Origin of the sequence: Micromonospora phaseoli (assembly GCF_900109115.1) — a bacterium.
Classification (GTDB): Bacteria; Actinomycetota; Actinomycetes; order Mycobacteriales; family Micromonosporaceae; genus Micromonospora; species Micromonospora phaseoli.
This window is the reverse complement of the sequence record NZ_FNYV01000001.1, coordinates 793487-848780: the sequence shown is the minus strand read 5'-3', so window position 1 is coordinate 848780 and position 55294 is coordinate 793487. Positions and strand designations below refer to the sequence as shown.

Annotated in this window: 60 protein-coding genes (2 of these 60 cut by a window edge); 20 read left to right on the top strand and 40 right to left on the bottom strand. The window is 72.4% G+C overall.

Annotated elements, in window-relative coordinates; translation table 11 throughout:
* The 5 genes from BMY89_RS03940 to BMY89_RS03920 form a co-directional block, all read left to right on the top strand.
* Positions 1-620: the final stretch of a M48 family metallopeptidase gene (locus tag BMY89_RS03940; protein ID WP_092374839.1), read on the top strand. The gene continues 1330 nt to the left of window position 1, outside the view; the window shows 620 of its 1950 coding nt (coding positions 1331-1950); the start codon falls outside the window, past its left edge; it ends in the stop codon at positions 618-620.
* Between the two features lie 183 nt (positions 621-803).
* Positions 804-2084, top strand: coding sequence for a sensor histidine kinase (locus tag BMY89_RS03935; RefSeq protein WP_232521036.1), 1281 nt, complete (start codon positions 804-806; stop codon positions 2082-2084).
* Positions 2081-2770 (top strand): response regulator, encoded by a 690-nt coding sequence (locus BMY89_RS03930; RefSeq protein WP_092374834.1) that lies wholly within the window; start codon positions 2081-2083, stop codon positions 2768-2770. Before BMY89_RS03935 ends, BMY89_RS03930 begins: the two co-directional genes overlap by 4 nt.
* 81 nt (positions 2771-2851) lie before the next feature.
* On the top strand, positions 2852-3745 hold the full coding sequence (locus BMY89_RS03925; protein ID WP_092374831.1) for an ABC transporter ATP-binding protein: 894 nt from the start codon (positions 2852-2854) through the stop codon (positions 3743-3745).
* A complete protein-coding gene (locus tag BMY89_RS03920) occupies positions 3742-4803 on the top strand; it encodes an ABC transporter permease (protein WP_092374828.1) in 1062 nt (353 codons plus the stop codon). The genes BMY89_RS03925 and BMY89_RS03920 overlap by 4 nt, the downstream gene beginning before the upstream one ends.
* 72 nt (positions 4804-4875) lie before the next feature.
* On the opposite strand, the gene BMY89_RS03915 is transcribed toward BMY89_RS03920, so the two are convergent.
* The 9 genes from BMY89_RS03915 to BMY89_RS03875 form a co-directional block, all read right to left on the bottom strand.
* Positions 4876-5499 carry a ribonuclease FAU-1 family protein gene (locus BMY89_RS03915; protein ID WP_232521035.1) on the bottom strand — a complete coding sequence of 208 codons (624 nt, stop codon included), beginning with the start codon at positions 5497-5499 and terminating at the stop codon, positions 4876-4878.
* A 16-nt stretch (positions 5500-5515) separates the two neighbouring features.
* Entirely contained in the window at positions 5516-6085 is a 570-nt protein-coding gene (locus tag BMY89_RS03910) for a hypothetical protein (protein WP_092374826.1), read from the bottom strand.
* Positions 6086-6251: 166 nt separating this feature from the next.
* Entirely contained in the window at positions 6252-7523 is a 1272-nt protein-coding gene (locus BMY89_RS03905; RefSeq protein WP_092374823.1) for an MFS transporter, read from the bottom strand.
* Complete coding sequence (locus tag BMY89_RS03900) at positions 7520-8134, bottom strand: winged helix-turn-helix domain-containing protein (RefSeq protein WP_092374820.1); 615 nt, start codon at positions 8132-8134, stop codon at positions 7520-7522. The genes BMY89_RS03905 and BMY89_RS03900 overlap by 4 nt, the downstream gene beginning before the upstream one ends.
* Positions 8135-8313: 179 nt before the next feature.
* Positions 8314-8520, bottom strand: coding sequence for a hypothetical protein (locus tag BMY89_RS03895; protein ID WP_092374817.1), 207 nt, complete (start codon positions 8518-8520; stop codon positions 8314-8316).
* A gap of 282 nt (positions 8521-8802) precedes the next feature.
* Entirely contained in the window at positions 8803-9015 is a 213-nt protein-coding gene (locus tag BMY89_RS03890; protein WP_092375559.1) for a type II toxin-antitoxin system VapB family antitoxin, read from the bottom strand.
* Positions 9016-9404: 389 nt separating this feature from the next.
* Positions 9405-10154 carry a YebC/PmpR family DNA-binding transcriptional regulator gene (locus tag BMY89_RS03885; protein ID WP_092374814.1) on the bottom strand — a complete coding sequence of 250 codons (750 nt, stop codon included), beginning with the start codon at positions 10152-10154 and terminating at the stop codon, positions 9405-9407.
* 224 nt (positions 10155-10378) lie between these two features.
* Positions 10379-10672: a hypothetical protein gene (locus BMY89_RS03880; RefSeq protein ID WP_139217893.1), complete on the bottom strand. Its 294-nt coding sequence runs from the start codon at positions 10670-10672 to the stop codon at positions 10379-10381.
* A gap of 7 nt (positions 10673-10679) precedes the next feature.
* A complete protein-coding gene (locus BMY89_RS03875; RefSeq protein ID WP_092374808.1) occupies positions 10680-11309 on the bottom strand; it encodes an NADPH-dependent FMN reductase in 630 nt (209 codons plus the stop codon).
* A gap of 103 nt (positions 11310-11412) precedes the next feature.
* Here BMY89_RS03875 and BMY89_RS03870 point away from each other — a divergent pair, with 103 nt between their 5' ends.
* Positions 11413-12261: a helix-turn-helix transcriptional regulator gene (locus BMY89_RS03870; RefSeq protein ID WP_232521034.1), complete on the top strand. Its 849-nt coding sequence runs from the start codon at positions 11413-11415 to the stop codon at positions 12259-12261.
* 99 nt (positions 12262-12360) lie between these two features.
* Here BMY89_RS03870 and pdxT read toward each other — a convergent pair whose 3' ends face one another.
* From pdxT to pgsA, 6 genes are all read right to left on the bottom strand, one after another.
* Positions 12361-12966 carry a pyridoxal 5'-phosphate synthase glutaminase subunit PdxT gene (gene pdxT / locus BMY89_RS03865; protein ID WP_092374802.1) on the bottom strand — a complete coding sequence of 202 codons (606 nt, stop codon included), beginning with the start codon at positions 12964-12966 and terminating at the stop codon, positions 12361-12363.
* Between the two features lie 74 nt (positions 12967-13040).
* Entirely contained in the window at positions 13041-13958 is a 918-nt protein-coding gene (gene pdxS, locus BMY89_RS03860) for a pyridoxal 5'-phosphate synthase lyase subunit PdxS (RefSeq protein ID WP_092374799.1), read from the bottom strand.
* Positions 13959-14086: 128 nt separating this feature from the next.
* The gene (locus BMY89_RS03855; protein ID WP_175510274.1) at positions 14087-14581 is read right to left on the bottom strand and encodes a hypothetical protein; all 495 of its coding nucleotides are present in this window, start codon (positions 14579-14581) and stop codon (positions 14087-14089) included.
* Between the two features lie 35 nt (positions 14582-14616).
* On the bottom strand, positions 14617-15777 hold the full coding sequence (locus tag BMY89_RS03850) for a glycosyltransferase family 4 protein (protein WP_092374793.1): 1161 nt from the start codon (positions 15775-15777) through the stop codon (positions 14617-14619).
* Positions 15778-15791: 14 nt separating this feature from the next.
* Positions 15792-16670, bottom strand: a complete 879-nt coding sequence (locus tag BMY89_RS03845; protein WP_092375556.1) for a phosphatidylinositol mannoside acyltransferase — start codon at positions 16668-16670, stop codon at positions 15792-15794.
* A gap of 25 nt (positions 16671-16695) precedes the next feature.
* Entirely contained in the window at positions 16696-17328 is a 633-nt protein-coding gene (gene pgsA, locus BMY89_RS03840) for a phosphatidylinositol phosphate synthase (protein ID WP_092374790.1), read from the bottom strand.
* 243 nt (positions 17329-17571) lie between these two features.
* On the opposite strand from pgsA, the gene BMY89_RS03835 reads away from it, so the two are divergent.
* Entirely contained in the window at positions 17572-19725 is a 2154-nt protein-coding gene (locus tag BMY89_RS03835; RefSeq protein ID WP_092374787.1) for an elongation factor G-like protein EF-G2, read from the top strand.
* Between the two features lie 58 nt (positions 19726-19783).
* On the opposite strand, the gene BMY89_RS03830 is transcribed toward BMY89_RS03835, so the two are convergent.
* The 3 genes from BMY89_RS03830 to thrS form a co-directional block, all read right to left on the bottom strand.
* Positions 19784-20842 carry an aldo/keto reductase gene (locus BMY89_RS03830; protein WP_092374784.1) on the bottom strand — a complete coding sequence of 353 codons (1059 nt, stop codon included), beginning with the start codon at positions 20840-20842 and terminating at the stop codon, positions 19784-19786.
* A gap of 286 nt (positions 20843-21128) precedes the next feature.
* Entirely contained in the window at positions 21129-21641 is a 513-nt protein-coding gene (locus BMY89_RS03825; RefSeq protein ID WP_175510295.1) for an HIT family protein, read from the bottom strand.
* A 126-nt stretch (positions 21642-21767) separates the two neighbouring features.
* On the bottom strand, positions 21768-23774 hold the full coding sequence (gene thrS, locus BMY89_RS03820) for a threonine--tRNA ligase (RefSeq protein ID WP_092374778.1): 2007 nt from the start codon (positions 23772-23774) through the stop codon (positions 21768-21770).
* A gap of 198 nt (positions 23775-23972) precedes the next feature.
* On the opposite strand from thrS, the gene BMY89_RS03815 reads away from it, so the two are divergent.
* Positions 23973-24839 (top strand): DUF1775 domain-containing protein, encoded by an 867-nt coding sequence (locus BMY89_RS03815; RefSeq protein ID WP_092374775.1) that lies wholly within the window; start codon positions 23973-23975, stop codon positions 24837-24839.
* Between the two features lie 23 nt (positions 24840-24862).
* On the opposite strand, the gene BMY89_RS03810 is transcribed toward BMY89_RS03815, so the two are convergent.
* Entirely contained in the window at positions 24863-25783 is a 921-nt protein-coding gene (locus BMY89_RS03810; RefSeq protein ID WP_092375553.1) for an ADP-ribosylglycohydrolase family protein, read from the bottom strand.
* 74 nt (positions 25784-25857) lie between these two features.
* Here BMY89_RS03810 and BMY89_RS03805 point away from each other — a divergent pair, with 74 nt between their 5' ends.
* Together BMY89_RS03805 and BMY89_RS03800 are read left to right on the top strand one after the other, a co-directional pair.
* The gene (locus BMY89_RS03805; RefSeq protein WP_092374772.1) at positions 25858-26547 is read left to right on the top strand and encodes a response regulator transcription factor; all 690 of its coding nucleotides are present in this window, start codon (positions 25858-25860) and stop codon (positions 26545-26547) included.
* A 29-nt stretch (positions 26548-26576) separates the two neighbouring features.
* The gene (locus tag BMY89_RS03800) at positions 26577-27980 is read left to right on the top strand and encodes a HAMP domain-containing sensor histidine kinase (protein WP_175510273.1); all 1404 of its coding nucleotides are present in this window, start codon (positions 26577-26579) and stop codon (positions 27978-27980) included.
* Positions 27981-28277: 297 nt separating this feature from the next.
* On the opposite strand, the gene BMY89_RS03795 is transcribed toward BMY89_RS03800, so the two are convergent.
* Both BMY89_RS03795 and BMY89_RS03790 read right to left on the bottom strand, forming a co-directional pair.
* On the bottom strand, positions 28278-29309 hold the full coding sequence (locus BMY89_RS03795; RefSeq protein ID WP_092374769.1) for an adenosine deaminase: 1032 nt from the start codon (positions 29307-29309) through the stop codon (positions 28278-28280).
* Complete coding sequence (locus BMY89_RS03790; protein WP_092374766.1) at positions 29306-30100, bottom strand: trans-aconitate 2-methyltransferase; 795 nt, start codon at positions 30098-30100, stop codon at positions 29306-29308. Before BMY89_RS03790 ends, BMY89_RS03795 begins: the two co-directional genes overlap by 4 nt.
* Positions 30101-30194: 94 nt before the next feature.
* Here BMY89_RS03790 and BMY89_RS03785 point away from each other — a divergent pair, with 94 nt between their 5' ends.
* On the top strand, positions 30195-31178 hold the full coding sequence (locus BMY89_RS03785; protein WP_092374763.1) for an aldo/keto reductase: 984 nt from the start codon (positions 30195-30197) through the stop codon (positions 31176-31178).
* Entirely contained in the window at positions 31172-31429 is a 258-nt protein-coding gene (locus tag BMY89_RS03780; RefSeq protein ID WP_372433290.1) for a hypothetical protein, read from the top strand. Before BMY89_RS03785 ends, BMY89_RS03780 begins: the two co-directional genes overlap by 7 nt.
* Positions 31430-31545: 116 nt before the next feature.
* Here the strand turns inward: BMY89_RS03780 and BMY89_RS03775 are convergent, their stop codons facing one another.
* The 7 genes from BMY89_RS03775 to BMY89_RS03745 form a co-directional block, all read right to left on the bottom strand.
* A complete protein-coding gene (locus tag BMY89_RS03775; protein ID WP_067306996.1) occupies positions 31546-31749 on the bottom strand; it encodes a cold-shock protein in 204 nt (67 codons plus the stop codon).
* 339 nt (positions 31750-32088) lie between these two features.
* Positions 32089-32361 (bottom strand): DUF4235 domain-containing protein, encoded by a 273-nt coding sequence (locus BMY89_RS03770; protein ID WP_092374760.1) that lies wholly within the window; start codon positions 32359-32361, stop codon positions 32089-32091.
* Positions 32358-32672: a DUF3618 domain-containing protein gene (locus tag BMY89_RS03765; protein WP_092374757.1), complete on the bottom strand. Its 315-nt coding sequence runs from the start codon at positions 32670-32672 to the stop codon at positions 32358-32360. The genes BMY89_RS03770 and BMY89_RS03765 overlap by 4 nt, the downstream gene beginning before the upstream one ends.
* A complete protein-coding gene (locus BMY89_RS03760) occupies positions 32669-33103 on the bottom strand; it encodes a phage holin family protein (protein WP_092374754.1) in 435 nt (144 codons plus the stop codon). The genes BMY89_RS03765 and BMY89_RS03760 overlap by 4 nt, the downstream gene beginning before the upstream one ends.
* 229 nt (positions 33104-33332) lie before the next feature.
* Positions 33333-34532: a mechanosensitive ion channel family protein gene (locus BMY89_RS03755; protein ID WP_092374751.1), complete on the bottom strand. Its 1200-nt coding sequence runs from the start codon at positions 34530-34532 to the stop codon at positions 33333-33335.
* A 112-nt stretch (positions 34533-34644) separates the two neighbouring features.
* Positions 34645-35466 carry a DUF1206 domain-containing protein gene (locus tag BMY89_RS03750; protein WP_092374748.1) on the bottom strand — a complete coding sequence of 274 codons (822 nt, stop codon included), beginning with the start codon at positions 35464-35466 and terminating at the stop codon, positions 34645-34647.
* A gap of 58 nt (positions 35467-35524) precedes the next feature.
* Entirely contained in the window at positions 35525-35911 is a 387-nt protein-coding gene (locus BMY89_RS03745; protein ID WP_372433291.1) for a hypothetical protein, read from the bottom strand.
* 72 nt (positions 35912-35983) lie between these two features.
* Between BMY89_RS03745 and BMY89_RS03740 the strand changes: the two genes are divergently transcribed.
* Positions 35984-36265 (top strand): GNAT family N-acetyltransferase, encoded by a 282-nt coding sequence (locus BMY89_RS03740; RefSeq protein WP_232521066.1) that lies wholly within the window; start codon positions 35984-35986, stop codon positions 36263-36265.
* Positions 36266-36274: 9 nt separating this feature from the next.
* Here the strand turns inward: BMY89_RS03740 and BMY89_RS03735 are convergent, their stop codons facing one another.
* Positions 36275-37819 carry a glycoside hydrolase family 3 protein gene (locus BMY89_RS03735; protein WP_092374740.1) on the bottom strand — a complete coding sequence of 515 codons (1545 nt, stop codon included), beginning with the start codon at positions 37817-37819 and terminating at the stop codon, positions 36275-36277.
* Between the two features lie 135 nt (positions 37820-37954).
* On the opposite strand from BMY89_RS03735, the gene BMY89_RS31270 reads away from it, so the two are divergent.
* The 4 genes from BMY89_RS31270 (at position 37955) to BMY89_RS03720 (ending at position 41387) form a co-directional block, all read left to right on the top strand.
* Positions 37955-38077, top strand: coding sequence for a hypothetical protein (locus BMY89_RS31270; RefSeq protein WP_269766842.1), 123 nt, complete (start codon positions 37955-37957; stop codon positions 38075-38077).
* Between the two features lie 77 nt (positions 38078-38154).
* Positions 38155-39105, top strand: coding sequence for a TIGR03557 family F420-dependent LLM class oxidoreductase (locus BMY89_RS03730; protein ID WP_092374737.1), 951 nt, complete (start codon positions 38155-38157; stop codon positions 39103-39105).
* Positions 39106-39153: 48 nt separating this feature from the next.
* Complete coding sequence (locus BMY89_RS03725; RefSeq protein WP_092374734.1) at positions 39154-40785, top strand: RecQ family ATP-dependent DNA helicase; 1632 nt, start codon at positions 39154-39156, stop codon at positions 40783-40785.
* Between the two features lie 98 nt (positions 40786-40883).
* Positions 40884-41387, top strand: coding sequence for a hypothetical protein (locus BMY89_RS03720; protein ID WP_092374731.1), 504 nt, complete (start codon positions 40884-40886; stop codon positions 41385-41387).
* Between the two features lie 109 nt (positions 41388-41496).
* Here the strand turns inward: BMY89_RS03720 and BMY89_RS03715 are convergent, their stop codons facing one another.
* Together BMY89_RS03715 and BMY89_RS03710 are read right to left on the bottom strand one after the other, a co-directional pair.
* Complete coding sequence (locus BMY89_RS03715) at positions 41497-42261, bottom strand: ABC transporter permease (RefSeq protein WP_092374728.1); 765 nt, start codon at positions 42259-42261, stop codon at positions 41497-41499.
* Positions 42254-43219, bottom strand: coding sequence for an ATP-binding cassette domain-containing protein (locus BMY89_RS03710; RefSeq protein WP_092374725.1), 966 nt, complete (start codon positions 43217-43219; stop codon positions 42254-42256). Before BMY89_RS03710 ends, BMY89_RS03715 begins: the two co-directional genes overlap by 8 nt.
* 94 nt (positions 43220-43313) lie before the next feature.
* Here BMY89_RS03710 and BMY89_RS03705 point away from each other — a divergent pair, with 94 nt between their 5' ends.
* The gene (locus BMY89_RS03705) at positions 43314-44084 is read left to right on the top strand and encodes a TetR/AcrR family transcriptional regulator (protein WP_170147599.1); all 771 of its coding nucleotides are present in this window, start codon (positions 43314-43316) and stop codon (positions 44082-44084) included.
* Between the two features lie 28 nt (positions 44085-44112).
* On the opposite strand, the gene BMY89_RS03700 is transcribed toward BMY89_RS03705, so the two are convergent.
* Genes BMY89_RS03700 through BMY89_RS03665 form a run of 8 tightly spaced genes read right to left on the bottom strand, consistent with a single transcriptional unit; the run spans position 44113 to position 52872 of the window.
* The gene (locus BMY89_RS03700) at positions 44113-45096 is read right to left on the bottom strand and encodes a DNA topoisomerase IB (protein WP_092374717.1); all 984 of its coding nucleotides are present in this window, start codon (positions 45094-45096) and stop codon (positions 44113-44115) included.
* Entirely contained in the window at positions 45080-46033 is a 954-nt protein-coding gene (locus BMY89_RS03695; RefSeq protein WP_092374715.1) for a glycosyltransferase family 9 protein, read from the bottom strand. The genes BMY89_RS03700 and BMY89_RS03695 overlap by 17 nt, the downstream gene beginning before the upstream one ends.
* Positions 46030-46725 carry an SDR family oxidoreductase gene (locus BMY89_RS03690; protein WP_092374712.1) on the bottom strand — a complete coding sequence of 232 codons (696 nt, stop codon included), beginning with the start codon at positions 46723-46725 and terminating at the stop codon, positions 46030-46032. Before BMY89_RS03690 ends, BMY89_RS03695 begins: the two co-directional genes overlap by 4 nt.
* Positions 46722-48209 (bottom strand): PfkB family carbohydrate kinase, encoded by a 1488-nt coding sequence (locus BMY89_RS03685; RefSeq protein WP_092375544.1) that lies wholly within the window; start codon positions 48207-48209, stop codon positions 46722-46724. The genes BMY89_RS03690 and BMY89_RS03685 overlap by 4 nt, the downstream gene beginning before the upstream one ends.
* A 10-nt stretch (positions 48210-48219) precedes the next feature.
* A complete protein-coding gene (locus BMY89_RS03680; protein WP_092374709.1) occupies positions 48220-48906 on the bottom strand; it encodes a D-sedoheptulose-7-phosphate isomerase in 687 nt (228 codons plus the stop codon).
* Positions 48903-50123 carry a glycosyltransferase gene (locus tag BMY89_RS03675; RefSeq protein WP_092374707.1) on the bottom strand — a complete coding sequence of 407 codons (1221 nt, stop codon included), beginning with the start codon at positions 50121-50123 and terminating at the stop codon, positions 48903-48905. Before BMY89_RS03675 ends, BMY89_RS03680 begins: the two co-directional genes overlap by 4 nt.
* The gene (locus BMY89_RS03670; RefSeq protein ID WP_092374704.1) at positions 50114-51085 is read right to left on the bottom strand and encodes a glycosyltransferase; all 972 of its coding nucleotides are present in this window, start codon (positions 51083-51085) and stop codon (positions 50114-50116) included. The genes BMY89_RS03675 and BMY89_RS03670 overlap by 10 nt, the downstream gene beginning before the upstream one ends.
* Positions 51082-52872, bottom strand: a complete 1791-nt coding sequence (locus BMY89_RS03665) for an HAD-IIIA family hydrolase (RefSeq protein WP_372433292.1) — start codon at positions 52870-52872, stop codon at positions 51082-51084. The genes BMY89_RS03670 and BMY89_RS03665 overlap by 4 nt, the downstream gene beginning before the upstream one ends.
* 222 nt (positions 52873-53094) lie before the next feature.
* Here BMY89_RS03665 and BMY89_RS03660 point away from each other — a divergent pair, with 222 nt between their 5' ends.
* Both BMY89_RS03660 and BMY89_RS03655 read left to right on the top strand, forming a co-directional pair.
* Positions 53095-53532: an SRPBCC family protein gene (locus BMY89_RS03660; protein WP_307818717.1), complete on the top strand. Its 438-nt coding sequence runs from the start codon at positions 53095-53097 to the stop codon at positions 53530-53532.
* Between the two features lie 94 nt (positions 53533-53626).
* A complete protein-coding gene (locus BMY89_RS03655; RefSeq protein WP_092374695.1) occupies positions 53627-54388 on the top strand; it encodes a polyprenol monophosphomannose synthase in 762 nt (253 codons plus the stop codon).
* Positions 54389-54401: 13 nt separating this feature from the next.
* Here BMY89_RS03655 and BMY89_RS03650 read toward each other — a convergent pair whose 3' ends face one another.
* Positions 54402-55294, bottom strand: partial view of a phytoene desaturase family protein gene (locus tag BMY89_RS03650; protein WP_092374691.1) — the 3' portion only. 721 nt of this gene lie beyond the right edge of the window; the window shows 893 of its 1614 coding nt (coding positions 722-1614); its start codon lies beyond the right edge, outside the window — the gene reads right to left on this strand; it ends in the stop codon at positions 54402-54404.

The following is a 55294-nucleotide window of genomic DNA, read 5'->3' as shown; positions in this document are numbered from 1 at the left end:
ACGGCCGGGAGCTGGCCGACGCCGCCGTACGGGAGGCGGAGACGCTGGCCGGGCTGCACCCGATGCTCCGGCTGCCGCTGGCCGAACTGGCCTTCCCGGCCCTGCGCGACCGCCCGGACGCGGAGGTGGAGTCGCTGCTCGCGGCCGTCTTCACGCTGATCCACGCCGACGGCGCGATCAACGTCTCCGAGTACTGCCTGTCCCGGCTGCTGCTGGCCGAGCTGGAGGAGTCACTGCGGCCGGACTCCCGCTGGCGACCCGACCGGCGCACCCTCACCGACTCCCGCTCGGCCGCGGCCCACCTGCTGGCCATCCTCGCCCAGGTCGGGCACGCCGAACGGTCCGCCGCCGAACAGGCCTTCCAGGCCGGAGTCGCCACGCTGCTGCCCGGCACGAACCTGCCCTACGCGCCCCCGGAGAACGGCGTGCTGGCCCTGGAGACCGCCTGGCCGGTGCTGGACGGGCTGCGCCCCGCCGACAAGGAGCGGCTGGTGGCGGCCACCGTCGCGGTGATCAGCCACGACGGGATGATGACCGTGCCCGAGATCGAGCTGCTGCGTACCATCTGCGGTCTGCTGCACTGCCCGCTGCCGCCGATGGCCGGCGGCGGCACCGGCTGACCACCCGTTCACTGGTGGTAACGACAAGGGGCCCGATGACCTGATCCACCGTGCTCTTTGCCCTGCTTCAACCCACGCGATAGCCGCTGAGCCGGGTGTTGCATCGGCCAGCGACAGAGCATGGGCCGCCCTGGATGTCGGTGGGGCGTCGGTGCCGATTTAGGGGGTGACATGCTCGGCAGCGTGAGCATCGAGACGTCTGACGCGTGGCAGCGGCCGGGCCCCACTGCCGAACAGCGGCGCCTGGACCTCTACGCCGGGCTGGCGGCGACGGCACTGGCGCTGTTCAGCCTGACGCTGGCCCGCAGCACTGGGGCGTTCGTCCTGGGACCGCCGCCGTCCGGCCTGGAACAGGTCCTCTGGACCGTCGCGGTACCGCTGCCGTTGATCTGGCGGCGACGCTTCCCCGCCGCCGCCACGCTGGCCGTGTCGGCCGCGTTCGTCGTGTCGCAGGTCCGCGCCGTACCCGAGTGGCAGCTCTCCTCCTGGGCGCTGTTCGCGGCCGTATTCACGCTGGGCGCCTGGGGCCGGGACCGACGGATGTCCCGCCGGCTACGGGTCGGCGTGATCGCCGTGATGTTCATCTGGCTCGGGGTCTACTACATGCTCAGTTACGGCAAAATCACCGGGAATGCGTTCGCTGACGCGGTCGGGCCGGTGCCGCCCGTGCTGGCCCTGATCGTCAACGGCGTGCTGGTCAACGGGCTGTTCTTCGGCTTCGCGTACTTCTTCGGCGAGACGGCGTGGCTCGCCGCCCGCCGGCAGCACGAGGTGGCGCAGCAGGCCGAGCGGCTGCGCCGGTCGCAGGCCGAGGCCCGGGAGCACGCCGTGGTCGGCGAGCGGGTGCGGATCGCCCGTGAGCTGCACGACGTGGTCGCCCACCACGTGTCGGTGATGGGGGTGCAGGCCTCGGCCTGCCGCCGGGTCCTGGACAAGGACCCGGCCAAGGCCCGGCTGGCGTTGGCCTCGATCGAGGAGTCCGCCCGCACGGCCGTGGACGAGCTGCGCCGGATGCTCGGCGTGCTACGCGCCCGTGACGGCGCCCCGGATCGCGCCGCGCAGTCCGCCGGGATAGACCAGATCGACGCCGTGGTGGACCGGGCCCGCGAGGCCGGGCTGCGTGCCACCCTGGGGGTGTACGGCGAGCCGATGCCGCTGCCCGAGTCGGTCTCCCAGGCCGCGTACCGGGTGGCGCAGGAGGCCGTGACCAACGTGTTGAAGCACGCCACCGGGGCGAGCCTGCTCGACGTTCGGGTCCGCTACCTGGCGCAGGAGGTCGAGATCGAGGTGACCGACGACGGCCGGGCCACCCGCCCGACCAACACCGACGGACTGGGGCTGGTCGGCATGCGGGAACGGGTCGCGACGCACGGCGGCGCGCTGGAGGTCGGTCCGCGTACCGGTGGCGGCTGGCGGGTCCGGGTACGTCTCCCGTTGCCGGTGGCGGCGGGACGTCTGGCATGAGCGGGCCGGCACGGCCGATCCGGGTGCTGCTCGCCGACGACCATCACCTGGTACGCACCGGCTTCCGGGTGATCCTCGAGGTCGAGGACGACATCGAGGTGGTCGGGGAGGCCGCGGACGGTGAGCGGGCGGTCGGCATGGCTCGGGCGCTACGTCCGGACGTGGTGCTGATGGACGTGGAGATGCCCGGCGTCGACGGTCTGGCGGCGACCCGGCGGATCAGCGCCGACGCGGACGAGCCGGGCGGGCCGGCCGTACTGATCCTCACCACCTTCGACCGGGACGACTACCTGTTCGCCGCGCTGCGCGCCGGGGCCAGCGGCTTCCTGCTCAAGAACGGCACCCCGGAGACGCTGATCGAGGCGATCCGGGTGGTGGCCCGGGGCGACGGCCTGCTCGCCCCGGAACTCACCCGGCGGGTGATCGCCACCTTCGCCCGGCCGGGTGCCGCGACCGGTGGCCTCGCGCCGGAGGCGGCGCTGCGCGATCTCACGCCCCGGGAGCGGGAGGTCCTGGTCCTGATCGCCGGGGGTGCCAGCAACGCCGAGATCGCCGCGGCGCTGCACCTGGGCGAGGCGACGGTCAAGTCGCACGTCAGCCGGGTGCTGGCCAAGCTGGGGCTGCGCGACCGGGTGCAGGCGGTGGTCTTCGCGTACGAGCATGGGGTGGTCCGGCCCAGCGGGTGAGCGCCTCCCCCGCGAGGCGGAGCCCGGATTTCCGTCGCCGGGCGGAGGCCAACCAAAGATCAACGATCTAGCGTGTAGGTCGTGACCACCGTCCTCCGCCTCGACGGCGTCGACCGCAGCTTCGGCGACCGTCAGGTGCTCAAGAACGTGTCCTTCGACGTGGCGGCCGGCCGGATGACCGGCTTTGTCGGCGGTAACGGCGCCGGCAAGACCACCACCATGCGCATTATCCTCGGCGTGCTCGCCGCGGACGCCGGCCAGGTGACGTGGCAGGGTCAGCCGCTGAGCCGGGAGGTCCGGCGGCGCTTCGGTTACATGCCCGAGGAGCGCGGCCTCTATCCGAAGATGAGCGTCCGCGAGCAGGTGACCTACCTGGGCCGGCTGCACGGGCTGAGCGCGGAGGCCGCCCGGCGCGGCACCGACGCGTTGCTGGAGCGGGTCGGTCTCGCCGAACGGGGCGACGACCTGCTGGAGACGCTGTCGCTGGGCAACCAGCAGCGCGCCCAGATCGCCGCCGCCCTGGTGCACGAGCCGGAGGTGCTGGTGCTCGACGAGCCCTTCTCCGGCCTGGACCCGCTGGCCGTCGACACGGTTGTCGCCGTGCTTCGCGAGCGGGCCACCGCCGGCGCTCCGGTGCTCTTCTCCAGTCACCAGCTCGACGTCGTCGAGCGGCTCTGCGACGACCTGGTGATCATCACGGACGGTGCGATCCGGGCCGCCGGCAGCCGGGAGCAGCTGCGCTCGGCGTACACCATGCCCCGGTTCGAGCTGGTGGTGGAGAGCGACGCGGGCTGGCTACGGGACCAGCCCGGGGTGACCCTGGTGGACCTCGACGGCGCCCGCGCCGTCTTCGACCTCGCCCCCGGCGCCGACGAGCAGCCCGTGCTGCGTGCGGCGCTGGAGCGCGGCCCGGTCCGCGCGTTCCGCCCGGTCAGCCCCTCCCTCGCCGAGATCTTCCGAGAGGTCAACCAGTGAACACCTTCGAGGCCACCCGCCTGGTCGCCGCCCGGGAGATCCGGGTCAAGCTGCGTGACCGTACCTTCCTGATCAGCACGCTGTTCTTCCTGCTGATCGCCGCGGCGGCGACCATCCTGCCGCCGATGCTCTCCGGCGGGCCGTCCACCGTGGCGGTGACCGAGGCGGCGGCCGGCCCGCTGCGCGCGGCGGGGCTGGAGGTGCTCGCGGTACCCGACGACACGGCCGCCGAGCAGGCGGTCCGCGACGGCGACGCGGACGCGGCGGTCGTCGCCGGTCCGGCGGTGCTCGCCATGAACGACGCCCCCGGCGACGTGGTCTCCGCGTTGAGCAGCGAACCCCCGGTCCGACTGCTGAATCCCGACGCGGTGGACCCGGTGGTGGCCTTCCTGGTGCCGTTCGCCTTCGCCTTCATCTTCTTCATCACCTCGCAGACCTTCGGCGTGCAGATCGCGCAGAGCATCATCGAGGAGAAGCAGACCCGGATCGTGGAGATCCTGGTCGCCGCGGTGCCGGTGCGTGCGTTGCTGGCCGGCAAGATGCTCGCCGGCACCATCCTGGCGCTCGGCCAGATCGGACTGGTCGCCCTGGTCGCGGTGGCCGGCATGGCGTTCGGCGACAGCGGCGGGCTGCTGTCGTTGCTCGGGCCGGCGATCGGCTGGTTCCTGCCGTTCTTCCTGCTCGGCTTCGTGCTGATCGCGTCCATGTGGGCGGCGGCCGGCGCCCTGGTCAACCGGTTGGAGGACATCGGCGGTGTGTCGATGCCGGTGCAGCTCGCGGTGATGCTGCCGTTCTTCGCGGTGATCTTCCTGAACGACAACGCCACCGCCATGCGGGTGCTGTCCTACCTGCCGTTCTCGTCGCCGACGGCGATGCCGCTGCGGCTGTTCACCGGGGACGCGGCCGGCTGGGAGCCGCTGCTGTCACTGGTGCTGCTCCTGGTGGCCGCCGCCGGCTTCCTGATCGCCGGGGCCCGGGTGTACGAGGGGTCGCTGCTGCGGACCAACGGCCGCACCTCGATCAGCACCGCCTGGCGGGAGCGCGAGACGCTGGGCTGAGTCGAGTCCCCCTGATCGTCTGCAGTTCGGTGACTCCCGCCTCGGCGTGTCGGGTCACTGAACTGCAGACGATCAATGGTGTGTCGGGACGGCGTGCCAGCCGGCGGGCAGACTCGGGACCGGCCAGGCGGGGTCGGGTCGCCAGGACGACCAGGACTCGTCCCACCAGCGTTGGCCCGCGTCGAGCAGCGCGGCGATCCGGTCGCCCTCGGCACGGATCGCCTCGCCCATCCCCGGGTAGCGCCCCTCCACCAGTCGCTGGGCGAAGATCTCCACGTCCTTGAAGACGTACCGGTCGGCGTCCGCCGCCCACCACAGGTCAAGCTCGTGGTCGAGCGTGTCCACCCCGATCGGGGTACGCCGCAACGGGTCCTGGAGGTTGAAGTACCAGCCGGCGAAGGCCCGATCCGGGCCGGACCAGAAAACGTCGACGGAGTGCGCCTCGCCGGGGCGCTGGAGCATCAGCTTGCCGTGACCGGTCCACGCGGTGTGGCCCGCCACCTGCCAGGGATGCCGGCCGCAGGGGAACCTGCCATGCTCGGGAAAGCCGAACTCGGCGCCCGGCGGCAGGTACAGCACCAGCAGGTCGGGCGAATCCTGGACGCAGATCGTCGGGCAGGCGAACCACACCTCGCCGTGCAGGATCTCCCGCCGGACCACCACGTCACCCGGGGCGAACCGGCCAGCTGTGGTCACGCTCGCGGGTGCCTCTCTACTTCCTGCCGACAAGCTTCTGGGTGATCGGCCGCCCGGCCTCGCTGGCGAGCCGCAGGATCAGTGCGCCAACCTGATCCTGCTCTCCGTCCTTGAGCCCGACGTCAGTCGAATTGACCCGCATCGGCGCCTGGCCGGTCGGCTTCACCAGGTACGCCGCGGTCTTGCCGGCGAACAGGGTGCCAGCGCCGAAGACCTGCACCTCCACCTCGGTCACCTCGGCCCAGGTGGTGGCCCGGGCATTGCCGTTGCGGACGTACACCATGCCGCCAGGGTAGAGGTAGCCGGCCTCGAAGCCCCTGACCAACACCACGACGAACCAGCCGACAGCGCAGATCCCGAGGGCCAGTGGCGGGATCGCCACCCAGACGAGCGGTCGCCAGGAGGCCGCGAATGCGAAGAGGGCGACCGACACAAGGATCGCCACCGCGCCGACGGCAACGATCGTGAGGGCGGACCTGATGGGGTTGCCGCTGCTGCGCTTGTCGATCAGCGTACCCAGCCCGCGTTCCGCCGCCAGGCTGGCCACCTTCTCCGGTACGTCCTGCCGGTTGTCGACACTGCTCATGCCCGCCCCGTTCCCATCGGCTCGAAAATCAGCGGCGAGCATATCCACAGTGGGCAGTTGCGGCTGCCCCGTGTTCCGCGGCGGCGGGAGCCGACGAGTGGGCGGCTGACGCGCGGTGCATCGGCATCTGCCCCGACGGCCCGACGTCGACCGGCGCGCACCAGCCTCAGCTGTCGGGCAGCGTGCGCATGGTGCGCAGCGGGGAGAAGACGACCCAGAGCACGCCGAGCAGGGCTCCGAGGCTGGCGATCCAGAGGGCGGGCCGTACCCCGATCGTGGCGCCGAGGGTCCCGCCGAGCACGGCACCGATCGGCCGGATGCCGTAGTTGACGGTGCGGCGGAAACCGGAGACCACGGCGAGCATCGCCACCGGTGTGGCGGCGATCTGCACCGACCCGACGGCGATGTCGAGGACCATGACGCCCAGCGCGGAGACGAACTCGGCGACGAGCAGCAGCGCGAGCACCAACGGCTGCGCTCCGGTGGCCAGCGGCACCAGGATCAGCGGGGCCGGAAAGGCGACGAAACCGAGCAGCACCGCGGGGCCGATGCCGATCCGGCGACTGACCGGTCCGGTGACTGCCGCGCCGAGCAGTCCACCGAACGAGCCGGCCCCGATGATCAGGCCCAGCAGGCCCGGGGAGACGCCCAGCTCGGTGGTCACGTAGAGCACGAAGAGCGCGGCGAACATGTAGTTGAACAGGTTGAGCGTGGTGGTGCCGAGCAGCGTCGCCCGGAGGATCGCCGAGCGGACCACGTACCGCACGCCGGCGGCCATGCCTCGGCCGGGTCCGCTCTCCACGGGATGCTCGGTGACCGTGATCCGGGCCAGGAAGACCGCCGAGGTCAGGTAGGTGAGCACCCCGGAGAAGAGTGCGACCGGGGCGGTGAGCACCTGCACGAGCACGCCACCGATGCTCGGACCGGCCACGTCGGACATGGCCCTGCTGCCGTTGATCAGACTGCTGGCGTCCACGTATTCCTGTCGCCGGACCAGGGTGGCGAACAGGCTGACGTGCGCCACCTCGAAGAACATCGAGAGGGTCCCGATCAGGAAGGTGACGGCACAGAGCAGCGGCAGGTTCAGCACGTCCGCCCACCAGAGCAGCGGCACGGCCAGCAGCAGGCCCGCCCGACCGACGTCGGCGATGATCATTACTTGGCGGCGGCGGGGGTACCGGTCCACCCAGGCGCCGGCCGGCATGGAGAAGAACAGGTTCGGCAGCAGCGAGGCGGCGGTCAAATAGCCCATCTCGGCGGGTCCGGCGCCGAAAGCGAGCACGGCCAGCAGCGGCACGGCGAGCACGATGATCTGGTCGCCGAAGAGTGAGACGGTCTGCGCGGACCAGTAGCGACGGAAGGCCGCCTGCCGAAGCAGCCGTGGGATGCGTGGCCGGCGCGGCGGCGCCGGGTCGGTCAGGACGAGAGATTCGGTCACGACCCGTCTCCGCCCGCTGTCTCATGCGGGGGTACGGCGCCACGCGGGAGCGCCATCTGGACGAATGTCACCGGGCGAGACCCGGGCGGCCGTTTCGCCGGGTCGGCGATCCGTTCGTCGTACCGGGCCAGCAGCGCGTCGATCTGCGCCGTGATCTCACTCAGTTCGGCGGCGGTGACGTGCAGCAACGCGTCGCCGAAGCCGGCGGCGGCCCGCCACTCGGCGGGCTCGTCGACGCGGATCGCGAGGTAGTCCTGCGCCCGTTGCAGGTAGAGGGCGACCATCACGCTGTTGATCTTGTCCGTGGCCTCCCGCATGGCCGGGTCGTCGGAGTCGTCGTCCCAGGACGTGTACTGCGTGGTGGCCCGCCAGGGTCGTTCCCGAGCGTCCGCACCGGGCACCCGTTCGGCGAACCCGTACTTGGCGAGCTGCCGCAGGTGGAACGAGCAGTTCGGCACGTTGTCGTCGAGCCGGGCCGCCGCCTGGGTCGCGGTCATCGGTCCTTCGCCGCGCAGCAGCCCGATCAGGCGCATCCGCAGCGGGTGGGCGTACGCCCGCAGGGCGCGCGGGTCGGTGACCTTGAGCGCACGCCGAGGTATCTCGTCAGCCATACAATAGAGAATGCTTTAGAAAGACATCTCTAGCAACTGCCGTCCGACAGGTCCGGGCCCGCTCGCACAGCCATCAAGCCCGTCGAGGCGATCAAATCTTGGACAGTTTCCGTTCTTCGCACGGGAATCTTCCAAGATCTCCCATACGCCAGGAAGAAGACGCGGTGCGCACCGATCCTTCAGTCGCCGCCAACCGCCGGCCCGCTACTCCGCCAGATCGCGGCCTCTATCCGCAGCAGCAGGCCACTGAGCACCAGGAGCCCTCCGGCAGCGAGGAGTTTGTCGCCATAGCCCACGTCGGCGAAGCCAAGGATGAAGGCGAACGCTCCGCCCAGTGCCCCTAGCGTGCCCAGTGCGCCGACGGTCTCCGCCGATCTCTTGTCCACCGGCTCATCATAGAGTCCCGCCATCGATACCCCCGGGCCACGGAAGGCACGACCCAGGCTGGTCGACTCCGGCTACCGCTCGAGGCTGGGTCAGCCGACCGCAGCCATGATCTCGTCACTGACGTCGAGGAATCGGACCGCAACCTCATCGCCCGTCGCGGTCAGGTAAGCCGCTCATGGTTCAGTTGCGGCACCAGCCCGGCAACAGTCTCAAAGCCGGATCACTGCGGGGCGACCTGGCGACGAACCATGCGGACCAGGGCGCTCGTGTCGGCCAGATATTCACCTGTCGAGTTCGCCAAGTTGATCGAAGTGGAAACCACCCTCGTCGGCGACCTGCTGAAGGTCTGCCAGCGCCCGCTGTCGCCGATCACGGCTGGACTCCACAGCCTGCCGCAGAGCCTCCGTCACTGTCTCCTTCTTGGTCGCGGTGCCGAGAGCAGCGGTCGCTTCCGCAAGCAGATCATCATCCAGATCCAGCAGAGTCCTGGCCATGAGATGCACCTCCCGGATAACAACGTATCCGGGAGGTGCGTATATCGAGGCGATCGGCCAGCGGCGGCGACCATGATCTCGTCGCTGAGGCCTGTCATCCAGCACGGCTCGGAGCCCGACCTCGGCCGCTGTTTCCCCAGAACGCAGCCCGCAACAGAAGGCCCCCGACCACGAGCAATGCGGCGGCGAAGACGACTTCCCGATCGAGCGCCTTGGTGGCGAGGCCCAGCAGAAGCACGATTACTCCCACCGCGACAGCCGACGTCCCGATGCCACTGACGATCTGCCCAAACCTTCCAGCCACCACGGCAGTCTAGTCACCGTCGGTCGACCTGTCGGGCACACCGCACATGCTCAGGCTGTCAGTGATCGCCGCCCACTGCCCGGGGTCAGCCGACGGCGGCCATGACCTCGTCGGAGACGTCGAAGTTCGCGTAGACGTTCTGCACGTCGTCGCTGTCCTCCAGGACGTCGATCAGCTTGAAGATCTTGCGTGCGCCCTCCTCGTCCAGCGGCACGGTGACGCTGGGGATGAGGGAGGACTCGGCCGACTCGTACTCGATTCCGGCGTCCTGCAGCGCGGTGCGCACCGCGATCAGGTCGGTCGGCTCGGAGACCACCTCGAACGCCTCGCCCAGGTCGTTGACCTCCTCGGCGCCCGCGTCGAGGACCGCCAGCATCACGTCGTCCTCGGTGGTGCCCGCCTTCGGCACGATCACCACGCCCTTGCGGGTGAACATGTACGACACCGAGCCGGCGTCGGCGAAGGAGCCGCCGTTACGGGTCAACGCGGTGCGCACCTCGGTGGCGGCGCGGTTGCGGTTGTCGGTCAGGCACTCGATCAGCAGCGCGACGCCGTTCGGACCGTAGCCCTCATACATGATCGTCTGGTAGTCGGCGCCGCCTGCCTCCAGGCCGGAGCCGCGCTTGACCGCGCGGTCGATGTTGTCGTTGGGGACCGAGCTCTTCTTGGCCTTCTGGATCGCGTCGTAGAGCGTCGGGTTGCCGGCCGGGTCGCCGCCGCCGGTACGCGCCGCGACCTCCACGTTCTTGACCAGCTTGGCGAACATCTTGCCGCGCTTGGCGTCGATGACCGCCTTCTTGTGCTTGGTCGTCGCCCACTTTGAGTGGCCGGACATCTGTTACCTCCGTTGCTACCCGCCGTCTGCATCGACCGCACCGCGCACGCCCCGCTCCGCACCGGCGCACACGGTGGTGCCGGTCAGCTCTGGTGGAAGCCGTGGCGGGCAGCTGGCCCTGCCGAATCTCGACAATCCTACCGACGTGCGGCGGGTGGTCGTCACCCGCCGCACGCCAGCATCCGGCCCGATCTCCCCCGATCGACACAAACCGGGCAAAACTATTACCCCATGCCGTACGAGCCCAGCACGGTGAACCCGGTGGTGTCCCGCTGCTCGCAGCGCTCCTCCAGCCCGGACCGGAAGCGACGGAACGACTCCAGCGACGGCAGCGGTTCCGGCAGCTCGGGGCCCATGACGACGTCGACGAAGCTGAGCCCGTCATCGAGCCGCAGGCTCAGATAGCGCAGCCCGGTCGGTCGGGTCCGGGCCAACTCCTCGCTCACCGCGGCGAACAGGAGCAGATGTTCGTCGAGGCGCTCCGGCCGGACCCGGTAGGTGATCAGGAGGGTCTCCATGATCACCTCACCGACCCGCGACGGGGGCCACTACCCGGGCCGCGTCGAGCAGGTCGGTGAGCATCGCCGTGAGCATCGCCGCCCGGCCCTCTCCGGGCGCGATCCGCCCAGCGGCGGTCGGGTCGGACCGGTCCTCACCGGACCAGTCGAAGTCGGTGAACAGTCCCAACTCGACGTGCTCCGGCACGACGGTCATCCCCACCTCGGTAAGGATCGTCCGCAGATGCCCGGCCGCCCGGCCGCCTCCGGTCACGCCGTAGCTGAGCACACCCGCCGGCTTGCTCCGCCACTCGGCGTCCAGATAGTCGATGCCGTTCTTGAGCACGGCCGGAACCGAGTGGTTGTACTCCGGGGTGACGAAGACGTAGGCGTCGCACGCCGCCACCAGCGCCGACCAGCGGCGGGTGTGGTCATGGCGGTATTCGCCGAACCTCGCCGGCACCGGTTCGTCCAGCAGCGGCAGCCGCTGCTCCGCGAGATCGATCAGCTCGACGGCTGCCTCACCCGACCGTACCGCCGGGTGTCGGTCCGCCACCTCGGCCACCCATCCGGCCACCGCCGGCCCTCGGCGGCCGGGACGGCTGCTACCCACGACCAGGCCCACGACGGCCGGTCCGTTCCTCTGCGTGTTGTTCATGACCCGATCCCACCCGCGTGCCGTCCCCGCCGGGAGACCGGCGCGAGGGTAGCCCTGACGGGGACACCCATCCGACCGGCGGCACCGGCAGACTGGAGCCGTGATGGACGGAGAGCTGGGCGCGTTCCTACGCAGCCGCCGGGAGGCGCTGCGGCCCGAGCAGGTGGGGCTGCCCCAGGGCACCCGGCGGCGCACCCCGGGCCTGCGCCGGGCCGAGTTGGCGACGCTGGCCCAGGTCAGCGTCGAGTACCTGACCCGCCTCGAACAGGGGCGCGACACCCGGCCCTCACCGGAGATCCTCGCCGCGCTGGCGAACGCCCTTCGCCTCGACGAGGCCGACCGGCAGCATCTGCGGCAGCTCGCGTCGGTCGATCACAACCGGCAGTTGTGCACGGGACGCCGCCCGTCGGTCTCGCGTACCGTCCGCCCGGAGGTCCAGGGGCTGCTGGAGGCGCTGCGCGACCGGCCGGCGTACCTGCTCAACCGGCTCAGCGACGTACTGGCCTGGAACGACCCGTTCGACCGGCTGGCCCGCCCGCTCGGGCTACTCGACGGCGAGCAGCCCAACCTGGTGTGGTTCGTCTTCGCCGACGAACGCGCCCGGGAGCACTTCCCCGACTGGGTGGAGCTGGCCGACCAGCAGGTCGCCGAGCTGCACCGGCTCCGCCAGGGCGATCCGGCCAGCGACGCGTTCGCCGAGCGGCTCGGCCGCAGCGTCGGGGCGCCGTTCCTGTCACGGTGGCGACGGCACCCGGTCGCGGCCCAGCCCAGCGGCGTGCGCTGGTTGCGGCATCCGGAGGTCGGGCCACTGCGGCTGGCGTACGAGACGCTGGAGCTCGCCGACGACCAGCAGCGGCTGGTCGTGCAGTTGCCCGCCGACGCGGCCACCGCCGCCGCGCTGGACCGGCTGTCGGGCCGACGCCCGGGCGGGCTGCGCTCGGTGGCCGGCTGAGGACGGCGGTCGGTGGCCGGCTGAGGTCGGTGGCCGGTTCAGGTCGGTCGGCCGGTGACGTCGGTCGGTCGCTGACGTCGGTCGGTCTGGCCGGGCTGCTCAGCCGGCGGCGCGGACCAGGTCCACGAAGTAGGCGTGCAACCGCAGGTCACCGGTGAGTTCCGGGTGGAACGAGGTGGCCAGCAGATTGTCCCGCCGCACCGCCACGATCCGGCCGGCGGCCGGGCCGTCGGTCACCGTGCCGAGCACCTCGACGGTGTCCCCCACCCGCTCGACCCAGGGTGCCCGGATGAAGACCGCGTGCAGCGGCCCGCCGGTGATGCCGGTGACCTCCACCGGAGCCTCGAACGAGTCGACCTGCCGGCCGAACGCGTTGCGCCGCACGGTCATCTCGATGCCGTCGAAGCCGCGCTGGTCCGGCCGGCCGTCGAGGACCTCGGTGGCAAGCATGATCATGCCGGCACAGGAGCCGTAGACCGGCATGCCGGCCGCGATTCGCTTGTCGATCGGCTCACGCATTTCGAAGATGTCGACCAGCTTGCTGATCGTGGTGGACTCCCCGCCCGGGATGACCAGGCCGTCGACCGCGTCCAGCTCCGCCGGCCGGCGTACCGGACGGGCCTGCGCGCCGGCACCGGTCAGGGCCGTGACGTGTTCGCGGACGTCGCCCTGCAGGGCGAGCACACCGATCACGGGTGCCGTCACGTGTGCTCCTTCCAGGCGTCAAGAAGGGGCCCCTGCTCTACCGGAGGCGTTAACAGGGGGCCCCTCCTTTCACGTCACCAGCCGCGGTCGGCGAGGCGGTGCGGCTGCGGGATGTCGTCGACGTTGATGCCTACCATCGCCTCGCCGAGGCCCCGGGAGACCTTGGCCAGCACATCCGGGTCGTCGTGGAAGGTGGTCGCCTTGACGATCGCGGCGGCCCGCTGGGCCGGGTTGCCGGACTTGAAGATGCCGGAGCCGACGAAGACGCCCTCGGCGCCGAGCTGCATCATCATCGCCGCGTCGGCCGGGGTGGCGATGCCACCGGCGGTGAACAGCACCACCGGCAGCTTGCCGGTCTCGGCGATCTCCTTGACCAGCTCGTACGGCGCCTGCAGCTCCTTCGCCGCGACGAACAGCTCGTCGGCGGGCAGCGTCTGGAGGCGGCGGATCTCCTGGCGGATCTTCCGCATGTGGGTGGTGGCGTTGGAGACGTCACCGGTGCCGGCCTCGCCCTTGGATCGGATCATGGCCGCGCCCTCGGTGATCCGGCGCAGCGCCTCGCCCAGGTTGGTCGCACCGCAGACGAACGGCACGGTGAACGCCCACTTGTCGATGTGGTTGGCGTAGTCGGCCGGGGTCAGCACCTCGGACTCGTCGACGTAGTCGACGCCGAGGGACTGCAGGATCTGCGCCTCGACGAAGTGGCCGATGCGGGCCTTGGCCATCACCGGGATGGAGACGGCCTCGATGATGCCGTCGATCATGTCGGGGTCGCTCATTCGAGACACCCCGCCCTGGGCGCGGATGTCGGCGGGTACGCGCTCCAGCGCCATCACCGCGACCGCACCCGCGTCCTCAGCGATCTTGGCTTGCTCCGGGGTGACCACGTCCATGATCACACCGCCCTTGAGCATCTCGGCCATGCCACGCTTCACGCGGGCGGTGCCGACGACCGGGGTGGCGCTGGCGTTCGGGGAAGTCGTCTCGGACACGGCTTATCGCTCCTCAGGCGTCCTCGGCAGGTGGCAGCGGAAATGCTACGCCCGGGTCAACGCCGCTCCGACAGCCAATCAGACCCGTGGTGGCCTGCTCTGTGGCCGCCGTCACCGCCCCACGCCGCTCAGCCGGCGGGAACGTCGGCGGGGACGGTCAGCGTGGGATCGTCGATGTCGAAGTAGCGCGGCCAGGTGTGCCGGTGTCCCATCCGTAACAGGCGTACCAGCGGCCGACCGCGCGCCGCACGGGCGTCCCGGACCAGATCGGTGTGCACCTGGCGGGCCAGGGCGAGCCGCCGGCTGGCGGCGATGACCGCCTCGCAGTCGGGATTGGTGGGGTCCAGTCGGACCGTCCGCAGCTGCCGGGTCAGGTCGTTCTCGGCCGCCTCCCGCTCGTCCGGCTGGGCGTCGAGCGCGATCCGCGCCGCCGCGTACAGCTCGACGCCGTAGCGTCGCTCGGCCAGCACCGCCGCGGCGGCGGCCCGGCGCAGCAGGTGGGCGTCCAGGGCGCGGGCCGCGAGCTGCGCGCGGGCCTGCAGCCGCTCGACCCGGCCGGCGGTCCAGATCAGGTACGCCGAGACCAGGGCGACGACCAGCGTCGCGCCCACCACCCACCACATGCCCGGCATCGTAGTGCTGCTCCCGTTCCTCCCGATCAGGTCAACCCCACCCACTCCTGGTCGATCACCCGCCCGTCGGTCGCCTCGATCGCGGCTGCGTATACCTCCATAACCCGGCGGGCAACCACGGGCCAGTCGAAATTCGCCACCACCTGGTCGCCGCAGGCGGTCAACTCCGCCCGCTGGGCCGGGTCGTCCAGCAGCTCCGTCAGCGTGCGGCGCAGCGTCACCGCGTCTCCGGTGGGGAACATCCGCCCGGCCCGGCCGCCGTCGAGCACCCGGCGGAAGGCGTCGAGATCGCTGGCGACGACCGTGGTACCGGCGGCCAGCGCCTCGGTGAGGATCATGCCGAAGGACTCGCCGCCGGTGTTCGGCGCCACGTAGAGGTGCACACTACGCAGCATGCGCGCCTTCTCCTCCTCGGAGACCAGGCCGAGGAAGGTGACCCGATCCCGAAGATCAGTCGGAAAACGGTCGAACAGGTCGTTCCGGTCACCGGGGCCGGCGACCAGCAGGCGCAGGCCGGGGCGCTGGCGGGCCAGCTCGACGAAGGCGTCCCGCAGGATCGGGAACCCCTTGCGGGGCTCGGTGAAGCGGCCCAGGAAGCCGAGGGTGCCGCCGGTACCCGGTCCGCACTCCCCCGGCCAGCCGGGCAGCGGCTCGACCCCGGCGAACTTCGCCACCGCCACCCCGTTGGGGATCTCCACCGCCCCGCCGTCCAGGTGCTCCACCTGGACCTTGCGGGCCAGGGCGCTGACCGCGATCCGGGCGGTGATCCGCTCCAGCACGATCTGGAGCGCGCCCTGGGCGGCGGCCAGCACCCGGGAGCGGGTCATCGCGGTGTGGAACGTGGCCACCACCGGCCCCCGGGCGGAGAGCACGGCGAGCATGGACAGGCTCAGCGTGAGCGGCTCGTGCACGTGCAGCACGTCGAAGTCGCCGCGGGTGATCCACCGCCGTACCCGGGTGGTGGAGACCGGCCCGAAGGCGATCCGGGCCACCGAGCCGTTGTACGGCAGCGGCACCGCCCGGCCGGCCGACACCACGTACGCCGGCAGCGGCGAATCCTCGTCCGCCGGGGCGAGCACGCTCACCGTGTGCCCGAGCCCGATCAGCGCCTCGGCGAGATCCATCACATGGTTCTGCACTCCGCCGGGTACGTCGAAGGAGTACGGGCAGACGATGCCGATCCGCATTGCGCCCGTCCCCCTCAGTCCAGCCACATCCGCTGCAACATGTGCCAGTCTTGCGGATGCCGGGCGATGCCCGCCGCGAGACGGTCGGCGATCAGCTGGGTAAGCGCTCGGACCCGCACGTCCAGGGTGCCCTCCTCGGGCCCCGGCACCGGCAGCGGGCCCTCCAACGCGGCGCAGGCCGCATCCGGTTCGTACCACATCGACGCGACGTACAGGGGCGCACCGGTGCGCAGCGCGAGCAGCGCCGGACCGGCCGGCATCCGGGTCCGACCGCCGAAGAAGTCCACCTCCACACCGCGGGCGGACAGGTCCCGGTCGGCGAGCAGCGGCACCACCGCCCCGGCGGCCAGCCGGTCGGTCAGCACGTCGATCGGCGGCCGGGCACCACCGCTGGTGGGCAGGATCTCCATGCCCAGGCGCTCCCGGAACGCCATGAACCGCCGGTAGACGCCCTCCTGCTTGAGCCGCTCGGCGACGGTGGACAACGGCCAGCCGTTGGCCGCCACCCAGGCGCCGGCCATGTCCCAGTTGCCGCCGTGCGGCAACGCCACCACGGCGCCGCGCCCGGCCGCCACGTCCGCGGCGAGCAGCTCGGCGCCGCCCAGCCGGAACCCGGAGAGGATCTGCTGGCGGCTCAGCGCGGGCAGCCGGAACGCCTCCATCCAGTAGCGGGCGTACGAGCGCAGCCCCTGCCGCACCAGCTCGTCCAGCTCCGCCTCGGGCAGCTCCGGCCCGACCACCCGGCGCAGGTTGGCGCGCAGCCGGGTGGCACCGGCCCCCCGGCGACGGTGGGCCCGGTCCGCCACCGCGGTGAACCCTGCGGCGGCGACCGGCCGGGGCAGTACGCGCAGCAGCCGCCAACCGGCGACGAAGCCCAGTTCGGTGAGGTTCACCGACGGCACCGCCCTGGTGTGCCGCTCACCCGTGGCCGCCCGGCGCATCGACCTGCTGGGCCTGCCGGTAGACGTGCCGCATCCGCTGGCCCACGGTGAACAGCGACACCGCCGCGAGCAGCCACAGCGCGATCGGCAGCGCCGCCGGATGGACCAGGGCGGCGAGCAGGCCGCCGACGCCGACGATCAGCAGCCGCTCGGTACGCTCGGCGATGCCGACGTTCGAGGTCATCCCGAGCCCTTCGGCGCGGGCCTTGACATACGACACGAGCCCGCCCACGGCCAGACAGATCAGCGCGGCGGCCAGCCCCGCACGGTCGCCCTGGCCGGCCAGGTAGAAGGCGACCGCGCCGAAGACGGCGCTGTCGGCGACCCGATCCATGCTGGAGTCGAGGAACGCGCCGAACCGGGTCGAGCCGCCACTCATCCGGGCCATCGTCCCGTCGAGCAGATCGGTGAGCGCGAAGACCGTCACGATCAACGCGCCGGCGACCAGATGGCCGCGAGCACCGAAACCGATCGCGCCCACGAGCACCCCGAGGGTGCCCGCGACGGTGACCGTGTTGGGGGATACGCCCGCGCGCAGCAGGCTACGGGCGATCGGCTCGACGACGCGGGTCATCCCCGCGCGGGCCGACACTTGGAAGATCTTCGCCATGGCGGTCCCACGATAACGGTCGGCTGTCGACGGCGACACCGCCGTCTGCCCAGCGAGGGTTGTGTCGGCCAGATATCGGGTGTGAGATCGAGGTGGGAGGGTGACCCGGGTCACCCCACCGCCTGTTGACTGCCCGGTTCGCAGTGAACCACCGGAGGATATCGCCGCAACACCCGCCCGGGCCGCATCCCGTCGCGCGCGGCGGTCGCCACCCACCACCACCGGCTGAGGGAGGTGCGCCCGATGGCGCAGAAGAGTCACGACAAGGGGGGCACCGGCGGCGTACCGGCGGTGACCGACCCCGCCAGGATCCGCAACGTGGTGCTCGTCGGGCACTCCGGGGCGGGCAAGACGACCCTGGTCGAGGCGTTGCTCGCGGCGAGCGGCACGATCGCCCGACCCGGCACGGTCGCCGACGGCACCACCGTCTGCGACCACGACCCGGCGGCCGTACGCCAGCAGCGTTCGGTGGCGGTGGCCTGCGCGCCGCTGCTGCACGACGGGATCAAGGTGAACCTGCTCGACACGCCCGGCTACGCCGACTTCGTCGGTGAGCTGCGGGCCGGCCTGCGGGCCGCCGACGCCGCGCTGTTCGTGGTCTCCGCCGTCGACGGGATGGACGCGGCCACTGCGGCGCTGTGGGAGGAGTGCGCGGCGGTGGACATGCCCCGGGCGGTCGCGGTCTCCCGGCTGGATCACCCGCGCGCCGACTTCGACGAGGCGGTGGCCCTGTGCCAGCGCGTGTTCGGCGACAACGTGCTCCCGCTCTACCTGCCGATGCTCGGCGACGACGGCGAGTCCGTCGTCGGCCTGCTGGGGCTGATCACCCGGCGGGTCTTCGACTACACCGACGGCCTGCCGCCGCAGGTCCGTGATCCCGACCCGGAGCACCTGCCGGCCATCGTCGAATCCCGCAACGAACTCATCGAGGGGATCATCGCCGAGAGCGAGGACGAAACCCTGATGGACCGGTACGTCGGTGGCGAGGAGATCGACTCCGGGCTGCTGGTCGAGGACTTGGAGAAGGCCGTCGCGCGGGGCCATTTCTACCCGGTGGTGCCGGTCTGCGCGGCCACCGGGGTCGGGCTGGACGCGCTGCTGGAGGTGCTCACCGCCGGCTTCCCGTCGCCGTTGGAGCACGACCTGCCCGCGGTCGAAGGGGTGGACGGCTCGTCCCGTCCGCCGCTGACCTGCGACCCGGACGGTCCGCTGGTCGCCGAGGTGGTCAAGACCACCATCGACCGGCACGTCGGTCGGGTCTGCGTGGTCCGGGTCTTCTCCGGCACGCTGCGTCCCGAGCAGACAGTGCATGTCTCCGGGCACGGCCTCACCGAGCGGGGCCACCCGGACCACGACGCCGACGAGCGGATCGCCCACCTGTACAGCCCGCTCGGCGCCACCCTGCGGGAGGTCGGCGTGGCGGTGGCCGGCGACATCTGCGCGATCACCAAGTCCGGCAGCGCGGAGACCGGTGACACCATCTCCGCCAAGGACGATCCGCTGCTGATCGCCCCGTGGGAGATGCCCGAGCCGCTGCTGCCGGTGGCGATCGTGGCGAAGTCCCGCTCCGACGAGGACGCCCTGGCCCGCAACCTGGCCCGGCTGGTGACCGGCGATCCGACGATGCGGCTGGAACGCAACCCGCAGACGCACCAGCTGGTGCTGTGGTGCATGGGTGAGGCGCACGCCGACGTGGTCCTCGACCGGCTGCGCGCCGGCGGGGTGGAGCTGGATACCGAGCCGGTGCGGGTGGCGTTGCGGGAGACGCTCACGGCACCGGCGCGCGGGCACGGCCGGCACGTGAAGCAGTCCGGAGGGCACGGCCAGTACGCCGTCTGTGACATCGAGGTGGAGCCGCTGCCGCGCGGCGCCGGCTTCGAGTTCGTCGACCGGGTGGTCGGCGGGGCGGTGCCCCACAACTACATCCCGTCGGTGGAGAAGGGCGTACGCGCCCAGATGCAGCGCGGCGTGCTCGCCGGTCACCCGGTGGTGGACCTGCGGGTGACCCTGGTCGACGGCAAGGCGCACAGCGTGGACTCCTCCGACGCGGCGTTCCAGACCGCCGGGGCGCTGGCCCTGCGCGACGCCGCCGGGCAGGGGCAACCGGCGCTGCTGGAGCCGGTCGACGAGGTGACCGTGCGGGTACCCGACGGCAACGTGGGCACGGTGATGGGCGACCTGTCCGGCCGGCGTGGCCGGGTGCTCGGCACCGAGCCGGATCCGGACACCGAGGGCCGCACCCTGGTACGCGCCGAGGTGCCCGCCACCGAGCTGCTGCGCTACGCCGTGGAGCTGCGTGCGATGACCGCCGGCGCCGGTACCTTCCGCCGCCACTTCGTCCGTTACGACCCGATGCCCGCCCACCTGGCCGATCAGATCCGCAAGGAACACGCCTGACCCGCGCCGTCCCGGCCCGGTCGGCTGGGCCGGGCGGGGCCGCGGCCTGTCCCGGCGGTCAGGGGCGGGCGATGGGAAGCACGGGGCTGGGCCAGTGGGGGCGGTCGGCCTCGCGGAGCGCGGCCGACCGCAGGGCCGCCAACTGCCGCTCCACCTCGGCGAAGTGGTCGGGAGCGAGCGGCCCGAGGGCCAACGCGGCAGCGTTCTCCTCCACCTGCGCGACGGTGCGGCAGCCTGGGATCGGAATCGTCCGGTCGCTGCGGGCCCAGATCCAGCCGAGCGCGCCCTGGGCCAGGGTGCGCCCGTCGGCGGTCAGCGCCGCCCGGACCGCGTGTACCCGGCGCAGCCACTCCGGCGCGGGCCGGCCGCGGCGGAACCACTCCAGCCAGCCGGAAGCCATGCCCCGTACGTCGTCGTGGGGCAGCGTCGACGCGGCGTGGTACTTGCCGGTGAGCAGGCCCATGCCGAGCGGGCCGCAGCTGATGCTGGCCAGGTCGTACTTGTCGCAGACACTGAGCAGGTCAGGCGCGTCGCGCAGCACCGACAGGCTGTGCTGCACGGCGGCGGCGTGCGGGGCGTCGTGTCCGAAGACGGCGGCCCGGTCGGCCCGGTCGGTGCTCCACCCGTACGCCCGGACCAGGCCGTCGGCCACCAGGTCCTCGAGAGCGCCGATCAGGTCCTGTGCCCGGGGGACGGGCAGGTCGGCCAGGTGCAGCTGGTACAGGTCGATCCGATCGGTGTCGAGGCGCCGCAGCGACTCCCGCACGGCTCGCCGCAGGTATGCCGGTGACGCGTCCGGCCCGGTGGCCTGGCGAGCCCCCTCGTCGAACGTGTAGCCCCACTTGGTGGCGATGACCGCCTCGTCGCGCCGGCCGTTCAACGCCCGCCCGAGGACGCGCTCGCCGTGTCCGGCCCCGTACGTGTCGGCGGTGTCGAAGAGCGTCACGCCGCATTCGAGCGCCCGGCGGACCGCCCGGATCGACTCCTCGTCGTCGACCGCGCCCCAGCCCAACGGGATCTGTCCCTCGGCCCAGGGGCCGGCGATGGCCCAGCAGCCCATGCCCAGGGCGCTGACCTCGATGCCGCTGCGGCCCAGTGGCCGCGTCGACTCCCCCATCGGCGCATCGTGCCATCTTCCGGGCGATTTTTGACAGATATCCAGCACGATCATCCGTACGGGCACCGGTGTCCGTGCGGATCACCCCGGCCGCCTCGTACGCGCCCCGAATCCCCGCCGGTTCGGTCGCGCTGCGCGCTCGACGCCACCGGCCTGCGGTTCCGCCCGGCGAGCCGTCATGCCCGGTGTCTCCTGTGCGCTGCCTACCGACACGCAGCGACTTCGTTCCGTAACCGGCGGGTGGGTTGACGCAGAGCAGGAGACGCGGAGCAGAGGCGACGCGGGGTCAGGAGGGCCAGGCGCGCACGAACAGGTCGCGGGTGTCGCCCAACAACTGCGGCAGGACCTTGGTGCGGCCGATCACCGGCATGAAGTTCGCGTCACCGCCCCAGCGGGGCACCACGTGCTGGTGCAGGTGGGCGGCGATGCCGGCACCGGCCACCCCGCCCTGGTTCATGCCCAGGTTGAAGCCGTGCGCGTTGCTGACCTTGCGGATCACCCGCATGGCGGTCTGGGTGAACGACGCCAGCTCGGCGGTCTCCGGCCCGTCCAGGTCGGTGTAGTCGGCCACATGCCGGTACGGGCACACCAGCAGGTGCCCCGGGTTGTACGGGTAGAGGTTGAGCACCACGAACACGTGCCCGCCGCGCGCCACCACCAGACTCTCCTCCGGCGGCCGGCCAGGGGCCAGGCAGAACGGGCATCCGGACGGCTTCTCGTAGCCGCCCTCGGGCCGGTCCTCGCCGGAGATGTAGGTCATCCGGTGGGGCGTCCAGAGCCGGTCCAGGCTGTCGGCCATGCCCTCGTCGGTATGCTCGTCCGCCCCAGTCACACGGCGATCCTACGACCCTGCCCCGCCGGTGCCGAGCCGTGGCCGGGCACCGGACGGGGCGGCGGGGACGTTGCGTTACTAAGGTGCCGTTCCTTACATCTCGGCCGACGGGCCGGTGTTGGTACGGGAGTGGATCACGTCGAGGACGTGGCTGACCGCCTCGGCCAGCGGCACCCCGTTGCGCTGGGAGCCGTCCCGGTAGCGGAACGACACCGTGCCGGCGGCCACGTCGTCGTCGCCGGCGATCACCATGAACGGGATCTTCTGCTGCTGCGCGGTGCGGATCTTCTTCTGCATCCGGTCGTCACCGGCGTCGACCTGGGCGCGGATACCCTCGGCGCGCAGCGCCGCGACGAAGCCGTGCAGGTAGTCGGCGTGGTCCTCGCGGATCGGGATGCCGACCACCTGTACCGGGGCCAGCCAGGCCGGGAACGCCCCCGCGTAGTGCTCGGTGAGTACGCCGAAGAACCGCTCGATCGAGCCGAACAGCGCCCGGTGGATCATCACGGGTCGCTGCCGGGTCCCGTCGGCCGCCTGGTACTCCAGGCCGAACCGCTCGGGCTGGTTGAAGTCGACCTGGATGGTGGACATCTGCCAGGTCCGGCCGATGGCGTCCTTGGCCTGCACCGAGATCTTCGGGCCGTAGAAGGCCGCGCCACCCGGGTCGGGCACCAGCTCCAGCCCGGAGGTCTCGGCGGCGGTGCGCAGCGCCTCGGTGGCCTCGGCCCAGTCGGCGTCGCTGCCGATGAACTTCGGCGAGTCGTCGCGGGTCGACAGCTCCAGGTAGAAGTCGTCCAGTCCGTAGTCGCGCAGCAGGTCCAGCACGAACGACAGCAGCGTGGTCAGCTCACCGGGCATCTGCTCCCGGGTGCAGTAGATGTGCGAGTCGTCCTGGGTCAGGCCGCGCACCCGGGTCAACCCGTGCACCACACCCGACTTCTCGTACCGGTAGACGGTGCCGAACTCGAACAGCCGCAGCGGCAGCTCGCGGTAGGACCGCCCGCGGGAGCGGAAGATCAGGTTGTGCATGGGGCAGTTCATCGCCTTGAGGTAGTACTCCGCCCCCTCCAGCTGCATGGGTGGGAACATCGTGTCGGCGTAGTACGGCAGGTGCCCCGAGGTCTCGAAGAGCTGCGCCTTGGTGATGTGCGGGCTGTTGACGAACTCGTACCCCGCCTGCTCATGCCGGCGACGCGAGTAGTCCTCCAGCTCGCGGCGGATGATGCCGCCCTTGGGGTGGAAGACCGCGAGACCGGAGCCGATCTCGTCGGGGAAGCTGAACAGATCGAGGTCCGCGCCGAGCTTGCGGTGGTCGCGCCGGGCGGCCTCCTCAAGCAGCTTCAGGTACGCCTTCAGCCCGTCCCGGGTCGGCCAGGCGGTGCCGTACACCCGCTGCAACTGCGGGTTCTTCTCCGACCCGCGCCAGTACGCGGCGGCCGAGCGCATCAGCTTGAACGCGCCGATCAGGCGGGTGTTGGGCAGGTGCGGACCACGGCACAGGTCCGACCAGCAGACCTTGTCGTCGTCGGCGGCGACGTTGTCGTAGATGGTCAGCTCGCCCCCGCCGACCTCCATCACCTCGGAGGAGTCCAGCCCCTCACCCTTGACGTCGATGAGTTCCAGTTTGAACGGCTCGGCGGCCAGCTCGGTCTTGGCCTCGTCCAGGCTGTCGAAGCGGCGCCGCCGGAACCGCTGCCCGGACTTGACGATCTCCTGCATCCGCTTTTCCAACTTGGCCAGGTCGTCGGGCTGGAACGGCTTGCCCACCGCGAAGTCGTAGTAGAAGCCGTTGTCGATGGGCGGGCCGATGCCGAGCTTCGCCTCGGGGAAGATGTCCTGCACGGCCTGGGCGAGCACGTGGGCCGTCGAGTGGCGCAGCACGTTCAGCCCGTCCGGGGAGTCGAGCGCCACCGGCTCGACCGAGGTCTCCTGCGCCGGGCGCCAGTCCAGGTCGCGCAGCACGCCCTGCGGGTCGCGGACCACCACGACCGCCTTGGGGCCGTTGGCGGGCAGTCCGGCCGCGGCCACCGCGTCGGCCGCCGTCGTCCCGGCGGCGACGACGACGGGGTCGGCCACGGCGGGGGTACGGGGTGCGGACACGGATGACTCCTCGCAGCAGGCGTGACAATTGGTGCCGATGTCGGCTCACTGCGATGCTATCGGTCGCCCGACGAACGCTGGCGTCGACATCGGCGGCAGGTAGTCGGGCCGGCGGTTGAACCTTTGCGGCCCGGGATCCGAACTACCAGGTGTGGCCGGAGCCGGTGCCGGCCGTTTGGACACGGATGGGGACCCAGGATGGCGATGACGCGCGGCGGGAGCCGTCGACGCCGGGGCGCGCTGGTGGCCGCCCTGGCCACGGCCGTGGTGCTGCTCTGGCCCGCTACGGCGCAGGCCGCGGAGGTCAGCTTCACGCCGACCGAGGCCCGGCAGGGCGAGTCGGTGAAGCTGGAGTTCGTGGTGCCGGACGAGCGGCCCGGCGTCCCCACCGAGAGCATCGAGATCCGGGTACCGGCGGACCCGCCGATCGCCGAGGTCTACCCACTGTCGGTCGACGGGTGGGCACCGCTGATCACCACCCGCAAGCTCGACACACCGGTGGCCGGTCTGCACGCCCCCGCCACCGATGTCGTGACCGCCGCGGTGACCTGGTCCCGGACGCCGGACGCGGGCGACGGACCAGCCCGGCTGCTGCTGTCGATGGGGCCGCTGCCGCAGACCGACCGGCTGGACTTCGAGCTGCTCCAGACGTACGCCGACGGCATGGTGGTGCGGTGGGGCCCCGGCCAGCGGCCGCTGCCCGCGTTGGCGCTGCTGCCGGGGGATCCGGCCGCGCCGGGCGCACACGGTGGGCACGGTGGCGTGCCGGGCGGCCAGCCTCCGGCGGAAGGCGCGCCCGCCGGAGCCGCCTCCGACGGCGGCCCGAACGCCAACAGCCTGCTCGCCGCCGGCCTGGTCGCCGGCCTTGGCGGCGGTGCGGTGGTGGGCTGGTTGATCAGCCGCCGACGCCGCTCCTCGACGCAGGAGATCGACCGGTCGGTGCTCGACGGGGAGCCGACCGCCGTGCACTCCGGATCCGACGGCGACAGCGCTCCCGCGCCCGGTGGCGTCGAGTCCGCCGAGCGGGCGGGCAGCGACGTGGCCGAGGCCGGCGCGCGCCGGTGAGCGGTGGGCGCGGGGCGCCGGGGTCAGCCCGCCCAGTCGGGTAGCGGCTCCCGCGCGGCCAGCCAGCCGGCGGGCACCCCACCCGGGGTGGCTACCCCGGTGTACGCGGCGACCACGCCACCGGCGATGGCGGCCGTGGTGTCCACGTCTCCCCCCGCCTCGACGCAGGCGCGGACGGCCGCCGGATAGTCGTCCAGGTGTCGGGCGGCCACCCAGCAGGTGAAGGCGACGGTGTCCTGTGCGGTCACCCGGGAGCCGTTGCCGACCGCCTCCACCACCTCCACCAACGGGCGTCCGAGCAGCCCGGCGACCCGGCGTACGCCCCGGTGCACCTCCGTCGTCGGGTCCAGCGCGGCGGCCACGCCGGCGAGCAGCCGGCCCGGATCGGGTCGGTCGCCGTCGAGGCGGGCCCGGGCGGCCAGGGCAGCCGCCACCGCCACCGCCACGGCACCGGCTATTCCTTCCGGATGGGCGTGGGTGACCTCGGCCGACTCCCGGGCCTGCGCGGCGGCCCGGCTGGTCGAGTCGGCGAAGTACGCCCCCAGCGGCGCGACCCGCATCGCCGCGCCGTTGCCGCAGGAGCCCTGCCCGTCGAAGGCGGCGGCGGACGCGACCGGCCACGGGGTTCCGGTCCGGATCAGACGCAGTACCCGCACCGCACCGGGCCCGTAGCCCCGGTAGGGCTCGCAGCGCTCGGCGAAGGTGAGCGCGAGGGTGTCCCGGTCGATCCGGCCCACCTCGGCCAGCAGCGCCACCACCGAACAGGCCATCTCGGTGTCGTCGGTCCACTGCCACGGCGGCGGGGGCAGCAGGTCGGCGGCCAGGTCGGCGGGGCGCCGGCCGGGAACGAAGAACTGGGAGCCCAGGGCGTCGCCGACCGACAGGCCGGCGAGACTGTCCCGGGCCAGGGCCAGACGGGCGTCCGGATAGAGGGTGAACGTCATCGCCACATCAGCTTGGCTGGTTCCACGGTGGGCCGCAACGACGACCCACTTGCCGCTCCGAGTACCGTGCTTGAGTGGCCACCGTCCTCCTGGTCGAAGACGATCACGTCGTTCGCGGCGCGATGCTTCGTTCCCTCACCGACCGGGGCCACGCCGTGCATGCCGTGGGCACCGCGCTGGACGCGCTGCGCCGGGTCGCCGCCGAAACTCCTGATCTGGTCGTGCTCGACCTCGGCCTGCCGGACCTGGACGGCTCGGACGCGCTGCGGATGCTGCGGGGCATCACCGACGTGCCGATCATCATCGCCACCGCCCGCGACGACGAGCAGTCCGTGGTCAAGCTGTTGCGGGCCGGCGCCGACGACTACATGGTCAAGCCTTTCACCGGCGCACACCTGGACGCGCGGATCACCACGGTGCTGCGTCGGGTGGGTCGGGCCAGCCGCGCGGTGCAGTTGGCCGTGCACAGCGTGGGCGGTCTGCGGGTCGACGTCGGTGAGCGCAGCGCCCTTCTCGACGGCGAGGCGCTGGCGCTGACCCGCAAGGAATTCGACCTGCTGGCGTATCTCGCCGCACGTCCTGGCCGGGTAGTGTCCCGGCGGGAACTCTTGGAGGAGGTATGGCGGCAGCCATCGGTGGGCGAGGATCAGACCATCGACGTCCACCTGTACTGGCTTCGGCGCAAAATGGGCGAGTCCGCGGCGAAGCCGCGCTACCTGCGCACCGTGCGGGGGGTGGGCTTCCGGCTGGTGGCGCCGGACTGAGGCGCTCGCTGGTCCTGTTGACGGCCGGCATGGGCGTCCTGCTGGCGTTGACGTTCCTGGTCCCGCTCGGGCTGACTCTGGGCTCGCAGACCCGCGAGGAGGCGATCGCCGACGCGGCCCGCCGCAGTTCCCTGGTGACCGGGGCGCTCGCGGTGAGCGTCGAGCCGGAGGTGGTGACCCGCGCGATCGAGGCCAGTGGTGCCGATCCGCAGACCCAGCCGGTGGTGCACGGTCTGGACGTGGACTCCTCGGCCGGGCGGGCCGACCCGGGGCAGCTGGAGCGGGCCCGGTCCGAAGGACGTTCGTTGGTGGTCGACATCGACGGCGGGGTGCTGCGGCTGGATCCGGTGGTGCTCGGCGAACGGACCGCCGTGGTCGAGGTCTTCGTCCCGGACGCCGCCCTCGACGCCGGTGCCGGAAACAGGTGGCTGTTGCTGGCCGGGGTGGCGGTCGCCCTGGTGGGTGCCGCGGTGCTGGTGGTGGACCGGGTCGCCGCCCGCACGGTCGAGGCCACCCGGGGCCTGGTGAAGGCGGCGCTCGCGGTGGGCGACGGCGATCTGGGCGTACGCGTCGAGCCGAACGGCCCGCGCGAGGTGGCCGCGGCCGGTCAGGCCTTCAACCGGATGGCGGAGCGGCTCGTCGCCGCCCGCACCGAGGAGCGGGAGCTGGTGGCGGATCTGTCCCACCGGTTGCGTACCCCGCTGACCGTGCTGCGGTTGGACGCCGAGGCGCTGGAGTCCGACGACACCAGCGTGGGCTCGTTCAGTCAGGCCGAGTTGGACCACCGGCGCGGCATCCGGCGGATCCGGCAGGCGATCGTCACCCTGGAGGGTGAGATCGACGTGCTGATCAAGACCACCCGCAAGACGGTGGCCACCGAGGCCGTTCCGGCGATGTGCGACGTGAGCGAGGTGGTCCGGGACCGGATGGTGTTCTGGGCGGCGCTCGCCGGCGACCAGAACCGTCCGCACCGGGTCTCCGGTGCGCAGCTACGCATCCCCGCGCCGGTGCCCCGGGCCGAGCTTGCCGCCGCGCTGGACGCGGTGATCGGCAACGTCTTCCGCTACACCCCGCAGGGCACCGCGTTCGAGGTGGCGGTGTCGCGCCGCGACGGGTACGTGGCCATCCGGATCGACGATGCCGGACCGGGCATCGCCAACCCGGACCGGGCCCTGCGGCGTGGCACCAGCGACCAGGGCTCGACCGGCCTCGGGCTGGACATCGCCAAGCGGGTGGCGTTGCAGGCCAACGGGTCGGTCAGCATCGACCGGGCCCACCTGGGCGGGGCCAGCGTGGTGATGCTGTTGGCCGACCCGGAGGCGACACCACGCCAGGTCAGCCGGTTCGGCCTGGTGGGCCGGATGGCTCGGGAGAGCCGGGAGCCGAAGGCCAGTGGCCGCCGCTGGCCCCGGCAACGCCCCACCGACGGTTGACCGTGCCCGATGCGGCCACTCGCCGCCCCGCGGTGGACGCGGGCTGTGCGACGGCGCAAGTCTTCCTTAGATCCGAGTTAACCCTGCACTGGCGGTGCGATCCGGCTGACAGGATCGGCTCCGAACCGAGCAGTTCCACCGGCCCATCGCTCCCAGCGCAGGACGGCCGGTGGAGCCGTGCGCGCGGCGGGAGACACGGTCCCCCCACACCTCCTCCCGCCGCGCGCCACCTGACCAACGCCCGAGTCGATCTAGGGACTATCGTCGCTAGTCGATCTCCGGTAGCGACGATAGTCCCTAGATCGGCGGGGCCGTGGCGGCCAGGTGGGCGTCGATCTCGGCGGTGATCCGCTGCTTGCCGGCCTCGTCGAGGAAGGACGCGGTCACCGCGTTGCGGGCCAGGTCGGCCACCTGCGCCGGCCCGGCGTCGAGCAGCCGGGCGGCGACCGCGTACTCGTCGTCCAGAGTGGTGCCGAACATCGGCGGGTCGTCGGAGTTGATGGTGACCAGCAGCCCCGCCTCGACCAGCCGGGGCAGCGGGTGCTCCTCGATGCGCGCCACGGCCCGGGTACGCACGTTGGACGTCGGGCACACCTCCACCGGGATCTGCCGCTCGGCGAGGTACGCGAGCAGCTGTGGGTCCTGCGCGGCGGAGATGCCGTGGCCGATGCGTTCGGCGCCCAGCTCCCGCAGCGCGTCCCAGATCGTCTGCGGTCCGGTGGTCTCTCCGGCGTGCGGCACCGAGCGCAGCCCCGCCGCCCGGGCCTGGTCGAAGTAGGGCTTGAACTGCGGCCTCGGTACGCCGATCTCGGGGCCACCCAGGCCGAAACTGACCAGCCCGTCGGGTCGTTCGTCGAGGCAGATCCGCAGCGTCTCCTCGGCTGCCGGCAGCCCCGCCTCGCCGGGGATGTCGAAGCACCAGCGCAGCTCGATGCCGAAGTCGGCAGCGGCCCGCTTGCGGGCGTCCTCGATCGCCTCGCAGAACGCCGGTGCGGGGATGCCGCGCCGCACGTGCGAGTAGGGCGTCACGGTCAGCTCGGCGTAGCGGACCTGCTGGCGGGCCAGCTCCCGGGCCACCTCGTGGGTGAGGATCCAGACGTCCTCCTGGTCGCGGAGGAGGTCCACGACGCTGAGGTACAGCTCGATGAAGTGGGCGAAGTCGCGGAAGACGAAGTAGTCGGCCAGTAGGTTCGCATCGGCCGGCACGGGGCTGTCCCCCTCGTGCCGGGCGGCCAACTCGGCCACGATCCGGGGCGAGGCGGAGCCGACGTGGTGCACGTGCAGTTCCGCCTTGGGCAGGCCGGCGATGAAGGTACGCAGATCGGTCACGAGTTCTCCTGGGCGCGGGCGCCGGTACGGGCGACGAAGAAGATCCGCCGGAACGGGAAGTACACCTGGCCTTGCCGCACCGGGTACGCCTCGACGAGGCGTACCGCCAGCTCGGCCCGGAAGGCGGACCAGCCGGCGGCGGGCAGCGCGGCCCGGACCGGGCGCAGCGCGGTGCCCTCCATCCAGGTCAGCACCGGGTGGTCCGCGTCGGGACGGGCCGGCAGCAGGTGCACGTAGGTAGTCTCCCAGGCGTCGACGGCACAGCCGGCGGCGGCCAGCAACCTGGCGTAGTCGACCGGGCCGGCGACCGGGGCCTCCCGCAGCAGCGGGTGGAGTTCCGCCTGCCACGGCGGCCGGCCGGCGACCTCGCGCAACGCGCGGTGCGAGGGAGCGTCGAAGTTGCCCGGCACCTGCACCGCCAGCCAGGCGCCGGCGGGTAGGTCGGTGGCCCAGCGGGTGAGCAGTTCCTGGTGACCGGGCACCCACTGGAGCACCGCGTTGCACACCACCACGTCGGTCTCCGGGTCGGTACGCCAGTCGCGGACGTCGGTGACGCCGAAGCTGACCGGGGTGTCCAACGCGGTGGCGCGGTCGATCATCTCCGGCGAGGAGTCCAGCCCGACGATCCGGCTGTCGGGCCACCGGGCGGCGAGGACGGCGGTCAGGGTGCCGGGGCCGCAGCCGAGGTCGACGACCGTCCGTGGCCGGTCGGCCGCCACCCGGGCGAGCAGGTCATGGAAGGGTCGCGAGCGCTCGTCGCCGTAGCGCAGGTACGCCGTCGGGTCCCACATGTCGCCTCCACGCATCCTTACAAACCGTACGTTCGTCTTTTTTACCGTACGGCCCGATCCTGGACGAGGCAAGGACGGTCACTAGGCTCAGTGCATGGAACAACGCACCTTCCCCCGCATGGACCGACAGGTCGGCGTGGTCGGGCTCGGCGCCTGGCAACTCGGCGCCGACTGGGGCACGGTCACCGAGGACGACGCGATGGCGGTGCTGAGCGCCGCGGTCGACGCCGGCGTCACCTTCCTGGACACCGCCGACGTGTACGGCGACGGGCGCAGCGAACAGCTGATCGGACGCTTCCTGGCCGCCCACCCGGACGCCGGGCTCACCGTGGCGACCAAGATGGGCCGCCGGGTGGCACAGACCCCGGAAGCGTACATCTTGGACAACTTCCGTCAGTGGACCGACCGGTCCCGGGCGAACCTCGGCGTGGACACGCTGGACCTGGTGCAGCTGCACTGCCCGCCCACGGCCGTCTTCGCCGACGACGCGGTCTTCGACGCCCTCGACACGCTGGTGGCCGAGAAGCGGATCGCCGCGTACGGCGTCAGTGTGGAGACCTGCGACGAGGCGCTCACCGCGATCGCCCGGCCCGGGGTGGCCAGCGTGCAGATCATCCTCAACGCGCTGCGTCACAAGCCGCTCGAACGGGTACTGCCGGCCGCCTCGGCCGCCGGGGTGGGCATCATCGCCCGCGTACCGCTGGCCAGCGGCCTGCTCTCCGGTCGCTACGACGAGCGGACGACCTTCGCCGCCGACGACCACCGCACCTACAACCGGCACGGTGCGGCGTTCGACGTCGGCGAGACCTTCTCCGGCGTCGACTTCTCCACCGGCCTGGCCGCCGTCCGGCAGCTCGCCCCGCTGGTCGGCGATGACCGGACGATGGCCCAGTTCGCGCTCCGTTGGGTGCTCGACCAACTGGGGGTCACCGTGGTCATCCCCGGCGCCCGTGACGCGGCGCAGGCCCGCGGCAACGCCGCCGTGGCCGGCCAGCCGGCACTGTCGGAGGAGGAGCTGGCGCAGGTGGCGGCGGTCTACCACGACCTGATCCGCCCGCAGGTGCATCACCGTTGGTGAACGGCGCGCCCGCCGGTGGCTCGGCCACCGGCGGGCTCCGGCAGAAGGAGACCGCGATGAGTGGCTGGTTCCGACTCACGCTCGGCCTGCTGGCCGTGGTGGTGGGTGCTATCTGGACGGTGCAGGGCCTCGGCTACGTCGAGGGCAGCGCGATGACCGGCCAACGGATCTGGGCGGTCATCGGCCCGGCACTGGCGCTGGTGGGGCTGGCCCTGCTCTGGCTGGGGATGCGCGCCCGCGGCCGGCGCTGACCGGCTGACGCGGCGGCTGGCGGGGATGCGGAAAGCCCCGCGTCCGTTCGGGACACGGGGCTTCGCACTGATTCGGGGGCTGCCTCGCCACTGGCCGGCGGTCGCCGGCCGGTGCCTCAGAGGGGGCGGACCTGCTCGGCCTGCGGACCCTTCTGGCCCTGGGCGATCTCGAACTCCACCCGCTGGTTCTCCTCCAGCGAGCGGTAGCCGCTGGACTGGATGGCCGAGAAGTGGACGAACACGTCAGCACCCCCGCCGTCGACGGTGATGAAGCCGAAGCCCTTGTCAGCGTTGAACCACTTCACGGTTCCCTGCGCCATGTGTATCTCCTTCTAAAACTGGCGGCCGAGCACGCCGTGCGGCCGATTGGCCGTTTTCGAGCAGCGGTGCCTGAGGCGGCCCCCGGTGAAGGAGACTTCTCTCAACCACGCCATCTCGCAACAGCGTGGAACAGCAAACCACGTACGCAAAAACTCTGCACAGCCTACCCGAAGAAATTCTCCGACATGTGACCTGACGGATGCGTAAGATCCGCTGAGCGGCGGCTGCGAGATAGGCGAAAGGCTCCCTCGCCGACAAACGGCGGGAGAGCCTTGACGCGCTTTGGACCGTGCACTAAAGGCCGTGTCGGAGCCCGGCCAACGTTCCTGGACACCGCACTAGTCGGGCCACCGGCCGGTGAACCGACGTACGCCGACCGCGCCGCCCCGATCGACGGCGGCCCGGACGACGGAGAAGATGGCACCCTGCAACGCGGCCGCGGCGAGGACCTCGCCCCAGCGGCGGTCCTCGTCGGTCGGGTTGGGTGCCTCGCCGTCTCCGGCGGTCATCTTCCACACCTGACGGAAGACCGCGCCCGCGATCGCACCGGCGGCGAAGCCCATGAGCACGCCGACCGGCTTGTAGGCGGCCTTGCCGATCCCCTTGCTCACCCACGCCTCCCTCGAATGATCAGCAGTACCACTGCGGCCGCGACCGCGCCGGCCGCGAGAGCGACGAAGGGCAGCGGCCCCTGCCGTACCCGCGACTGGGGGTGGGCGAGGCCGGCCTGGGCGCGGACCCGGGCGACGGTCATCGCGGCCTGCTCCCGTACCCGCTCCCGCGTCTGGTCCGCCGAGGACTTCAGTCGCTTCTTGACGTCCGCCTTCGCGGCCAACGCCTCCATCGTCTCGCCCAACTCGACCCGGGTACGCCGGATCTCCTCGCGCAGCGCCTCGGTGTTTCCGGTGCCGTTGCCTGTCATGCCCGTCCCCTGTCCTTGACCGCGGCGCTGACCACGTCCACGTCGGCCCGCAGGCTGCGCACGGTCGCCTGGGGCACCGGCGGAACAGCCTGGCCGACCTGCCGCTTGCCGATCAGCGCGAGCACACCGGCGATCAGGAACACCGCTGCCGCCACGATCAGGGCGGCCGCCCACGCCGGCAACACCAGGGCCAGCAGCAGGATCGCGGCGGTGATCAGCGCGCCCAGGCCGTAGAAGGCGAATGCGCCGCCACCGGCGAACAGGCCGATGCCGATGCCGGCGTGCTTGCCCTTCTCGGTCAACTCCGCGCGGGCCAGTGCGAGCTCGTCCCGGACCAGACGCGACACCTGCTCGGTCGCCCGGTGAACAAGTTCGGCGGTGGACGGCTCGCTCCCGTTGTGGGACGTACGGACGTTCGTCACGTCAGCCATGCTGTCCTCCTCTCCTCATCACCGCGCTGTATGCCCGGAGTCGCCGCTCATCAATCCTGTGCGCGGTTCTCGACCAGACGCACCGCGCAGCAGGTCCCCAGAAAACCCCCCGGCAAACCTTTCCCTCCCCACCGCACTCCTTCACCTCACCGGTTGATCATGACGTTGTTGCGGCGACACGCCGGTCGGCGCCCCAACACGTGACGGCCAGCCCGGCTGGGCGGATGGATCAGCGGCGGGAGTCCGTGGGCTGCTCGTCGGGGCCGACGAAGGCCTCGCTGCGAGCGTCGCCGTCGTCGCTGCCACCGAAGAGGCGGGCGTCGTCGGGCACCTCGGAATCGGCGGTACGCCGGCCCGAGCGCCGCGGCTGGACCCACTGCCACGGCAGCTCGCCCGTGCCGTTGCCGACCTCCGTACGCAGCCGGGGCATCGCGGTGGGCCGGTGGTCGCGTACCCAGGCCACCAGGTGCTCCCGCACCAGGCAGCGCAGGTCCCACAGGGCGCCCGCGTTGCCGGCGCTGACCAACGCGCGGACCTTGATCATGCCGCCGGTGGCATCCGTGACCTGCAGCACGCAGACCCGGCCGTCCCACAGCTCGGTGCCCTCGACCAGACGGCGCAACTCCTCCCGCATGGCCTGCACCGGGATCGACCAGTCGACCTCGAACTCGGCGGTGCCGAGCACCGCCGCCTCGGTACGGGTCCAGTTCTGGAACGGGGTGCTGGTGAAGTAGGAGGTGGGCAGGATCAACCGCCGGTCGTCCCAGATCTGGACCACCACATAGCTGAGCGTCAGCTCCTCGATCCGCCCCCACTCCCCCTCGACCACGACCACGTCGTCGAGGCGTACCGCGTCACTGAAGGCCAGTTGAAGCCCGGCGAAGACGTTGCCGAGCAGGCTCTGCGCGGCCAGCGCGGCAACCACACCGACCACACCGGCGCTGGTCAGCACGCCGGCACCGATGCCGCGCACGGCAGGGAACGTCATCAGCATCACGCCGACGGTCAGCACGACGATCACCACAACGGTCACCCGGCGCAGCATCACCACCTGGGTACGCACCCGGCGGGCGTGCCGATTGTCCGGCACGTCCACCCGGAACCGGGCCAGCGCGGTGTCCTCGATCACCACCAGCAGGGAGGCGACCAGCCAGGCGGTGGCCGCGATGACGGCGAGCACCAGCAGATGCAGCAGCGCCTGCCGCCACTGGCTGCCGACCGCGTACCCGGTGCTGAACCGGACGGCGAACTGTACGGCGAGCACCGTGGCGGCGACCTGGAACGAGCGGTGCGCGTGCTCCGTCAACTCGGTCAACAGCAGCGAGCGGCGGCCCCACCGCCGGGTGAGGCGGTGCACCACCTCGACCACGACAAGAGCGATCGCCGCCGCGGCGAGGGCGGCGACGACCGTCACGAGGTAGCTGTGCACGTGGTACTACTCCTTCCGGGCCCGATGGCCCGACGGCAAGATCCGATACAAAGGGGCAATGTTGCCTCGGATCGTCGTCACCGGCCACCGGGGAACCCGGCGCAGAGCAGTGTCAGACCTTGCGGTAACGGGACTGGAGGAAGCAGTACAGGCCGAAGGCCGCGATCCCCAGCGCGACGAGGGTGAGCAGGATCGGGCCGAACGACTGGTCACGCAGCGTCCGCAGCGCGGCGTCGAGACCACGGGCCTTCTCCGGGTCGTAGTTCACCGCGGCCAGCACGACCAGCAGGCCGGTCACGCCGAACGCGGTGCCCCGGGCGGCGTAGCCGGCCAGGCCGAGCCGGCGGGCGAGCTTGGTGGTCCGGGCGTTCATCTCGCCGGTCTTGAGGCGCTTCATGAACTTCTTCTTCACGCCGTAGATCACCATGCCGACGCCGAGCCCGGCGAGGGCCAGGCCGGCGAGGCCGACCAGCCACCGGCCGCCGGTGGACTCCATCAACCGGGCGGTCATCTCCTCCTGCTGCGACGCGCTGTCGGAGTTGGCGTTGGAGAAGACCTTCCAGGCGGTCCAGGCCAGCCAGAGGTAGATGATCGTCCGAGCGGCGGAGAAGATCCGCTCCTTGAGCCGGTCGTTGCCCCGCTCGGTGCGGTGCCCGACGGCCGCCTCAAGAGCCTGCCAGATCGCCATGGCGACCATGCCGACGGCGATGGCGATGACGACGAACTTGCCCATCGGCTGCGCCGCGAGGGTACGCAGCGCGCCGGACTGGTCGCCGTCGTCGGACGAGTTGCCGAACGCGATCTGCAGCGCCAGCCAACCAAACAGAAGGTGCACGATCCCGTAGCCGATGAAACCGGCCCGGGCGAGGAGTTCCAGCCACCGGCTGTCGGCCGTGCGGGCGGCGGTGGCTTCGGCGTTCCGGGTAAGAGACATGGCGCCTCAATCTCCGGACCCGAAGATTTCCAAACGTGGTCCGCCGCCCGCGTCGCCGTCAGCCCCCGTTTCGGGCGATGCGGACCTGCACCTCGGATTCGGTGACGCTGTCCAGGGTGACCGCGAGACCACCGACCTCGGCGGCCTGCTGGCCGACGGTCAGCGACAGCTGCTCGCCGCCGACCTCGATGGTGACCACGTCGTCCTGGGCGTCGACGAGCCGCGCCTCGACACCGAAGATGCTGGCCCGGGCGTCCACGCCGCGGTCGAAGGTCACCGTGCAGGCGTCCAGCCCGCAGTTGGTGCTGGCCCCCTCGGAGCTGCAACCGGCCAGCAGTGCCGCGCCGAGGGCGAGGCCGGCCAGCAGGCCGACGATTCTGCGAGCGGGGGCACGACGGGCGGTAGGAGAAACAGGGCGCATGCCGGCGGGGGATCGGTTCGTCACACCATCCAGGGTACGAGACGCCGACGAACCCCTCCGGCGTCGACGGCCGGCGTGGACAATGAAACCGTGAGCATGCTGGTCGAGGAGAACGCCGCCAAACATCGCTACGAGATCCTGGTCGACGACGCGCTGGCCGGCTTCACCGCGTACCTGCCCCGGGGTGAAGTGCTGGTCTTCACCCACACCGAGGTGAGTGACGCCTTCCAGAACATGGGCGTCGGCTCGGCGCTGATGCGCGGCACGCTGGATCAGATCCGCGCGCAGGGCGGACGGGTGGTTCCCCGGTGCCCGTTCATGGCCGCCTTCATCGAACGCCACCCGGAGTACGCCGATCTGGTCACCAGCCCGGTGTGACGGCTGCGGTCACCAGCCCGGTGTGACGGTGACGCCGCTGAGCACCTCGGCGGCGGCGCGGCCAGCGGCCCGGGTGGCACCGTGGGTGGCGATGTGCACCGCGCCGGTGACCAGCGCCGGCACCCCCAGTTCGACCACCACCGCGTCGGGCCGGGTGGCCAACGCCCGGTCGACCGCATCCCGCATCCAGCCGTGCCGGTGCAGGTCTCGCACGACCAGCACCAGGGGTCGGCCGGCGGCCCCGGCGGTCGGATCGCCGGGCGCCGTTGCCTCGGCGTACCGGACGCCGGTGGTGCCGGCCACCAGCGAGGTCAGCGGCTCGGCGACCCCCCAGGGGGTCTCCGCCCCGATCGCGATGTTGTGCGGCGGCTGGAACTCGACCACGTGCGGTACGCCGACCAGCGGCAGCGCGGTGCCTGCCGCGCCGTTGGTGGTGACCTTGATCGCGCGGCGGGCGGCGGCCAGACCGACCGCCGAACCGACGCCACCGGCGGGGCACGGACCGCCGACGGTCGGCCCGGCAGCGGTCGAGGTGCGGCGATCGGCGCGAGCCGCCACCGTCCAGGCGGCGAGTTGACCGACCCGCTTGGCGGCCTCGGTCAGCCGTTCCTCTGGCAGCTCCCCGGCCACGACCGCGTCGACCACGGCGTCGCGCAGGTGACGGGCGGTCTCCTCGTCGGCGTGCTCGCCGCCCACGCAGATCGCGTCGGCGCCGGCCGCCAGGGCCCGCACGGCCGCGCCGGCCAGACCGTACCGGCCAGCCACCGCACGCATCTCCACCGCGTCGGTCACCACGACCCCGTTGAAGCCCATCTCCTCGCGCAGCAGTCCGCCCAGGATCCGGCCGCTCAGCGTGGCCGGCAGCTCGGGATCCAGCGCGGGCACCAGCAGGTGACCGGTCATCACCGCCTGGACGCCCGCCGCGACGGCGGCCCGGAAGGGGGCCAGCTCCACGGCGTGCAGCCGGGCCCGGTCGGCGGTGATCCGGGGCAGGTCGTGGTGTGAGTCGACCCGGGTGTCGCCGTGGCCCGGGAAGTGCTTGGCACAGGCGGCGACGCCACCGGCCTGCAGGCCGCGTACCCAGGCGGTGGTGTGCCGGGAGACCAGCGACGGCTCGGCGCCGAACGAACGGACACCGATCACCGGATTGTCCGGGTTCGAGTTGACGTCGACGTCCGGCGCGTAGTTCAGGGTGATCCCGACTGCGGCGAGTTCGACGCCGAGGTCACGGGCGACCTCCTCGGTGAGCGCCGGGTCGTCGACCGCGCCGAGGGCGAGATTGCCCGGTCGGGAGCTGCCCCGGCCGGACTCGATGCGGGTGACGTCCCCCGCCTCCTCGTCGATCGCGACGATCACGTCGGGGCGCTCCGCGCGCAGCGCGGCGGTGAGGGCGCAGACCTGCTCGGGGTCGACGACGTTGCGGCTGAACAACACCACCGCGCCGAGCCCGTCGCCGAGCCAGCGGCAGACCCAGGCGGGCGGGACGGTGCCGACGAAGCCGGGCTGCAGGACCGCAGCCGCCAGCGCCGCCAGGTTTCCACTGCGCTCGCTCATGCCGGTGTCGCACCCCCGTCTTCCGCCGCGGACTCCCCCCGCCAGCCGGCGGTGCAGACATGGTCACACCGCGCCACTGAATAGTCAATAAACCTTACAGTTGCCTTGGGAGCGCTACGCCGGGAAAGTGCGGGGATGGACCCCGTGCTGCTGGCGGACGCGAGCACCGCCGCCGACATCCCCGGCGTACGCCTGCTCGGACTGGTCGTCGGCGGTGTGTTGCTGCTGCTCGCCATCCGGGCGATGTTCCGACGCTGAGCCCGCGGCGGGTGTGACCCTCGCCCGCCGGGGTACCGCCAGCCCGAGTCGGCATCGGCACGGCGAAGGAGCGAGACATGAAGATCGGATACTTCCTGTCCAGCGAGGAGTACCCGCCCGCGGAGCTGCTCGCGCAGGCGCGGGCCGCCGAACGGGCCGGGTTCGAGGCGCTGTGGATCTCCGACCACTACCACCCCTGGATCGATGCCCAGGGACAGAGCCCCTTCGTCTGGTCGATGATCGGCGCCCTGAGCCAGGCCTCCCGACTGCCGGTCACCACCGCGGTGACCTGCCCGACCGTGCGCATCCACCCGGCCGTGCTCGCCCAGGCGGCGGCAACCAGCGCGGTGCTGCACTCCGGACGGTTCGTGCTCGGTGTCGGCTCGGGCGAGGCGCTCAACGAGCACATCCTCGGCGACCCGTGGCCACAGGCCGGCATCCGGCTGGAGATGCTGGAGGAGGCGATCGAGGTGATGCGCAAGCTGTGGCGCGGCGGTTTCGTCAACCACCGCGGACGCCACTACCAGGTCGAGCACGCCCGGATCTACACGCTGCCGGAGACGCCCCCCGCGATCTACGTCTCCGCGTTCGGCCCCAAGGCGGTGGACCTGGCCGCGCGGGTCGGCGACGGCTTCGTCAACACCATGCCCGACGCCGAACTGGTGCGCCGGTTCCGGGACCAGGGCGGGGGCGACAAGCCCTGCCAGGCCGGTTTCAAGGCGGCGTACGCGCCGACCGAGGACGAGGGGGTACGGCTGGCGTACCAGCGTTGGCCGACCGAGGCGATCCCGGGCGAACTGTTGCAGGTGCTGCCCTCACCACGCCACTTCGAGCAGGCGGCCGAGCTCGTCGACCCGGAGGCCATGCGGAAGGCGTTCGTCTGCGGCAACGACCCCGACGCGCACCTGGCAAAGATCGAGGCGTACGCGAAAGCCGGCTTCGACGAGGTCTACGTCGCCAACACCGGGCCGCACTGGCAGGGCCTGCTCGACCTGTACCAGCGTGACGTGCTGCCCCGGCTGCGCTGATCCCACCCGGGTTTCGACGCGGAACCACCCGGGTACCTGCGGCCTTCGATGAAGCTGACCACGCATTCGATGTCGCTGCGCCGCGCCGCGCGCAGCCTGTTCGGCTGGACCGCCCTGCGCCCCAACCAGCTGGCCGCGATGCGCGCCGTGATGCGGCGGCGCGACGCGCTGGTGGTGTTGCCCACCGGCGCCGGCAAATCGGCGATCTACCAGATCCCGGCCAGCCTGATCCCCGGCCCGACCGTGGTGATCTCGCCACTGCTCGCCCTGCAGCAGGACCAGATCGCCGCGCTCAACGAGCGGCAGCGACCCGAGCTGCGGGCGGTCCGGATCAGCTCGGACGAGACACCGGCCCAACAGGCCGAGGCGATCGCCGAGATCCGCGACGGGCGGGCCGAGTTCCTCTTCATCACCCCGGAGCAGCTCGCCAACCCGGACCGGCTGGCCGAGGTCCGTGCCCTCAAGCCGGCGCTGGTGGCGATCGACGAGGCGCACTGCATCTCCGCCTGGGGCCACGACTTCCGCCCGGACTATCTCGCCCTCGGCCAGCTCATCGAGGGCCTCGGCCGACCCTCGGTGGTCGCGCTGACCGCCACCGCCTCGCCGCCGGTGCGCGACGACATCATCGCCCGGCTGCGGCTGCGCAAGCCCGAGATCGTGGTCTCCGGCCTGGACCGGCCCAACCTCTTCTTCGAGGTGGCGCACTGCCCCACCGAGGACTACCGGTGGCGTCGGCTGATGGCGCTGCTGAGCGATGACACGCGACCGGGCATCATCTACGTGCCCACCCGCCGCGGCGCGGAGGAGTTGGCCGCCCGGCTGACCGAGGCAGGCTACCCGGCGCAGTACTACCACGGCGGGATGCCGAGCAACGCTCGCACCCGGCTGCACGAGGCGTTCCTCGCCGACCAGGTGCCGATCATGGTGGCCACGTCCGCGTTCGGCATGGGCATCGACAAGCCGAACATCGCGTGGGTGGTGCACATGGCGCTGCCCGACTCACCGGACAGCTACTTCCAGGAGGTCGGCCGGGCCGGGCGCGACGGCCAGCCGGCCCGCGTACTGCTGCTGTGGCAGGCCGAGGACGTCGGGCTGCAACGGTACTTCAGCGGCGGCCTGCCCGACGCCACCGAACTGCGCGACCTCGCCGCCCTGCTGCGCCATGGACCGACCACCCGCAAGGAGCTGCGCGAGGTGACCGGGTTGGGCCCACGCAAGCTCGGGCAGTACCTCGCCCTGCTGGAACAGGTCGGCGCCGCGCAACCCGCGGCGGGGCAGCGCGTCGCCGCGCCCCGCTACGCCCCCACTCCGGTCGACGCGGCCACTGCCGCCCTGGCCGAGGCGGAACGGCAGCAGAACCTGACCCGGTCGCGAACCGACATGATGCGCGCCTTCGCCGAGACCAGTGGCTGCCGGGGACAGACGTTGCTGGCCTATTTCGGCGAGCAGATGACCGCGATCTGCGGTCACTGCGACAACTGCCACGCCGGCACCAGCGTCGCCGACAACGGCTCGGTGGGGCCCTTCCCCGTACACAGCCAGGTCCGGCACGCGGAATGGGGCGCCGGCCTGGTGCTCAGCTACGAGGAAGGCCGGATGACGGTGCTGTTCGACGAGGTCGGGTACAAGACGCTGTCGGTCAGCGTGGTGTCCGAACAGGGCCTGCTGACTCTGGATTAACCTGGGCCGGCCGCGGAAGCGGCGGTACCAACCTGGGCCGGCCGCACCGGCGGCGCGGCCCGATGTGAACGTGGACGACGAGCGGGAGGGGCACGGTCGTGATCGAAGAACCGGCGTACACCGGATTCGGTTTCTCCGACGAGGAGTGGGGGCTGCTGGTCGGCCTGCCGCAGTCGGTGCTCACCGCGGCGAGCGCCGCCGAGTCCGACGGCACCAAGGCGACGATGGCCGAGAGCGCCGCCGGGCTGGAGACCATCTCCGCCGGCCGGGAGTCGGCCAGTCCGCTGGTGGCGGCGGTGGCCGGCGAGATCGTGACCCGGGTCGGCGACCCGGAGGCCGGCGAGGAGTTGCCGGCGATCGAGCCCGCCGACCCGCGTGCCTACGCCGAGGACGTGCTGGGCCGGGCGAAGGAGGCCGCGGCGCTGCTGGCGGCGAAGGTGGACGAGGGCGAGGCGGGCGCGTACCAGCACTGGCTGGTGGAGATCACCGAGCAGGTCGTCGGCGCCGCGAGCAGCGGCGGCGTCCTCGGTCTGGGCGCCAGCGTGGTCAGCCCGTCGGAGCGGCGCTTCCGCGACCGGCTGGCCCAGGTCCTCAACGACTGAGCACGGCACCGCCCGCCACCGACCCCGCTCTGCTGATCATGAGGTTAGCGGCGGTTCTCGAGATCGAGAACGCCGCTGACCTCATGATCTGTCGGGGTCCGGGTGCCGGTCAGGCGACGCGGCGGCGGAACAGTAGCCCGGAGAGCACCACCGCGACCGCGAGCAGGCCTAGGCACCAGGCCGCCGCGTGGGCCGGCGCCGAACCGACCGGCGTGTCCAGGAGCAGTCCGCGCAGGGATTCGATGACCGGCGTGACGGGCTGGTTCTCCGCGAAGCCGCGCAGCCAGTCGGGCATGGTCTCGACCGGCACGAAGGCGCTGCTCGGGTACGGCAGGAACATCACCAGGAAGGTGTAGCCGCTGGCCGCCTCCGGGGTGCGGGCGAGCAGGCCGAACGCCGCCGAGAGCCACGACACCGCCAGCAGGAACATCAGCAGCACCCCGGCGGCGGCCAGCCAGCGCAACGGCTCGACGGCCGGCCGGAACCCGATGGCGACCGCGACACCCAGCACCAGCACGGTGGACACGGAGTTGCGGGCCACGCTGGCCACCACGTGACCGGCGAGGATCGAGGTCGCGCCGACATCCATCGTGCGCAGCCGCTCGATCATGCCGTTGGTCAGGTCGGTGGTGACGCTGATCGCGGTCCCCGCCGCACCGAAGCCGGCGCAGAGCAGCAACACACCGGGCACCACATAGGTCACGTACGCGGAGCCGGTGTCGATCGCGCCGCCGAAGAGGTAGACGAAGAGCAGCATCAGGATCACCGGCAGCAGCAGTGAGGTCAACATCGCGTCGATGTTGCGCCGGGACAGCCGCACACAGCGGCCGACCATCACCATCGCCTGTGTCGGACGGATGGCCAGTTCAGACATTGGTGACCTCCCGCGGTGGGCTCACCGGCCGGCCGGTGAGGGTGAGGAAGACGTCGTCGAGGGTCGCCTCCCGGACGGTGAACCGGACCACCCCGTGCCGGTCCGGGTCGATCTCGTCGAGCAGGCCACGTACCTGTGGCGCGCTGCCGTCGGTGGCCACCGACAGCGCGAGCCGGGCCGGCTCACGATGGGTGGTCCGGTCACCCAACCGGCGGGCCGCCTCGGCGAAGCTGGCCTCGTCGCGCCAGGTCAGCTCCAGTCGCTGGGCGCCGAAATGGCCCTTGAGTTCGGCCGCCGTCCCGTCTGCGACGAGCCCTCCGTGGTGCAGCACCATGATCCGGTCGGCCAGCCGGTCGGCCTCTTCCAGGTACTGCGTGGTGAGCAGCACGGTCACCCCGGCCCCGGCCAGTTCGCCGATCACCTCCCACAGCCCCTGCCGGCTGCGTGGGTCCAGGCCGGTGGTGGGCTCGTCCAGGAAGATCACCGACGGCGCGCCGACCAGGCTGGCCGCCAGGTCGAGACGGCGCCGCATGCCGCCGGAGTACGTCACCGCCTGCCGGCCCGCGGCGTCCGCCAGGTCGAAGCGCTCCAGCAGCGCGGCGGCGCGGGCCCGGGCGGCCGGGCCGGACAGCCCGGCGAGCCGGGCCAGCATGATCAGGTTTTCCAGGCCGGTCTGCCCGTCGTCCAGAGCCGCGTGTTGGCCGGCGAGGCTGATCACCCGACGCACCTGCCGCCGCTCGCGCACCACGTCGTGTCCGGCGACCCGGGCACTGCCCGAGTCCGGCCGGGTCAGGGTGGCCAGGATCCGCACCGTGGTGGTCTTGCCGGCGCCGTTCTGGCCGAGCAGGGCGTGCACGCCTCCGCTGGGTACCCGCATGGTGAGGCCATCGAGAACGACGACGTCACCGAAGGACTTTCGCAGGTCGACCAGGTCGACCGCCGGTGGTGCGTTCACCATTGCCACCCTCCGTTATCTGCGTATGGCATACGCTTTAATGCGTAGACCATACGCAGAAGCTAGGCTGAGGGTCAAGACCGGTCCTGGAGGTGGAGTGGACGACGCCCACGTCGAACTGCCCGAGAACATCGCGCTCGCCTGGGGGCTGCGCGAGCGCCCCAGCCGTGGCCCGAAGCGCAGCCTCAGCCTCGACCAGGTGATCGCCGCCGGGATCCAGGTCGCCCAGTCCGAAGGGCTACCGGCGGTGTCGATGAGCCGGGTCGCCGCCGAACTGGGCATGGCCACGATGTCGCTCTACCGGTACGTGCCGACCAAACAGGACCTGCTCGACCTCATGGTCGACGTCGCGTACGGCCCGCCACCGCGCCCGCGTGGCGCGGACGAGGGCTGGCGACCGGCGCTGGCCCGGTGGGGCGAGGGGAATCTCGTCGCGCTGCGCCGACAGCCGTGGATGCGACACGTGCCGATCAGCGGCGCGCCGATCAATCCCAACCAGGTGCGCTGGCTGGAGTACGGGCTCGCCGCGTTGCGCGGCACCGGCCTGCGCGCCACCGAACGGATCTCCACCGTCCTGCTGGTCAGCGGGTACGCCCGCAGTTGGGCCACGCTCACCGCCGATCTCGCCGAGGCCGCCGCCCGGACCGGGCAGACGCCTGAGGAGGTGGGCATGCGTTACTGGCACCATCTCGCCGTGGTGACCGCCCCCGGCCCCTACCCGGCCATCCACGAGCTGCTCTCCGAAGAGGCCGAGGACGACGGGGACATGGACACCGAGTGGCGGTTCGGGCTGGGGCGGGTGCTCGACGGCGTGGCGAGAATGATCGAGGCCCGCGCCGCCGGCTCGACGCGCGACGGCGACACCTGAGCCTCCCGTCCGGCGACGGTCGAGGCGGTCAGGCCCGCTCCAACAGGGTCAGCACCGCCTGCTCGGCCTGCGCGCGAGGAGTCTCCGCGCCCACCGGCACCACCACGCCGTCGTGGAACAGGTCCACCACCCGCGGGTCCACATAGGAAGCTCGTGCCACCGTCGGTGTGTTCCCGAGCAGCTCCGCCACCTGCCGCATCACCGCCACCACCGCCCGCCGTCGGGCCGTGACCGACCGGGGCGAGCAGAACGTGGCCAGCTCCGTCGCCGCCCGCACCGTCGCGTGCCAGGTGCGGAAGTCCTTGGCGGTCATCTCGCCGCCGCTGGCCTCCCGCAGGTAGTCGTTGACCTCGTCGGCGCGTACGTCCCGCCAGAACCGCCCGTCCCAGTAGCCGAACAGCCGGTCGGCCGATCGCCGCCGCCGGCGCAGGTTGGTCAACACCCGGCACAGCTCCGGGTCGGAGACCAGCCGGACCTGCTCGACGCCGCCCTTGGCCGGGAACTCGAAGACCACGCAGCCCCGGCGGAGGCGGGCATGCTCCGGGCGCAGGGTGGCCACCCCGAAGGTCGGATCGTCGCCCACCGCGTACTGGTCGCTGCCGACCCGGAACGTGCCCATGTCGAGCAGCCGGGTCACCGTCGCCAGCACCCGCTCGCGCCGCAGCCCCCGCCCGGCCAGGTCGTGGCCGACCCGCTCGCGCAGCACCGGCAGCCGGCGGGCCACCTCCAGCACGTGGTCGAACTTCGCCTCGTCCCGCCGCTGCCGCCAGAGCGGGTGGTAGAGGTACTGCTTGCGGCCGGCCACGTCGACACCGGTGGCCTGGATGTGCCCGTTGGGGTACGGCGAGATCCACACCTCGCGCCAGGCGGGCGGGATGACCAGGTCCCGAAGCCGGGCCAGCTCGTCGGGGTCACGGACCGGCTCGCCGCGCGGGTCCAGGAACGACCAGCCCTGGCCCCGCCGGCGACGCCCGTACCCCGGACGGCCCGGATCGCTACGCCGCAACCGCACGGTCCGCCCGCACCGCTCGTGCCACCTCGTCGACGGCTGCCAGCACCTCGTGCACACCGATGGCGGTGATCGCGGCCCGACCGTCCGGCGCGGATCGGTCCGGCCGGTCCGCCGCGCCGGCCCAGAGCACCCGGTGCCGCCGACGGTCCGGAGGCGGACCCCACCGGGTGGGCGGGATCGGACCGAAGAGCACCACCGATGGGGTGCGGTAGCCGGTGGCCAGATGCGCCACCCCGGTGTCGCCGCTGACCACCAGGCGGGCGTGGGCGACCAGGGCGGCGAGTTGGGCCAGGTCGGTCCGGCCGGCCAGCACCGCTGCGGCGGGCAGACCGGCGGCGGACCCGATCCGCGCGACGGTGACCCGCTCCGGCGCGCTGCCGGTCAACACCACCCGGTGCCCCCGCGCGGTCAACTCCCGGGCCAGGGCGGCGTACCGCCCCGGCGGCCAGCACTTGGCGGGCACCTTCGAGCCGGGGTGCAGCACGGTGACCCCACCGAGCATCGTGCCGAGGTCCGGCCGGCGCAGGTCCAGGTCGGTCGGGTCGGCCGGTAGGTCGTACCCGCCGAGCAGCCGGCACCAGCGCGGCACCTCGTGCTCGGCGTCGTCCCACTCCGGGCCGTCGGCGTGCCCGGCCTCGGCGTTGGCGAAGGCGAACAGCCGGCGGGGGCGGACGGTGCCGAGCAACCGATGCGAATCCGGACCCCGGCCGTGCAGGTTGACCGCGATCTCGACCGGCCGGATCGGCCGGTCCAGCCGGTGCAGCCCGTCGGTGGGCAGCAACCGGTCGACGCCGCCGACCAGGTCCACCAGCGGCGCGAGCCAGGCCGGCGCGGCGAGCACCAACTCCCGATCGGGGTACGCCGATCGCAGCGCCCGCAGCGCCGGGACCGCGGTCGCGAGGTCACCGACGCCGAGGGCACGCAGCGCCAGGATCACGGGTACGAGGTCTCCTGTTCGGCGCAGACCACCATCTCCCGTACCGCGCACCCGGCGGGCTGGGACAACGCGAACATGACCGCCGCCGCGGTGTCCGCCGGGTCGTTGAGGATGGCGTCCGGCCCCGGGCGGTACCGCGGGTCACGCTCGTCGAAGAAGGCCGTCCGCATGCCGCCCGGCACCAGCAGCGTGACCCCCACCGTCCCGGCCAGCTCGGCGGCGAGCGCCCGGGTGAACCCGACCACCCCGAACTTCGCCGCGCAGTACGCGGTCGCGTCGCTGACCGCCTTGACACCGAGGGTGGAGGCCACCGTGACGACGGTGCCCCGGGACGCCTCCAGGAACGGCAGCGCGGCCCGGATCACCGCGGCGGTGGCCAGCAGGTCGACCGTCACGATCCGGTCCCACGTCTCGCCGGGCACGTCGGCGAGGCGGCCGGGCACGTCGATGCCGGCGGCGGTGACCACGCCGTCCAGTCCGCCCGCGCGTTCGGCCAACTCCCGGGTCGCCTGCTCCGCGGCCCTGGTGTCGGCGAGGTCGCACTCGACCCACGGCACCCCGTCACCCGGCGCCTGCCGGTCCAGCACCAGCGGCCGACCGCCGGAGCGGGCCACCGCCGCCACCACCGCCGCGCCCAGTCCGCTGGACCCACCGGTGACCAGCACGGTCCGCCCGGTGCCCGGCGCGCTCATCGGGCGGCCTCGGTGCTCTCCGGGGCGACCGCCGGGGTCGCCGTGACCAACATCCGGGGATCGGGAGGCCCGCCGGCCCGAGCGGCGGCGATCATCTCCGTGGTGGACCGTCCGTCCAGGTACGGCACGACCACGGTGTCGCCGCCCCAACGGCGCAGGATCGCCGCCTCGGGCAGGTTGTCGCCGTCGCCACCACCGGCGGAGTAGTCCCCGCCCTTGACCCAGATGTCCGGCCGCAACCAGGACAGCGCCGCCGCCGGTGTCGGCTCGTCGAAGATCATCACCGCGTCGACACAGCTCAACGCGGCCAGCAGGCGGCTCCGGTCGTCCTGCCGGATGACCGGCCGGTCGGGTCCCTTCAGGCCGGTCACGCTGGCATCGGAGTTGAGGCACACCACCAGGCAGTCGCCGAGCTGCCGGGCGGCCTGCAGGGTCGCCACATGACCGGCGTGCAAGAGGTCGAAACAGCCGCCGGTGGCGACGACCGTACCTCCGGCGGCGCGAACCCGGGCGACCACGGCGGCGGCTGCGGCCACCCCCACCCGGTCGCCGGCCACCACGTTGTGCGCCGCCTGCGGGGCGCGGCGCACCGTCGCCGGCAGCGCGGTCGCCACCCCGCCGTCGGCCACGAACGCCGACGCCTCGGCCACCGCCTCCTGCACCGCCTCGGAGACCAGCGCCCCACGGGCCAGGGCGAGGCTGGCGGCGACGGCGAACCGGTCGCCGGCACCGCAGGTGTCCCCCTCGGCGGCGACCGGAGCGGGCACCACCAGCGGAGTCGTTCCGGCATGGCTGAGCAGCGCGCCGTCGCAGCCCAGCGTCACCGACACCGCACCCGCCCGCCACCGCTGCCGCAACCGCTGCGCGCCCTGTGCGGCGGTGGCCAGCCTGGTGGCCCCCGCTGGCGCCTCCATCAGCTCACGCACCTCCGCCTCGTTGGGCGTGACCAGGTGTGCCCCGGGCACCGCGGCCGGCCCGCGCGGGTGCGGATCCCACACCACCGGCGCCCGGACCGACGCCAGGGCCGCCCGGAGCGCGCCCTGTCGCGCCACTCCCCGGCCGTAGTCGCTGACCAGCACCACCGATGCCCGTTCGAGCAGGCGCAGCACCGCCTCTGGCGGCTCGCCCGGTTCCCCGGCGCCACCGCCCCGGTCGTGGCGAAGCAGCACCCGGCCGCCGGCCCGCAGCCGGATCTTCTCCGGGGTCGACCCGGCCAGCCGCAGCGGATACACCTGCACCCCGGCGGCGGCCAGCAGCACACTCAACCGGGCCCCGCCGGCGTCGTCGGCCAACGCCGTGACCAGCACCACCTCGGCGCCCTGCGCGGCGGCGAAGACGGCGGAGAGCCCGGCACCGCCCGGTCGATCGACGTGTGCCGACTCGTCGAGGACCGGCACCGGCGAGTCCGGACAGAGCCGGTTGACCGCACCCTCGACGTCCCGGTCGAGCAGGGTGTCACCGAGCACCACCACGGGTCCCGTCACGTTCTCCTCCTCACGCCTGCACCGGCTGGCCGGTGCCACCGTCCAGCACCACCTCGACCCCGGCCCGCACCGGACCGGCAGCCGGTGCGGCGGTCGGTGGGGCGGTCGGTGGGGCGGTCGTCACCGGCTCCGCGTACTCCCCCATCGCCTGCTCGACGTACTCGCAGAGCAGGTGGCTGGAGACCAGATGCAGCTCCTGAACCACCTGGGTGTCCGGGGAGTCCACCGCGAGCACCTCGTGGCAGGTCTCCGCGAGAGGGTTCGGGGTCGGGCCGGTGAAGGCCCAGCACCGCAGGCCGGCCTCCCGCCCGGCCCGGGCGGCGGCGAGCAGGTTGGCGCTGCCGCCGCTGGTGGAGAGCAGCAGCAGTACGTCCTCGGGCCGGCCGTGGGCACGGACCTGACGCGCGAAGACCTCCTCGTAGCCGTAGTCGTTGCCGATCGCGGTCAACGCCGAGGTCTCGGCGTGCAGGGCGATGGCGGACAGCGGCTGTCGGTCGTCGTGCAGCTTGCCGACCAGCTCGGCCGTCAGATGCTGCGCCTCGGCGGCACTGCCACCGTTGCCGGCTACCAGGAGCCGACCGCCGGCGGTGAGCCGTTGCGCCAGGGCCGCACCCCACCGGGCGAGCAGCGGCTCACAACGCCGGTACGGCGGCAGCGCCGCGGCCAGGTTCGCCAGATGCGCGTCGAGCAGGGTCATCGGACCACCACCCGGGTGGGCCGGTGCACGGCGGCCACCTCGGCGTAGACCTCGGCGAGGCGCTCCGCGGTGACCGCCCACGAATAGTGCTGCCGGGCCCGGGCACGGGCCGCGCCCGCGTACCCGAAGCGGCGGATCCGGTCGTCGAGCAGCCCGCGCAGCGCCTCCCCCAGCGCCCGCGGGTCCCGGGCCGGCACCAGGTCCCCGGTCACCCCGTCGACAACGGTGTCCCGCAGGCCGCCGACGGCGGTGGCCACCACGGGCACCCCGCACGCCATCGCCTCCAACGGGGTCAGGCCGAACGGCTCGTACCAGGGCGCGGCGACCAGCACGTCCGCCGAGCGGTACCAGCGGCCCATCTCCTCGCGGGGCACCGCGCCGACCAGACGGACCCGGTCGGCCACGCCGCAGCTGGTGGCGAGGGCACGCAGCCGGCGGGCGTACGGGTCGGTCTCCAACAGGCCGGCCGGCGGGCCCCCCACCACCACGCACTCGGCCTCGGGCACCTGCGCCATCGCGCGGACCACGGTCTGGAAGCCCTTGCGTTCCACCAGCCGGCCGACGGTGAGAATCCGGGCCCGACCGGGTTCCCGATCGGCGGCCGGGCCCAGCGGGGCGAACGTGCCCAGGTTCACCCCGGACGGGATGACCGTCATCCGGGACCGGGGCACCCCCATCCGGACCAGCTCGCCGACCTCGTCGCGGCACTGGGCGATCACCCGGTCGACCGAGCGGCCGAGGTGGAGTTCGTAGCCGACCCGCCGTGCCGGGCTGGTGTCCTGCACCCCCTGGTAACGGCGCTTGACCGTGCCGAGCGCGTGGTACGTCTGCACCACCGGCACCCCGGTCTGCCGGCCGGCCTCCAGCGCGGCCAGCCCGCTCATCCAGAAGTGCGCGTGGATCACCTCGGGTGCCCAGTCCCCGCCCCGCCACCGGTCGACCAGCCAGGCGCTGAAGGGTCGCATGTGCGGCAGCAGCGCGTCCTTCGCCACCGGCTCGGCCGGCCCGGCGGGGACGTGCACCACGTCGTAGCCGTCCGGGCTGCGTACGGTCACCGGCAGGTCCACCGCGTCGCGACGCGTGTAGACCCGCACCTCGTGCCCGGCGGCGGCGAGCGCGGCGGAGAGTTCCGCGACGTGCGTGTTCTGGCCGCCGGCGTCCTCGCCACCCAGGATGGCGAGCGGGCTGGCATGCTCCGAGATCATCGCTATCCGCATACTTCCTCCTCCAGCAGCCGGTCCCAGTCGGCGAGGAAACGGTCGAGGCCGTAGCGTTCGCGGGCGGCGGCACGGGCCTCGACACCTGCCCGGCGGGCCCGCTCCGGTTCCGCGACGAACCGGCCGGCGGCCTCCAGCAGGGTGTCCACCCGGGTGGAGAGCGCACCGGCGCCCGGCGGCACCGCCGCAACCGCCTCGGTGGTGGCCAGCGCCACCACCGGCATGCCGATCGTCATCGCCTCGATCAGACTCAGCCCGAGCGAGGTCCACCGGCACAGGTGCAGATACGCCCGGCGGCGCGCCAACTCGGCGTGCATCCGGTGCTGCGGCACGTCGTCGTGGCTGATCAGCCGGTCGGCGGGCAGGCCGAGCTGCTCGGCCAGCCCGGCGACCCTCATGCCGAAGACGTCCAGCGGGGCGATCTCGGCGAAGCGGGGCAGCAGATCGGTGCCGGTGACCCGCCAGCGGCGTACCGGCTCGTTGATCACGACAGCCAGCCGGTCCAGTTCGCCGGTGTACTCCACGGCCGGCGGCACCACCCCGTGGTCGATGACGGTGGTGCGGGTCGCGCCGGTGTCCCAGAACAGCTCGTTGAACGCGGTCACGTGGGCGACGAGCAGGTCGTCCCGGTCGGCCATCGGATGGCGGCTGTTCGGGACGTTCCCGTCCTTCGGGGTGTTGTGCTCCACATAGATCGCCGGCAGGTCGCGACCCGGCCGGCGGCCGAGCCAGTCGGCGGCCAGGTCGAGCTCCTCGGGGCGTTGCAGGATGACCACGTCGACCTCGGCGGTCCGCAGCTGCTCCGGACTCACCTCGGCCGCGCTCTCCGGCCAGGTGTACGTGCGGGCCCGACCGAGCCCGTACGGGCCCCGGTCCGGGGTGGCCGGGACCAGGTAACGGTGTTTGCCGTGCACGAACGACGTGGTCCAGGACCCGTGCACGTGCCAGAGCAGGATGTTCATCGGCCGCCCCCGCCGCTGTTGGCGACCGCCGTCGGCGTCGCCCGGGACACCGCCCGCACGGCCGCCGTGCCCGACACCCGATCCGGCCGTACGCCCATCAGTCGCAGGGCGTCGAGGACCGCGCCCGGCTCGACACCGCTGAGGCACGGGTGGCCGGGTACCGGACAGCGCGCCGCCCGGGTGTCGCGGCAGGCCGCGGTGGCGTCGCCGAGCCGCACCGTCGGCACCCGCCAGGGCCCCCACTGCCCGAACGGAACGGTGGGGGCGAAGAGGCTGACCACCGGCACCCCGTACGCGGCGGCCAGGTGCGCCGGACCGGTGTTGCCGACCACCACCGCGGCCGCGCCGGCGATCACACCAGCCAACTCGGCCAGCCCGGTGCGGCCACCCAGGTCCCGGCAGTGCCGGCCGGCGACCCGGGCTGTCAGGTCACGCTCCTGCGGTCCACCGGTGACCACCACCCGGTGCCCGGCGGCGGTCAGCTCCCCGGCGATCCGTTCGGCCAACTCGGGCGGGCAGCCCCGGGCCGGTGCCGCCGAGCCGGGATGAAGCACCACGTACCCCGGTTCACCGGCCTCCGGCGGGGGCGGCGGCACCGGGCGCAGTCGCAGCCGTGGCTCGTCGTGCTCGGCGAGCGCGTAACCGGCGGCGGCGGCCAGCGACAGGGCCCGCTCCGCCTCCGGGACACCGACCGGCACCCGGTGGCGTACGTCGAGCAGGCTTCCCGGGTAGTCGTCGCTGATCGCGGCGATCCGCGCGACTCCGGCCATCCGCAGCAGCAGGGCCAGCGGCAACGGCGACTGGTGGAAGGAGGTGAAGATGACCGCCTCGTCGGCGGCGACGGCTGCCAGCCGGGTGACCAGGCCGGCCATCTCGGCGGGATCCACCGCCGCCGGGGCCGGGTCGATCCAGGGCAGCCGGTGCTCGACGATCTCGTCGACGCCGGGCAGCAGCTCGGCGGCCGAGCGCCCATGTGGACCGCAGAGCAGCACCACCCGTTCGGCGCCGGCGGCGACCGCCCGGATGCCCGGCCCGGTCACCAGCACGTCCCCCGCCGAATCCGACCGCACCACCAGCACCGTGCGGCCCTGGCCGGCGCGACGCGGGCGGGTCACGTCGCCGCCGGTGGCGCGGCTGCGCGCCGGACGCGGCGACAGCGACTCCGCCGGACGCAGCGACTCCGTCGGACGCGGCGACTCCGTCGGACGCAGCGACTCCGCCGGGCGCAGTGACTCCTGCCGGCGCAGCAGCTCCGCCACGGCCGACGGCAGGTCCGCGGCCACCCAGGGGGCCGCCGCGACCTCCTGCGCCCGGGTCACCGGCGTCGGCACCAGCAGGCCCACCGCACCGGCCGCCAGCGCCGCCGTGACGTCCCGGCCGATGTCACCGATCAGCACGCAACGGGCGGGCACCGTGCCCAGCGCCCGAGCGGCGGCATGCACCAGGCCCGGTGCCGGCTTGCGGCACGCGCAGCCCTGCCCGTCGTCGTGCGGGCACACCTGCCAGGAGTCGAAGGGGCCCAGCAGCGCCTCGATCCGGCGGTGTACCAGGTGCAGCTGCGCCTCGGTGAACAGGCCCCGGGCGAGCCCGGACTGGTTGGTCACCACGGCGAGTCTGATCCCCGCGGCCCGCAACCGGTCCAGCGCCGCTCGGGCGCCCGGCATCGGGCGCACCTTGTCCGGATCTCCGTTGTACGGCACGTCCTCGATCAGGGTGCCGTCCCGGTCGAGCAGCACCGCGTCGAACAGGGGTCGGCTCGACGCGGCCCGGTCAACCCCGGCCAGCACCCATGCTGACCTGCGCTGATCCGGCTCCCCCTGGTCCTGTCGCACGGCCGGCGGGTTCCCTGCGCCCCGGGGAGTAAACGTCGGCGACGACGGGTCGGCGGTACCGCGCGCCCGCGGTGACCACACCGCTGCCCGCGGTGCCTTACCCACCGCTCCCGAGAAGCTAACCCGACGCATCTGTTAGCCGGCGCGGCAGGTGGGTACGGCCGAACCGTGGCGATCGTGCAGAGAGTGATCGAGGCACCGGTGCGACAGGTCTGGGCGGTGCTCGCGGACGGGTGGACCTACAGCGACTGGGTGGTGGGCACGGCGCACATGCGCGACGTGGACGACGACTGGCCCCGGGTGGGGACGCAGCTGCACCACCGCGCCGGCCCCTGGCCGTTCTCCCTGGAGGACGCCTCGACGGTGCTGGCCTGCGAGCCGGAACGCAAGCTCGTGCTGCGCGTTCAGCTCTGGCCGGCCGGGGAGGCGGTCGTGGTCTTCACCCTGGAGCCGGTCGGGACGGACTCGACCCGGGTGCTGCTCGGCGAGGACTTCGCCGCCGGCCCACTGCGCTGGTTGCGCACCAAACTCAACGACCTGGTGCTGCACCTGCGCAACGAGGAGACCCTCAACCGGCTCTCCGACATCGCCCGTCGGCAAAAGGCGCCGGACTGACCGTGGGCGGCTGCGGCGGGGAGCCATTTCACCCCGGAAGGGACAAGTAGTTACGCTCTCGGGGAAGCCTGTCCGCAGACCGAGGATGTCCCCCATGATCGAAGCCGTCCAGTTGCCCTCGCCGTGGCGGGATCTGCGCCTGACCGTCGTGGTTCCGACCTACAACGAGGCGGGCAACCTGCCAGTGCTGGTCGAGCGCCTTCTCGCGCTGCCACTGTCCGGCCTGAAGGTGCTGATCGCCGACGACAACTCCCCGGACGGCACCGGCGAGGTCGCCGACAAGCTCGCGATCGAGCACCCCGACCGGGTCGAGGTGGTGCACCGGCCGGGCAAGGAGGGTCTCGGCCGGGCGTACGTGGACGGGATCAGCCGGGCGCTGGACGGCGGGGCCGAGTACGTGGCCCAGATGGACGCTGACCTGTCCCACCCGCCGGAGGCGCTGCCGGGCATGCTCGGCGCACTGCTGTCCACCCAGGCTGGTGTCGTGATCGGGTCACGGTACGTGCCCGGCGGCGAGCTGGACGAGAACTGGCCGCTGTACCGGCGGGCGCTCAGCGGCTGGGCGAACCTCTACGTGCACACCCTGTTGCGGGTGCGGATCCGGGACCTGACCGCCGGGTTCAAGATTTGGCGAGCCGACGCGTTGCGGGACATCGGGCTGGAGCGGGTCCAGTCCAACGGCTACAGCTTCCAGGTCGAGATGCACTACCTCGCCACCAAGCTGGGGCACACCATCCTGGAGGTGCCGATCCGGTTCGAGGAGCGGCGCGACGGTGCATCGAAGATGACCACCGCCACCAAGGTGGAGAGTGCCTTGATGCCGTTCAAGCTCCGTACCCGCCACCGCAACATCTAGTGCGGTGTCCAGTTCAGCGGTAGATGGCCCGGTGCGCGGTGGCCACGGCCCGGTGGTAGGCCCCGCCGGTCAGGGCCCGGTCGCGGGCCAGGGCGGCCCGGGCGGCGTTCGCGCCCGGTGCGCCGTGCACCCCGCCCCCCGGGTGCGCCGACGAACTGGCCAGGAAGAGCCGGTCCACCGGGGTGTCGGCGCGGCCCAGGCCGGGGATCGGCCGCAGGAAGAGCTGCTGGTAGGGGGCGGCGGTGCCGCCGCCGATCGCACCACCGACCAGGCTCGGGTTGGCCTCCTCCAGGTCGGCCGGCCCGGCCACGTGCCGGCCGAGCACGAGCCCGCGGAACCCGGGCGCGGCGGACTCCAGCACCGTCTCCATCCGCTCCACGTGGGCGATGATGTCCTCAGCTCGCCAGTGCTGCCGAAACGGCAGGTGGGTGTACGACCATAGGGACTCGGTGCCCGGTGGTGAATGACTCGGATCGGCCACCGACATCTGCCCCACCAGCAGAAACGGGTCGGTCGGCAGCTCACCCCGGGCCAGCGTGGCGGCGTAGCCGGTGAGCCCGCCGAGATCCGCGCCCAGGTGGATCGTGCCGACGGTGGCCAGTTGACGGTTGCTCCAGGGCATCGGCGCGGACAGCGCCCAGTCCACTTTCAGCGTCGAGCCGTCCCAGCGGAAGTGCTCCAGATCCGCCACCAGTCGGGGCGGCAACGCGGCCGCGCCGACCAGGTCCAGGTAGAGCGCGGGTGCGGGCACGTCGGCGAGCACGGCACGGCGGGCTCGCCACAGGGCACCGCCGTCGGTGCGTACCCCGACCGCACGGCCCCGGGCGATGAGCACCCGGTCCACCCGGGCGCCGTAGAGGATCCGGCCGCCCCGATCGGTGAGCCTGGCCACCAGCGCGTCGGTGA

Bases quoted from the DNA above. Each gene is read 5' to 3' on its own strand.
- BMY89_RS03760 (WP_092374754.1), bottom strand. From the start codon at position 33,103: ATGGCTGACGTGACGAACGTCCGTACGTCCCACAACGGGAGCGAGCCG.
- BMY89_RS03930 (WP_092374834.1), top strand. From the start codon at position 2,081: ATGAGCGGGCCGGCACGGCCGATCCGGGTGCTGCTCGCCGACGACCAT.
- pgsA (WP_092374790.1), bottom strand. From the start codon at position 17,328: ATGGCGAAGATCTTCCAAGTGTCGGCCCGCGCGGGGATGACCCGCGTC.
- BMY89_RS03825 (WP_175510295.1), bottom strand. From the start codon at position 21,641: ATGGCCGACAGCCTGGACCGGCTCTGGACGCCCCACCGGATGACCTAC.
- BMY89_RS03800 (WP_175510273.1), top strand. From the start codon at position 26,577: ATGGGCGTCCTGCTGGCGTTGACGTTCCTGGTCCCGCTCGGGCTGACT.
- BMY89_RS03890 (WP_092375559.1), bottom strand. From the start codon at position 9,015: ATGGCCAGGACTCTGCTGGATCTGGATGATGATCTGCTTGCGGAAGCG.
- BMY89_RS03875 (WP_092374808.1), bottom strand. From the start codon at position 11,309: ATGAACAACACGCAGAGGAACGGACCGGCCGTCGTGGGCCTGGTCGTG.
- BMY89_RS03785 (WP_092374763.1), top strand. From the start codon at position 30,195: ATGGAACAACGCACCTTCCCCCGCATGGACCGACAGGTCGGCGTGGTC.
- BMY89_RS03710 (WP_092374725.1), bottom strand. From the start codon at position 43,219: ATGGTGAACGCACCACCGGCGGTCGACCTGGTCGACCTGCGAAAGTCC.
- BMY89_RS03680 (WP_092374709.1), bottom strand. From the start codon at position 48,906: ATGACCCTGCTCGACGCGCATCTGGCGAACCTGGCCGCGGCGCTGCCG.
- BMY89_RS03870 (WP_232521034.1), top strand. From the start codon at position 11,413: ATGGACGGAGAGCTGGGCGCGTTCCTACGCAGCCGCCGGGAGGCGCTG.
- BMY89_RS03775 (WP_067306996.1), bottom strand. From the start codon at position 31,749: ATGGCGCAGGGAACCGTGAAGTGGTTCAACGCTGACAAGGGCTTCGGC.
- BMY89_RS03765 (WP_092374757.1), bottom strand. From the start codon at position 32,672: ATGACAGGCAACGGCACCGGAAACACCGAGGCGCTGCGCGAGGAGATC.
- BMY89_RS03790 (WP_092374766.1), bottom strand. From the start codon at position 30,100: ATGTGGGACCCGACGGCGTACCTGCGCTACGGCGACGAGCGCTCGCGA.
- BMY89_RS03725 (WP_092374734.1), top strand. From the start codon at position 39,154: ATGAAGCTGACCACGCATTCGATGTCGCTGCGCCGCGCCGCGCGCAGC.
- BMY89_RS03735 (WP_092374740.1), bottom strand. From the start codon at position 37,819: ATGAGCGAGCGCAGTGGAAACCTGGCGGCGCTGGCGGCTGCGGTCCTG.
- BMY89_RS03830 (WP_092374784.1), bottom strand. From the start codon at position 20,842: ATGGGGGAGTCGACGCGGCCACTGGGCCGCAGCGGCATCGAGGTCAGC.
- BMY89_RS03690 (WP_092374712.1), bottom strand. From the start codon at position 46,725: ATGAGCGCGCCGGGCACCGGGCGGACCGTGCTGGTCACCGGTGGGTCC.
- BMY89_RS03880 (WP_139217893.1), bottom strand. From the start codon at position 10,672: ATGGAGACCCTCCTGATCACCTACCGGGTCCGGCCGGAGCGCCTCGAC.
- BMY89_RS03670 (WP_092374704.1), bottom strand. From the start codon at position 51,085: ATGAACATCCTGCTCTGGCACGTGCACGGGTCCTGGACCACGTCGTTC.
- BMY89_RS03740 (WP_232521066.1), top strand. From the start codon at position 35,984: ATGCTGGTCGAGGAGAACGCCGCCAAACATCGCTACGAGATCCTGGTC.
- BMY89_RS03675 (WP_092374707.1), bottom strand. From the start codon at position 50,123: ATGCGGATAGCGATGATCTCGGAGCATGCCAGCCCGCTCGCCATCCTG.
- BMY89_RS03885 (WP_092374814.1), bottom strand. From the start codon at position 10,154: ATGTCCGGCCACTCAAAGTGGGCGACGACCAAGCACAAGAAGGCGGTC.
- BMY89_RS03855 (WP_175510274.1), bottom strand. From the start codon at position 14,581: ATGTGGTGGGTGGTGGGCGCGACGCTGGTCGTCGCCCTGGTCTCGGCG.
- BMY89_RS31270 (WP_269766842.1), top strand. From the start codon at position 37,955: ATGGACCCCGTGCTGCTGGCGGACGCGAGCACCGCCGCCGACATCCCC.
- BMY89_RS03715 (WP_092374728.1), bottom strand. From the start codon at position 42,261: ATGTCTGAACTGGCCATCCGTCCGACACAGGCGATGGTGATGGTCGGC.
- BMY89_RS03910 (WP_092374826.1), bottom strand. From the start codon at position 6,085: ATGAGCAGTGTCGACAACCGGCAGGACGTACCGGAGAAGGTGGCCAGC.
- BMY89_RS03655 (WP_092374695.1), top strand. From the start codon at position 53,627: ATGATCGAAGCCGTCCAGTTGCCCTCGCCGTGGCGGGATCTGCGCCTG.
- BMY89_RS03730 (WP_092374737.1), top strand. From the start codon at position 38,155: ATGAAGATCGGATACTTCCTGTCCAGCGAGGAGTACCCGCCCGCGGAG.
- BMY89_RS03815 (WP_092374775.1), top strand. From the start codon at position 23,973: ATGGCGATGACGCGCGGCGGGAGCCGTCGACGCCGGGGCGCGCTGGTG.
- BMY89_RS03750 (WP_092374748.1), bottom strand. From the start codon at position 35,466: ATGTCTCTTACCCGGAACGCCGAAGCCACCGCCGCCCGCACGGCCGAC.
- BMY89_RS03810 (WP_092375553.1), bottom strand. From the start codon at position 25,783: ATGACGTTCACCCTCTATCCGGACGCCCGTCTGGCCCTGGCCCGGGAC.
- BMY89_RS03850 (WP_092374793.1), bottom strand. From the start codon at position 15,777: ATGCGGATCGGCATCGTCTGCCCGTACTCCTTCGACGTACCCGGCGGA.
- BMY89_RS03900 (WP_092374820.1), bottom strand. From the start codon at position 8,134: ATGGCTGACGAGATACCTCGGCGTGCGCTCAAGGTCACCGACCCGCGC.
- BMY89_RS03835 (WP_092374787.1), top strand. From the start codon at position 17,572: ATGGCGCAGAAGAGTCACGACAAGGGGGGCACCGGCGGCGTACCGGCG.